The following is a 56,064-nucleotide window of genomic DNA, read 5'->3' on the forward strand; positions in this document are numbered from 1 at the left end:
TTTAACTTTGGCACATAGATGCCGTTAGGAAGGGGGCGTCCATTCCATTACCACAACAAGCCCCCTCCCACATCTACTGCACCTGGTACACCACCGGCGCCTCCCCCACCCGCAGTGCGGTGACACTGCGCGGGGCATAGCCTTCTCTTCCGGTAGTGGAGAAATTCGCCACCAACCGCGTGCCATCGGCAAAGGTGGTCTGTTGCAGCTGCCGATCCGCCGTCAGCCAGCGAAAATCAGTCATGGCCTGGGTCGCCAGGCGCTGGTGCAACGGACGGAAAAATTCGTCCTGGCGCTGGATCGCCGGCAAGCGCTGCGCCAGGGTGGCGGCGCTCAGGTGATACAGCGGCGGCACGTTGTAGAGCAGTTGGGTCAGTTCGTTCTCGGCCCATACGTTGCTCAGTTTGAGGCTGTCGAACAACCAGTGATGGGTGGTGATCACCGAGCCATGGAACACCGCCTGATACAGCGGCAAACGCAGGGTCGGATCGAAATACACGCTGCGCAGCGACGCTTTCAATGGGACCGGCTTGAAAAACACCGTCGGTTGTTCTGGCGGGTACCAGTTGCCGACGTAGTACGGCGACTGCTTGTCCTGGGTCATCTCACGGTCGCCCCAACCAAGCACCGGCGTCTGCATGCCATGGGCGAACAGGATGCCCTGGGCGGTGACGGCGTTACCGTCTTCGGAGCCTGTGGGTAACTTCAGCACGGTATTGAGCCAGCGCACGGCATCGATCTTACCCGCGGCGTTTTGCGCCTGGGTCATCGGCGCGCCAGCGCGGTAGCTGTCGAACAGCATGCTGGTGGCGTAGGCATCCAGAAACCAGGCATTGAAACCGGCCTTAGCCTGCACTGCCTTCACTCGCGCCTCCAGCAGCGGCCGCATGCAGCGCGGGTCGGTGTAGTGGCCGGATTTCTGGAAACCGCTCTTGTATGTGCCGTCTTGCAACACGATGGCGCAGTCGCGATACGCCTTGCGGCCCAGGTGGGCGGTGGTCCAGTCCGGGTTTTCCGTGGCCGACAGTGCGGTTTCGTAAGAGTCGTAAGGGGCCATCAAGTAGCCGGCCTGCACTGCGGCGCGAATCGCTTCGGGGTGCCAGAGGCCGCCCTCCCAGCCTTCGCCCAGGGTCACCAGCAAACGCGGCAGGCCGCTGTTGCGCAGGGTTTGAAGGGCCTTGCCGCCCCAGGTGGCCGGGTCGGCTCTCAACGCCCCGGCGAACGCCACGGCCAGTTCTGCGCGCAGCTCGCCATAACGCGCGGCCAGCCGGGTCATGTCCGGCTCGTCGACTTGCCAGCTCTGCCGCGCCTTTTTATTGATCGCCGCGTTGAGGCTGCGCAGCACCACGCTCTGCTCGTAGGGATTCAACGGGCGGGATTGCGCCAGGATCTGCGTGGCGTCCTTGTCCAACAACGCCTTGAGTGCATGGGCGCGCAGCTGCTTGAGCAACAGCGGCCAGTCACGCACATCGTCCGGCGCCAACAGGTCGTTACCCCACAGGTAGACGTGGCTGGCGCCCAGCAGTTTCTGCGCTTCGGGGGTCTGTTGCAGCTTGTCGTCGAGCGTCTCATAACGGCCCTGCTCGACCAGCCATTGACGATAGCGTTTGGCGCCGGCGAGGGGGTCCGCATCGCCCAGGTACAGGCGCAGGGTCATTGGGGTATTGGGGGCCAGCGCGGTGAATTCATGGGCCAGCGCCAACCCCACACCGGCACCTTCAGCTTGCCAGTGCAGGCGGTTGTTGTAGGGGTTGGTGAGCAGCCAGTTCAGCGTGAAACCGCCGTGATCCATACCCCACAGCGGCAGGCTGAGGTCCTGGGTGGTGTTGAACGCGCCCTGCTCCAGCAGGAACGCTTGCCATACCGCATTGCCGGTGGGCACGTAATGCCCTTCGGCCAACGGCCAGATCAGCCCGTTACCCATTGCTTCTGCCGGTTGTTGCAGCAATGCCAAACGCCCTGCTTCGCGCGCGGTGATGCTCAGCAACAACTCGCGCTGCTCAAGACGTGCGCTGAGGCGATAGGCGCCGTTGTCCCACTGCCAGCTCGCTTGCTCGGCGCTGCTTTGCAGGTCGCTGACAGCATGCGCGGTGACGCCGCTGGAGGCTTGCACACTGACCTGACCCGACGGTGTCACCCGCAGCGCCAGGGTGGCGGGGTCCAGTTCGACGCGCCACAGCGTGTTTTCCAATAGGGCGCCGGCAAACGCCATGGGCGACAGCAAGCAGAAGACCAGCAGGGTAAGACGCAGACGGTTCATGGTGGGCAACCGTTGAAGAGTGAAACCAAGAGGGTAAAACACTCAACGGTAGACGGGGTAACAAATGCCCTGATGACGATCAAACGTGGGGGGGGGCGGTGCGACGATTCAGCTCGCACTCGATAGCGATGCGTCAGTGATAGGTGGGATGACTGAACCACTGCTATCGGGGGCAAGCCCCCTCCCACATTTTGAGCCGGTTCTTTCAGTTAATACTGAGGAGGGGACTGACATTAGTGCAAGCCCCACACATTTTGAGCCGGTTCTTTCAGTTAATACTGAGGAGGGCGACTGGCATTAGTGCAAGCCCCCTCCCCCATTTCTAAACGGTTTTTTCTTCAGGCTTGGGCTCGCGAATCTTGTACCACGCCACATACAGCGCCGGCAGGAACAGCAGCGTCAGCAAGGTGGCGATGATGATGCCGCCGATCATCGCGTACGCCATCGGCCCCCAGAACACTTCGCGGGCAATCGGGATCATGCCCAGGCTCGCCGCAGCGGCCGTGAGCAGAATTGGCCGACGGCGGTGCTCGGTGGCTTCCACGACCGCGTCCCATGGCGTGTAGCCGTCGCGCTCATAGGCGTCGATCTGCGTCACCAGGATCACCGAGTTACGGATAATGATGCCGATCAACGCCAGGATGCCGAGGATCGCCACAAAACCCATGGGCGTGCCGGTGGGAATCAGGGCCAACACTACGCCGATCAGCCCCAGCGGCGCGACACTGGCCACCAGGAACATCTTCTGCACGCTGTGCAACTGGATCATCAGAAAGGTCGCCATCAAAAACAGCATCAGCGGCACCACGCTGGCGATCGGGCCCTGGGCCTTGCCGCTTTCTTCCACGGTACCGCCGGTGGCGACCTTGTAACCCACCGGCAGGCCGGCGCTGAATTTGTCGATCTCCGGCTTGAGCTGCTTGACCAGGTCGGTCGGCTGCATCTCATCGCGCACTGAGGCCTTGATGGTGATGGTCGGCAAGCGGTCGCGACGCCACACCAGCGGCTGCTCCAGCTCATAGCGCACGGTGGCAAACGCCAGCAGCGGGATCGACGTGCCGTTGGGCGTGACGATCTGCAAATTCTGCAGGGTTTCCGGCGTGCCGCGCTCGGCGTCTTCGGCGCGGCCGACCACGTTGATCAGGTAAATATCGTCGTGCACTTGGGTCACCGAGGCGCCGCTGACTACGCTGTTCATCAACTGCGCGACATCTTCGGAGGACAGCCCCAGTTGCCGCGCCTTGTCCTGGGCGATATCGATGCGCAGCACTTTGCCCGGCTCGTTCCAGTCGTAAATGATCTCGCCCAAGTGGGTGTTTTTATCCAGCAGGGTCGCCAGTTCGATGGCGTGTTTGCGTACCTGGTCGGTGTCTTTGCCGGACACCCGATATTGAATCGGACGCCCCACCGGCGGGCCCATTTCCAGCGGCTGCACATAACTGCCGATACCGACGAAGTCATCGCGCAGACGCTTCTGCAGGCGTGCGATCAACGCGCCGCGTTCTTCCAGGCCTTTGCTGACGATCACCAACTGTGCGTAGTAAGGGTTTTCCAGTTGCTGGTCGAGGGGCAGGTAGAAACGAATCGCGCCCTGGCCGATGTAAGTGCTCCAGCGGGCGATGTCCGGTTCGTCCTTGATGATCGCTTCCAGGCGGTCGACGGCCTTGCGCGTCTCGTTGATCGAGGCGTTCTGCGGCAGGTTGAGGTCCACCAAGATTTCCGGGCGATCCGACGACGGGAAGAACTGGTTCTGCACGAACTGCATGGAGAACACCGACGCCACGAACAGCCCCACGGTGATGCCGATGGCCCACCAGCGGTTGCGCATCGCCCACAGCATGCCGCGATTGAAACCCCGGCCAATGCGCCCAGGCTCGGCGTTGTGCGGCTTCACATTGGCGCTGAGGATATGCACGCCGATCACCGGCGCAAACAACACCGCCACCACCCACGACACCAGCATCGCCACGGCGATCACCGCGAACAGGGTGAAGGTGTATTCCCCCGCCGAGCTGGCATTGAGGCCGATGGGCACAAAGCCGGCCACGGTGACCAGCGTACCGGTGAGCATCGGGAACGCGGTCGAGGTGTAAGCGTACGTGGCCGCCTGGGCCTTGGTTTCGCCTTTTTCCAGGCGCGTGATCATCATCTCCACGGTGATCATCGCGTCATCCACCAACAGGCCGAGGGCGATGATCAACGCGCCCAGCGACACGCGCTGCATGGTGATGCCGCTGTATTCCATGAACACGAACACCAGCGCCAGCACCAGCGGAATCGAACACGCCACCACCAGCCCGGCACGCAGACCGAGGCTGATAAAGCTCACCACCAGCACGATGATCACCGCCTCGAACAACGCACTGGTAAAGCCGCCCACGGCTTCTTCCACCACTTCGGCCTGGTCGGAAACCTTATGCACGCCGACGCCCACCGGCAGGTCGGCGGTCAGCTCGTCCATGCGCTCATGCAAGGCTTTGCCGAACGACTGGATATTGCCGCCCTTCTGCATGGCGATGGCCAACCCGATGGCGGGCTTGCCGTTGAAACGGAACATCGGCCGCGCCGGGTCGACGTAGCCACGGCTGATCTCGGCGATATCCGCCAGGCGATAGAAACGGTCGTTGAGGCGCAGGTTGACGTCGGCCAGGTCCTTCTCCGAGGCGAACTGCCCCGAGGTGCGCACCGAGATACGCTCCGGTCCGGCTTCGATCACCCCGGCCGGGGTCACGGCGTTCTGGGATTGCAGGCTCTGCACCACTTGGCGCTGGTCGATACCCAGGGCCGCCAGTTTGCGCGTGGAGAAATTCAGGTAAATCACTTCGTCCTGCTGGCCGATCATCTCGACCTTGCCCAGCCCCGGCACTGCCCGGATTTCGGCACGCACCTGTTCCACGTAGTCGCGCAGTTGACGCATCGACAGGCCGTCGCCGGTAAAGGCGTACACCGACCCGAACACGTCACCGAACTCATCGTTGAACGATGGCCCCTGCAAGCCCTGGGGGAAGGTGCCGCGAATATCGTCGATCTTCTTGCGCACCTGGTACCAGATTTCGGGGATGGCCTTGGCGCTGGTGGTGTCCTTGAGGAACACGAACACCGTGGACTCGCCTGGCCGCGTGTAGCTTTTCACGTAATCCAGAGAGTCGAGTTCTTCGAGTTTTTTCTCGATGCGGTCGGTGACCTGCTTGAGGGTTTCTTCTTGGGTTGCGCCCGGCCAGCGGGTCTGTATCACCATGGTCTTGATGGTGAACGACGGGTCTTCTTCGCGCCCCAGGTTCATGTAGGAGAACACGCCCATCAGCAGCGCGACGAACATCAGGTACCAGACGAAGGACTGATGCTTGAGGGCCCAGTCGGATAAGTTGAAGCTGCCTTTCATCGCGGGCTGTCCTCGTCGATTTTGACTTTCTGCCCGGGCTTCAGGCTGTTCACGCCGGCTGTGACGATGCGCTCGCCGGGTTTGACGCCGCCGTTGATCAAGGCGCTGCCGGCCTCGCGGCTGATCACCGTGACGTCGCGCGGCTGCACGCTCTGGTTTTGCGTGTCGAGCAGCCAGATGCGAGTGGCGCCGTCCACCTCCTGCAAGGCGCTCACCGGCAGCTCGATGCGCGGCTCAATGGCGGTGCTCAGGGTGACGCTGATGGCGGTGCCGAGGCGGAACGCAGGTGGTGTTTCGGCCAGCGTCAGGCGCGCGCGACGGGTGCGCGTGGCGCTCTGGGCCTGGGGCTCGATTTCACGCACGGTGGCGGTGGTATTGACGCTCGGGTCCAGTTGCCCGGCAACCAGAAACACCCCATCCGGCGGCAGGCGCTCGGCCAGGCCGGCGGGCAGGTCGATCACCGCTTCCTTGATATCCGGGCGCGCCAGGGTCACCACTTGTTGGCCGGCGCTGACCACCTGGCCGGCCTCGGCATTCCAGGCGGTGACGATGCCGGCGTGGTCGGTGCGCAGTTCAGCGTAATTAAGCTGATCCTTGGCCTGGTTGACCGAGGCCTGAGCCTGGTCGAGGGAGGCCTGGGTGGTTTTCAGGTCGGTCAGGGCCACATCCAACTGGGCCTGGGCGCCGACGCCACGGTTGAACAGTTCCTGCTGGCGGCGGGCATTGGCCTGGGCATTGATAAATTGCGCCTGCACCCGCGCTAGGTCGCCCTGGGCGGCGCGCAACTGGTTCTGCTGGTCGGTGGGGTCAAGCACGGCCAGCAAGGCACCCTTCTCCACTTCGGCGCCCACATCCACCAGGCGGCGGGCGATGCGGCCGGGCACACGAAAGCCCAGGTTACTTTCGTAACGGGCCTGGATGGTGCCGGCGAAGCGGCCGAGGTTTTCTTGGTCTTCAGCCTTCACTTGCATCGACAGCACCGGGCGCACCGGCTCGGGCGCGGGCTCTTCTTTGGAGCAGGCCGCCAGCAACAGGCCGGCGGCGAGCATCAATACCAGACGCTTCATGGCTGGGCTCCTGGCTGGGCAATCTCGACCTGCATACCGGGGTGCAACAATTGCCCGCCGGCCACCACGACTTTATCGCCACCCTTGAGGCCCTCGCTGAGGATGACTTTGCCAGTGAGATAGCGGGCCACGGTGACTTTATGCAGCTGCACCTTGCCGTCGCCGTCCACCAGCCACACCGCCGGTTCGTTGAGGTCCTTGGTGAGGGCCGACCACGGCAGTTCCACACTGGCCTTGGCCGGGCCATTGGCGGTGGCGCTGACTACCGAGCCCAAGTGCATGCCCTCGGGCAGCGATTGCAGGGCGATTTTCACTTGCACGGTGCCGGTGTTGGCGGCCACGGCGGGGGTGACTTCGCGCACCTTGCCCTGCACCTGAATGCTTGGGTTGTCCAGCAGGCTGACGGTGATCGGCGTATCGGTCGATGGTTCGACCAGCAGCGATTCATATACGTTGAACACCGCATCGCGCTCGCCGTCGCGGGCCAGGCTGAAAATCGGCACGGTGGCCTGCACCACTTGGCCTACCTCGGCCTGGCGCGCGGTGATCACACCCGGCGCATCGGCTACCAGCGCGGTGTAGCCCAGTTGTTCACGGGCATTGGCCAGTTGCGCCTGGGCGGCGGCCAAAGCGCTTTGGCTGCTGCGCAAAGCCGCCTGGGCCGAGTCGTATTCGCTGCGGCTGGTGTAGCCCTTGGGCAGGAGTTTTTCCTGGCGCACAAAGGCCGCCGCTGTCTGCTTGACCCGCGCCTGTTCAGCCACGACCTGGGCCTGGGCCGAATCGACGTTGGTCTGCAAGTCTTTGGGATCAAGCCTGGCCAGCACTTGCTTGGCGCTGACGCGGTCACCCACATCCACCATGCGTTGGATGATCTTGCCGCCCACGCGAAAGGACAGATCGGTTTGCACCCGCGCCTGGATATCCCCGGTCAGCGTGACCGCCGCAGCAAAATCCGTTGGCTCCACGGTTTGCACAAATACCCGGGAATGCGCCTTGGGCTCGGTATTTTCCTGACCGCAACCGCTCAAGAGCGCGACTAAGCCAAGACCGAATATACAAGTGGAAATACGACCGCCCATGCAGTCTCCTTTTGCGTGATGCCGACGTGCCAGTGTGTATGCGACTGTCAGCTTAGATCAGGGTTCCTTATCTGCATGGGGAAGAGAGTATTGAGGTGATTTCACCGGCCTCATCGGGGCAAGCCCCCTCTCACACATTTGATGTGTGAATACATTCAAATGTGGGAGGGGGCTTGCCCCCGATAGCGATACAACAGTCAGCGCAGAACTAGCCCTGCCATTTGCCGCCTTCGACAATCACGCTCTCAGGCTGGGTGTCATCACTGAGTTCTTTACGCACGTATTGGTCGTACAGTTTGAGCAGAAATTTCTCCTCGCCCAACTTCGCCAGTTCGGTATTTACCCAATCGCGCAGTTCGGTGTTGCCCTTCTTGACCGCCGGGGCGATGGGGGCTTCGTCGCCGAGTTTCTGTTCCAGCACGCGGTAGCCGGGGTTTTGCTTGGCCCAGCTGAACAGCACCAGGTTGTCCTGGGCATAGGCATCGCCGCGACCGGCTGACAGCGCCTGCAGGGATTCGGAGTTTTTCTCGAACTTGAGCAGTTTCCAGTCCGGATGGTTTTTGGTCAGCCAGATATCGGCGGTGGTGCCGGTGGTGACGATGATGGTGCGGGTCGCCAGGTCATCCAGGCGCTTGACCGGGCTGTCGTTGGGCACCAGGGCCTGCACCGCGACTTTCAGGTTGGGATGGGTGAAGTCCACCGCTTCCTTGCGCTCCGGGGTCACGGTCATGTTGGCCAGGATCAGGTCGACCTTGTCGCTTTGCAGGAATGGAATGCGGCTGGCCGGCTCCACGGCGACGAATTCGACTTTGTTCTCGTCGCCCAGCAGATCCTTGGCGAATCGGCGGCCGATGTCTGTATCGAAGCCGACATAGCGCCCGGCCTCGTCCACAAAGCCGAACGGTGGTTTGTCGGTGAAGACGCCGACAATCAACTTGTCGCGCGCTTTGATCTTGTCGATGTAACTCACGGCAGCCGTGGGTTTGGCAGGCTCTTCGGCCTTTTTATCGCAACCGGCCAGCAGCGCGACGGCTAACAGGGGCAGTAGTAGTTTTTTCATAGCGGTTCCAGTTCCTTGATTTTCTTGGGCAGTGTTGAAACAAAGGAGAACTTCTCCAGGAACTGCTGCGCGCGTGCGGTTTGCGGGTTCGTAAAGAATGCCTCGGGGGTGTTGTGTTCGAGAATGCGGCCGGCCTCCATGAACACCACGCGGTCGGCGACGGCGCGAGCGAAGGCCATTTCATGGGTCACGATCAGTAATGTCATGCCATCGCGGGCCAGGCCCTGGATCACCTCCAGCACTTCCTTGACCATCTCCGGATCGAGGGCTGCAGTGACTTCGTCGAACAGCATGACTTGTGGGTTCATGCACAGCGAACGGACGATGGCGATGCGTTGCTGCTGGCCGCCGGAGAGCTGGCGCGGGAACGCGTCGCGCTTGTCCGCCAGGCCGACCCGCGCCAACAGCTGTTCAGCCTGCTCGCGGGCTTGGCGCGGCTCGCGCTTTTGCACTTTCAGCGGCCCGAGCAGGATGTTGTCGAGTACGCTCATATGTGGAAACAGATGGTAGCTCTGGAACACCATGCCTACGTCCTGGCGCACCTGGCGCCAGTCGGTGTGTTTATCCAGCAGCTCCTTGCCGGCAAATCGCAGGCTGCCACCATGGGCCACTTCCAGGCCGTTGAGGCAACGCAGCAAGGTGCTTTTGCCGCAGCCGCTGGGGCCGAGGATCACCACCACTTCGCCGCTGTGCACGCTCAGGTCGATGCCCTTGAGCACCTGCTGCTCGCCGAAGAATTTGTTAAAACCCTGGAACTCGATCAATGCGCTCATGCTTGGGCCCAGCGCCGTTCCAGCACCTTGGAGGCGGCCGACAACGGGTAGCAGATAAAGAAAAAGAACAGGAACAGCGCGCCGTAGATCAACACCGACTCATAGGTGCGCTCGATGATTTGCTGACCGACCTTGATCACGTCCACCACGCCGATCAGCACCGCCAGGGAACTGGTCTTGATGATGCGCGTGTAGACGTTGATCGTGGGTGGCGTCATGCGCTTGAGGGCCTGGGGCAGCAACACGTAGCCGTACAACTGCGGGTCGGACAAGCCAATCGACAGGCCGGCCTCGCGCTGGCCACGGGGCAGCGAATGCAACGCGCCACGTACCACTTCGCCGACCTCGCTGGCGCCCCACAACGACAACACCAGCACCGCGCACCAGAAACTGGGGAGGCTCAGGCCAAAAAAAATCGGTAGGCCAAAGAACAGCAGGTACAACCACACCAGCACCGGGATCGCCCGGAACAACTCCAGGTAAACCCGCAGCACGGCGTTGATCAGCCGGTTGTTCAAGGTGCGCAGCACGCCATACAGCACGCCGCCTACCGTACTGAAGGCGATGCTCATAAACGAAATCGACAAGGTCTGCGCGGCGCCCTTGCCCAGTTGCGGCAGCGACACCCACAACAACTCAAGACCCGAATTGGCCATGCTGGAGCCTCCTTTCCAAGCGGCTGAGCAGCAGCGACAGCGGCAAGAACAACAGCACGCAAATCAGCGTCAGCACGGCGAGCATTTCGTAGGTCTTGTAGTAGAGGGCGATGTAGCTCTTGGTGGTGTAGAGAATCTCCGGCACGGCCACGGCGGAGACCACGGTGGTCTCTTTGAGCAGGAAGATGAAATTAGCGAACAAGGCCGGCAGGCTGAGGATGCCGGCCTGGGGCAGGATCACGTGGCGCAGCAGTTGCCAGTCCGACAGGCCAATGGACTTGCCCGATTCGACCTGCGCCTGCGGCACCGCCTCCACACCGGCGCGCAGCACTTCGGTGAGGTAAGCACCGCCCAGAAAGGTCATGGTGATGATCGCCGCCCAGAACCCGGAGACATTCAAGCCCAGGGCGGGCAAGGCGAAGTACACGAAAAACAGCTGGATCAGCAGCGGTGTATTGCGCGCCAGCTCCACATACAACGCCACCAGGCGCGACAGGTACGGCGTGCGAAACACCAGCAGCGCCGCGTTGATCAGCGCTACAAGCAAGGAGGTGGCGATGGCGATCAGGCCGACTTGCAGCGTGACACCCACGGCCTTCAAAAACGCCGGCAGGGTGCTGAGGATAAAAGCGAAATCGAGGGTCATTTGCAGTCCATGACGCCGCAGGGTAGAGCGGCGCGTGCTATCCAAGCCGACGTGGGTAACGTCGGGTAGCGCGAACTTTAAAGGTATAAAAATTAAATTTTAAATACCAAAATAGCATATTGATATCACCCAAAAAGATAACCTCCGGATTCGCGGGGTTGGCGGGTGGCGGCTATGGTTGAGGGGTCTGTGTTTCGAGGGAATGAACAATGAACAAAGCGAAACCGATTGATCCGCAGGAGTTGGTGAAATGGTTGGTGGCGTTGCGCAGGGCGATCAATAGCCGCGCGCTCTGACACGCTGAAGGTCCACTGTGAGATGAAGATCAAATGTGTGAGGGAGCAAGCCCCCTCACACATTTTGCTTGCATTGCGAATTCCACACATAAAAAAACGCCGACGCTATGTAAGCCGTCGGCGTTGAAACCTTGAAGGGGGTTTTGGCTTACATCAGAACGCCGGTACGACCGCACCGTTGTACTTCTTCTCGATGAAGGCTTTGACTTCCGGGCTGGTCAGGGCCTTGGACAGTTTCTGGATTGCATCGCTGTCCTTGTTGTCCGGGCGGGCTACCAGGAAGTTCACGTAAGGCGACTTGGCGTCTTCGATGATCAGCGCGTCTTTGGCCGGGTTCAGGCCGGCTTCCAGGGCGTAGTTGGTGTTGATCAGGTCCAGGTCGACCTGGTCCAGCACGCGCGGCAGCAAGGCCGATTCAAGCTCTTTGAATTTGAGGTTTTTCGGGTTGCTGGCGATGTCTTTCGGTGTAGCCAGGGCGTTGGTCGGGTCTTTGAGGGTGATCACACCGGCTTTCTGCAGCAGCAACAGGGCACGGCCGCTGTTGGAGCCTTCGTTCGGGATGGCCACGGTGGCGCCGTCTTTCAGCTCTTCAATTTTCTTGATCTTTTTCGAGTAACCGCCGAACGGTTCAACGTGCACGCCCACCACGGTCACCAGGTTGGTGCCCTTGCCCTTGTTGAAGTTTTCCAGGTACGGCAGGGTCTGGAAGTAGTTGGCATCCAGGCGCTTTTCAGCGACTTGCACGTTGGGCTGCACGTAGTCAGTGAATACTTTGATTTCCAGGTCCACGCCTTCCTTGGCCAGGGTTGGCTTGACCAGCTCAAGGATCTCGGCATGCGGGATTGGGGTGGCGGCCACCACCAGTTTCTCGTTGGCCTGGGCGAAGCTGGCAGTCAGGGCAGCGGCGAGTGCGGTAAACAACAGAACCTTTTTCATGCAGTGTCCTTATCGACATTCGGGGGCGTCTCTGACGACCGTTTGTTAAGTGAGGTGCCAGCGAAGTGCTATCGCGGCATAGAACGGACAATACCTAGATTTTTTATTCCCGAACAATATCTTTTATTCACGTTGATATTCCATTTTGCTCATGTAGGAATTGGCGCAACGTTGCCTGCTCCTCTGGGCTGGCTTGGGCATAGATCCGCCGCACTTGCTCCAGAGGCGAATCCACCACCGGCAGGTTCAGGTGCTCGGGCAAAATTTCGTCGCCGCTGCTGACCAGCAACGCGAAGTGAATAACGTTTTCCAGCTCACGGGTATTGCCTGGCCAACTGTGGTGTTCCAGTACGCGCTGCGCAGCCTCGCTGATCAGCGGCACCGGCAAGTCCAGGCGCTGACTGTAGATGCCCAGGAAGTATTCGGCCAGGGACAGAATGTCCCCCACCCGCTCGCGCAACGCCGGCAGGTCCAGCCGGCCTTCGCTCAAGTAGTGGAACAGGCGTTCATGGAACTTGCCGGCCGCCACGGCCTGGGCCAGGTCGATGCTGGTGGCGGCCACCAGGCGCACGTCCACCGGGCTCGGTTGATGAGCCCCGACGCGGGTGACTTCGTGGTTTTCCAGGGCGGCGAGCAATTTGACCTGGATCGGCAGCGGCAGGTCGCCGATCTCGTCCAGGTACAAGGTGCCGCCATTGGCCGAGCCGAACCAGCCGGCGCGGCTGCTGGCGGCGCCACTGTGACTGCCGGCGGCGTAGCCGAACAGCTCGGCATCGGCGTAGGTGGGGCTGATCGCGCCGCAATTGACCGAAACGAACAAGCCACTGCGGTCACTGCCACGGTGAATATGCCGCGCCAGGAGCTCTTTACCGCTGCCGGTTTCGCCGCGAATCAGCACGGGCAAGGCACGCGGCGCGAGCGCTTCCAGGTCTTCGCGCAGCTTGCGCGAGCGCGGGTCGACAAACACCAGGGCCTTGGCGCGGATGCTCAGGGGGCTTTTTTCCGCGTCGGGGAAGGTCAGCAGTGGCTGGCCGAAGGTTTCATGCAGACTCATGACAGGCTCCCGCCCCAATCCACTGCGGGACGGGGCGTTAAGAAAATGATCAGGCACTGCGCCGGGCGTGATGCTCAAGGCGACTTTGCAGGCGATAGAGGTAAGCGAAACCCTGCTCCCAGCGCTGGTGGCCGGACTTCACATTGATATGCCCGGCACCGGCCAGGATCCCGGCTTCAGCTCCCCAGTTGCGCGCCAACTCCAAGGCCCGAGGGGCACTGACGGCACTGTCGTTGTCGGAGCTGACCACCTGGCTGGGGAACGGCAACAGGTCGGTAGGGATCGGCGCAAAGTTGCGCAAGGCCGGCGAGCAGGCCGGGCGTTCCACATCCGCCGGCGCCACCAGCAAGGCACCGCGCACCTGCCGCAGAAAATGCAGCGGCGCGGTAGCGGCCCAATGGGCCACGGTGATGCAGCCCAGGCTATGGGCGATCAGAATCACTGGCGTGCTGTCGGCGGCGATCGCCTCGGCCAGCGCGGCTACCCAGTCTTCGCGGCGCGGTGTCAACCAATCGGCCTGCTCCACGCGGGTGCTGTTGGGCAGGCTGTTCTGCCAGTGACTCTGCCAATGATCTTCTGGCGATCCTTGCCAGCCCGGCACGATCAGGTAACGAACCAACTCGCTGTGCATGGGTGTGCCCTCCTGCAGCGTTTAACGTTGCTGAGCAGTATAGGGACGGGGGTTATATTCGTTAAGGAATAAGAAGCTATTTATTAATAACCAAAAATTCAAAATTCTACCCGATCTGCCTTCACGTCACTTCGCGCACAATTCGAACAACTGAGCCTGTAAGCATTGCCCCGCCGCACTCAGGCCATGGCGGGCATACAACGCCAGACGCACGCCTTGCACCTCGGGCAAACCGCTGTCAGGCCCCAGCTCCATATGCCCTGGCTGCACTACCCGGCGCGGCAACAGACTCACCCCCAACCCCGCCGCCACTGCCGAACATACGCTGGCCAAACTCGCGCTGGAGTAACCGATACGCCAGCGCCAACCGCCCACTTCCAGGTGCTGCAGCATTTCATTGCGGTACAGGCCGCCCACCGGAAAGGCCACCAACGGCAACGGGTCGCGCCCTACGGAGGGTGTGGTGCGACTGTCCACCCAGCACAGCGGCTCGGGCCACGAGGCCAGGCAGTCGGCGCTGTCGCCCATTTGTTTGACCAGCAACACATCGAACTCGCCGGCCCGGTATTGGCGTTGCAATTCGGGGCCCAAACCACTGGTGACCTCCAGACGCACCCGTGGATAAGCCTGCACAAATGATGACAACAGCGGCATCAGGCGCTCGGCGGCAAAATCTTCCGGCACCCCCAGGCGCAGCACGCCGTCGCTTTGTTGGCTGATCAGCACCTCAGCGGCCTCCTCATGCAGCGCGAGGATGCGCCGCGCGTACGCCAGCAAGCGCTCGCCCTCGGCAGTGGCGACCACGCGGCGCTGGTCGCGGTCGAGCAATTGGCACGCCGCCGCGTCCTCCAGGCGGCGAATCTGCTGGCTTACGGTGGATTGGGTCAGGTGCAGGCGCTCGGCGGCGCGAGTGAAGTTGCCGCAGTCCACCACGGCGACAAAGCTGCGCAATAACACGGGGTCGAACATCCACATCACCATTGTGTTTGCCACTGATTGGCATGGTTATATTTAATTTCAGAATACCCTTAGGGCTGCCCATACTTCACCTCCCATCGTGCCCGGAGCGGCCTGCATGACCCTGAACAAATCCCTCGCCGGCTGGGGACTATTGCTGGTGCTGGGCCTGAACCTGCGACCAATCCTCAGCTCCATCAGCCCGCTGCTGGGCGAAATCCGCCAGGCCACGGGCTTGAGCTTCCAGAGCAGCGCCCTGCTGACCAGCCTGCCGGTGGTGTGCATGGGCCTGGTGGCGCTGGTGGGTGTGCGGGTGGAAGCACGCTTGGGCGAGCGGCGTGGCATCGCCCTGGGGCTGATGATGATCCTGTTGGCCTGCCTGGCGCGCTGGCTGATGGGGCAGGCGTCGGCGTTGTTGGTCACGGCATTGCTCGGCGGCGCCGGTGTGGCGCTGATCCAGGCGTTGGTGCCGGCGATGGTCAAGCGCGAGTTTCGTCATCGCGTGCCGGTGGCGATGGGGGTGTACTCGGCGTCGCTGATGGCCGGCGGCGGGCTGGCGGCGTTGCTCAGCCCGGTGGTGGCGACGCACTTTGCGCAGTGGCAGGCCGGGCTCGGAGTCTGGCTGTTGCCGGCACTCGGCGCGTTGCTGTTGTGGGCCTGGCTGCCGCTGGGCGCGGCGCGTAACCCGCAAGTGCCGCCGGCGCTGGAAGGTCTGCGCAATCGGCGCGCGTGGTTGCTGGCGTTGTATTTCGGCCTGGTGAACTGCGGCTACATGAGCCTGGTGGCCTGGCTACCGGCTTATTACCAGCAACTGGGCTGGGGCGTGCTGCCCAGCGGCTCGCTGCTGGCGTACATGACCATTTTTCAAGTGATCGCCGCGCTGCTGATGCCGGTGCTGGCGCAACGCGGTGTCGATCGTCGTCCGTTGCTGGTCATTAGCCTGCTGGCGCAAACCGTGGGTTACCTCGGCCTGATCTTCGCGCCGCTGGACTATCCCCACCTGTGGGTGGCCCTGTGCGGCTTCGGCCTGGGCGCCTGCTTTGCCCTGAGCCTGCTGCTGACCCTCGACCACCACCGCGACCCACGCCATGCCGGGCAACTGGCGGCCTTCGTGCAAGGCGTGGGTTTTTTGATCAACGCCATTTCACCGTGGATGACCGGTTGGCTGCGCCAGCTTACTGGCGACTTCGTCAGTGCCTGGTGGGTGCTGACCGTGACAGTGCTGGCGATGCTGGTCGTGACGCGGGTGTTCAGCCCGGCGAGCTATCGCATCGAACTGGCCGTCGTGGCGCCCGGCCAGCGCTTTACACACTAGCGACACACACCCATGTCAGATTTGCACCACTGAATTCCACCCGCCCCTTTGACGAAAACGAGGACGTCGTCTGATGGACTGTATCTTCTGCAACATCGCCCGCGGCACCGCCCCTGCCCACCTGTTATGGGAAGACCAGAGCCACATGGCTTTCCTCTCTATCTTTCCCAACACCCCAGGGTTCAGTGTGGTGATTCCCAAAGCGCATTACGGCAGCTATGGGTTTGCCCAGTCGGACAAGGTGCTGTGCGAATTGGTGGTTGCGGCCAAGAAGACCGCACTGCTGATTGACCAGGCGCTTGCGGGTGTGGCGAGGACCGGCATGATTCTGGAGGGTTACGGCGTCGATCATTTGCACGCCAAACTGTTCCCGATGCACGGAACGGGCGAGGACAGCGCCTTCAAAAAAATCAGCTCTCGCATGGATAAGTTTTTTGATCGCTATGAGGGCTATCTCTCATCCCATGACTGCGCCAGGGCCGACGATTCGACGTTGGCCGAGCTGGCCGCCCACATCCGTGCCGTCAACGACTGAGCACGGGGCGGCCTGACGCGCAACCGCAATCGGCCGCCGCACCTCAGCGCAGCGCCGTTTCCGCCGGGTTGAGGCCTGCACTGGGCGCCGCCATGGGCTCCAGACGATTGGCCCGCGCAAATGTGCCGAAATCATTGAAGCGCACGCCCATCTCCGCCATGACCTTATGCGCCACCTTGGCCGTCATCTGGCGGATATAGAACGGTTCCTTCACCACAAAATGATGAATCCCGTGGGTGCTGCCAAAGTTGAAGCAGAACGCCTGCAACGGCCACATCCACCACGGGTTTAGCACTTGGGTTTGCTGGATCACATTGCCCGGTTCCACATCGCCGTAGTAGTGCATGTTGGAGCTGACAAAGTGCAGGCAGAACGTGCGCAGCACATTGGGCCCGATGATCACCACGGCGGCGATGTCGATCACGTGCATCATCTGCAAGGTGCCCGCCGACCATTCGATGGGCGCGCCGAGCAGGCTGGCGACACCGTTGGCGGCGTGGAACCAGAGAAACACGTACCACGCGCCCCAATGCAGCAGCGCCAGCGGCGCGTAGACCAGCATCGCGCGCTTGAGAATCTTGAATTTATGGCTCCAGGTCTTGGCCCGCAGCATGCGGATAAACGCCGACATCACGTTATCGCCCACCATCAACAGGCGCGCCAGGCCCCACGGTTCGCCGTTGGTGATTGCGCGCTCCTCCATGTCGGCCTCGGTGCCGGAGACCTTGTGATGATTGAGGTGCAAGTGGCGGCGAATCCATGGGTTGATGGTGCTCGGCCGCGCCAGCCACACCAAGGCCATCATCAGGTTATGCGGCACACGTTGCTTGCGAAAGTACATGCTGTGGATCAGGTCATGTTCCAGCTCATGGGTCAGTGACGCGAAAAATGCGTTAAGCAGCAGGCACACCCACCAGGCCATATGCCCGGTAATGTAGAGCGCCGCCGAGCCGAGCATGCCCAGCAACGCAAAGGCCAGGATGCCCGCGCCCAGCGCGTCCTGATGCAGCAGCCAGGGGTATTGCTGGCGCAAGCGCACGCCTTCGGCGAGTACGACTTCGCGAATGTGCGCCGAACGTTGTTGTGCATTCAGCGATTGGGGACTTGCAGAAGTACCGTCCATGCTCCCATCCTCTTGTTTATCGAGGTTTACATCCTGCACCAGGCGCTCGCGCAGGACGCTAGCCCCACACGCCAACCTGTTGACCGCACACGCCAATCGCCATGACCGAACCCACCTCCCTCGCCAGCTGGACCCGCGCCTTGCGCAAGCAGCTCGATGCCTTGGGCCTGGACAGCGCCGCGCTATGCCACGAGGCCGGGCTCGATCCGCAGCTGATGGAAGACCCAAACGCGCGCTACCCGCTGTCGGCCACCACGCGCCTGTGGGAATTGGCGGTGCAGGCCAGCGGCGATCCGGCGATCGGTCTGCGGGTGTCGCGGTTTGTCAGCCCCACCACGTTTCATGCGTTGGGCTATGCGCTGGTGGCCAGCGGCAGTTTGCGCGAGGTGTTCGAACGCATCGTGCGTTACCACCCGGTGGTCAGTGACGCCTTGACCCTGGAGTTGAGCGGCGATGGTGAGCGCTATCGGTTTCGCCTGCTACAACCGCCAGGCAGCCCGGCGCCAGCGTTGGAGGCCATTGATGCGTTCGCGGCGATTTACGTGCGCACCTGCCGCAATCGCCTGGGTCGGGATTACGCGCCGTTGGCCGTGTACCTGCGCCGCCCGCCGCCGGCCGATCCGACGCCGTGGCAAACGGTGTTCCGCGCGCCGGTATTTTTTGCCGCCGACGAAGACCGCCTGGAATTCGCCGCGCGCGACTTTGACAGCCACCTGGACGACGCCAACCCGGAGCTGGCCGAACACAACGAAACCGTGCTCAAACGCACCCTCGCCCAACTGCAACCGCTGACCTGGGAGCGCAAGGTGCGGGCGGTCATCGAAGCGCAATTACCGGACGGCGAGCCCAGCGCCGAACGCGTTGCCCAGGCCCTGCACCTGAGCCTGCGCAGCCTGCAACGGCACCTGGCGGATGAAGGTTGTCGGTTCGATGCGCTGCTCAACCAATGTCGGCAGAACCTGGCGTTGCAGCACCTGCGCGATCCGCAGTGTTCGTTGGCCGAGATCAGCCATTTATTAGGGTTTGCCGATACCAGCAGCTTCAACCGCGCGTTCAAGCGCTGGACGGGGATGACGCCGGGGCAGTTCAGAGAAGGCCTGGGTTAGCGCCCACGCTCGCGCCGCAACAGCTTCTTGACCCGCGCGACCAGAGCCTTGTCATCAAAGGGCTTGAGCAGGTAGTCATCCTCATGCAGTTCCAACCCGCGCAGGCGATCTTCGATCCCGCCCGGTGTGGTCAAGAACAACAGCGGCGTGTCGCCCTGCTGTCGGATCGCCTGCTGCAGCGTCCAGGCATTCAGGCCCGGCAACATCACGTCCAGGATCACCAGGTCGTACACGTTGCTTTCCACAAAGCGCTGCGCGGCCATGCCGTTGGCCGCGACTTCTACGGCGAAACCCGCCTCGCTCAAGCCTTGGGCCATGCGTTGCGCCAGCTGCGGCTGGTCTTCCACTAACAACACCTGCATGCCTTACCTCTGGGTTTAATGACAAACCTGTCATCCAATTGTGCGGCTTCTGACCCCGTTCACTGGCTACCGTGGCGGCCTGTTCAACGGAGCTTTCACCATGTATCGCACTGCTTTGTTTCTGAGCCTGGCCCTGAGCGGCGCCGCCCAAGCGGCGCCGCAATTGCCACGCCATGCCGATTTGGATCTGCGTACCGCCCGCCAATTGGCCGATGCCAGCCTGGCCCACTGCAACGCCGCGCTGACCGTGCTCGATCGCGGCGGCAATTTGCTGGTGGCCCTGCGCGCTGACGTTGTGGGGCCGCACAACAGCCTCGCCAGCCAACGCAAGGCCTACACCGCGCTGTCGAGCAAAACCGCCACCCGGCTATTTGCCGAGCGCGCCCGCAACAACCCGGAAGCGGCCAACCTTAACACCTTGCCCGAATTGCTGTTGCTCGGTGGCGGCGTGCCGTTGTTTGCCGACGCCGAACTGGTCGGCGCGCTGGGTATCGCCGGAGCCGGTGGCGCAGCGCAGGACGAAGCCTGTGCCGTCCAGGCCGCCGAGCAACTGGGCCTGAAAACTTCTCTGTGATTAACCCTCGAAAGGACCTCCCCATGAAAACCCTGAGCATGACCCTCGCCGCCCTCAGCCTGAGCGGCCTGTGCAACCTGGCCCTGGCCGCCGGCAACCCGCTGAGCGTGCACGTTCTCAACCTGGAAAACGGCCTGCCGTCGGCGGGCGTCAGCGTCACTCTGGAACAGCAGGTGGGCGATCACTGGCAAGCGCTGTCCGAGGGCGTGACCAACCAGCAAGGGCGCATTGCCGAACTGTTCCCCGCCGACCGCAGCCTGACGCCCGGCGAGTACCGTGTGGTGTTCAAGACCGGCGACTATTACAAAAAAGCCAACCGCGAGACGTTCTTCCCGCAAGTGCCGGTGATTTTCCAGGTCAAGCAGGCCGACCAGCACTACCACATTCCGCTGCTGCTCAGCCCGTACGGGTTCTCCACCTATCGCGGTTCCTAGTTCACGCGCCTGCGGCACGCCGCAGGCCAGGCAGGTCGAGCACTTCGATTGCGCCGTAACTCAAGCCGATAATGCCCTGCTGCTCCAGGCTCTTGAGCAAGCTGTTGATGGTCTGGCGCGACAGGCCCAACATCGCCGCCAGGTCTTCCTGGGGCAGTTGCAGCACGCGGCGTGCTTGTTCGATTTCGCCGTAGCCTTCGGCAATCATCAGCAACCGATGGGCCAGACGCGCCGACGCGGGCATCAGGCTCATCTGTTCGATATTGATCAACGACAACCGCAGTTTATGGCTCATCAACAGGGCCACTTCCCGCCAGTACGCCGGCTGGCGCTCAAGCAGCGCGAGCATCGCTGCCTGCGGCACCTGCAGTAACGTGCACGGCCCCATGGCCAGCGCATCATGGGTGCGCGGCAGGCCGTCGAACAGGCAGATTTCACCGAACCAGTAAGGGGTTTCCACCAGGCTCAAAACCGCTTCCTTGCCTTGGGCATTGACCGCGCTGATGCGCACCGCGCCGTCAAGCACGGCGTACAGGCCACAGGGCGGATCGCCGCGTTTGAACAGCAACTGCCCCGCCGCCAACGTGCGCAACCGAGCGGCCGCCAGCAGGCTACGCTGAAAGTCGTCCGGTAAATGGCTGAACCAGTGGCCGGTGACCAATTGGCGGTGCCAGTTCTCTGGGTTCATGAGCGCTCCGAAGATTGTCGCCCAGCTGACAGTCAGGCGTGGTCCGACAGGGCATGATCAAACATCCTACAGGAGGAACAACAATGAAAAGCCTCGTCGACCACCTCAGTCAATACGCCGCCTACCACCGCGACCCGCGCAATATCGCCAGCCATTTTGTCGGCATCCCGTTGATCGTCATCGCCGTCGCCGTGCTGCTGTCGCGCCCCACCTGGGCTATCGGCAGCCTGTGGATATCTCCGGCGCTTATCGTGGCGCTGCTGTCGGCGTGGTTTTACCTGCGCCTGGAACTGGCGCTCGGCGTGTTGATGAGCGCGCTGATGGGGTTATCGGTGTGGGCCGGGCACACACTCGCCGCGCACAGCACGCTGGTGTGGCTGAGCAGCGGCGTCGGGCTGTTTGTGGTGGGCTGGGTGATTCAGTTTGTCGGCCACTATTACGAAGGCAAGAAACCGGCGTTTGTGGATGACATTTCGGGGTTGATCGTGGGGCCGCTGTTTGTGGTGGCGGAGGTGGCGTTTTTGCTGGGGTTGCGGCAGGGGCTCAAGCGGCAGATCGAAGAACGCTCGGGCCCGGTGGCACGCCGCGATCTAAAGCCGAGACAGGTCTGAATATGGGGGAGGCTTGCCCCCGATGGCGGCGGGTCAGTGACATCTATATCAACTGACCCACTGCTATCGGGGGGGCAAGTCGAATCGTCGCACCGCCCGTCCCACATTGGCCCCATTTTTCACATTGGGTAGCGCAGGGTTCTCAGGTTTTTTGCCAGACCTTGGGCTTGAAGAACAGGGTTTCGCCACGGGCCAGGCCGATCAGGCTGTCGTGGTCTTTCACCACTTCGGCTTCGATCAGTTCAGGCTGGCCCTCCACCTTCAAGGTCACTCGCGTCGTCGCTCCCAGCGGGCGGATATCGCGGACTTCGGCGGCGTGGTGGTCTTCCAGTTCATGGCGCGACAGCGACACTTCGTGGGGGCGGAACAGCACGTGCTGGTCTTCGCCCAGGTGCAGGCGATTGGAGTCGCCGAGGAAGTGGTACACGAAGTCACTCGCCGGGTTTTCGTACACCTCGCCCGGTGAGCCGATTTGCTCGATCACGCCCTTGTTCATCACCACGATACGGTCGGCGACTTCCATGGCCTCTTCCTGGTCGTGGGTCACGAAAACCGACGTGAGGTTGATGTCTTCATGCAAGCGCGCCAGCCAGCGGCGCAGTTCTTTACGCACCTTGGCGTCGAGGGCGCCGAAGGGTTCGTCCAGCAGCAATACTTTGGGTTCCACCGCCAGGGCGCGGGCCAGGGCAATGCGCTGGCGTTGGCCGCCGGAGAGTTGTTCCGGGTAGCGGTCGGACAGCCAATCGAGCTGCACCATGTTCAGCAGCTCATGGACTTTCGCCGCGATCTGACTTTCGCTGGGCCGTTGGTTTTTCGGCTTCATACGCAGGCCGAAGGCGACGTTGTCGAACACGGTCATATGGCGGAACAGCGCGTAGTGCTGGAACACAAAACCGACGTTGCGATCACGCACGTCATGGCCGGACACGTCCTCGCCGTGGAACACGATGCTGCCGTCATCCGGAGTTTCCAGGCCGGCGATAATGCGCAGCAAGGTGGTCTTGCCGCAGCCGGAAGGGCCGAGCAACGCCACCAGCTCGCCGCTCTGGATATCCAGATTGATGCTGTCCAGAGCCTTGAAGGCGTTGAAGTTCTTGCTGACGTTACGGACTTCGATCGACATGACTTATTCCTCTGCCGCACTGGCGCGCAGGCGATTGATACGGTTCTCGCTCCACTGCTTGAGCAGCAGGATGAAGAGCGCCAGGACCAGCAACAGACTCGCCACCGCGAACGCGGCGACGTGGTTGTATTCGTTGTAGAGAATCTCGACATGCAGCGGCAAGGTGTTGGTCACGCCGCGAATGTGGCCGGACACCACCGACACCGCGCCGAACTCCCCCATCGCCCGCGCCGTGCAGAGCACCACGCCGTAGATCAGGCCCCATTTGATGTTCGGCACGGTGACATGCCAGAACATCTGCCAGCCGTTGGCACCGAGCAGGCGCGCGGCTTCTTCTTCCTGAGTGCCCTGCTCCTGCATCAGCGGGATCAGCTCACGGGCCACGAAGGGCACGGTGACGAAGATGGTCGCCAGCACGATGCCCGGCAGTGCGAACACGATCTGGATGTCGTGCTCTTGCAGCCACGGGCCAAAGAAGCCCTGGGCGCCGAACATCAGCACATACACCAGACCGGCAATCACCGGCGAGACCGAGAACGGTAGGTCGATCAGCGTCACCAGAATGCTTTTGCCACGGAACGAGTACTTGCTCACGCACCACGCCGCGCTGACGCCGAACACCACGTTGAGCGGCACCGAAATGGCCACGGCGATCACCGTGAGTTTCAACGCCGAGAGCGCATCGGGCTCCAGAATCGCGGTAAAGAACGCGCCGAGGCCGTTCTTCAGGCCCTGGGACACCACAATAAACAGCGGCAGCAGCAAAAACAGCACGAACACCAGCCAGCCGAAGCCGATCAGGATGCGCCGCGACGCCGCGCTGCCACGTCGGGCGGCGTTGGAGGACGCGGCGGAAATAGACGATTGGGACATGTTCCGCGCCTCCTTAAGGACGTTCGATACGCCGCTGCAGCAAGTTGATCAGCAGCAGCAGCACAAAGGAAACCACCAGCATCAACACCCCGATGGAGGTGGCGCCGCGGTAGTCGTATTGGTCGAGCTTGACCATGATCAGCAGCGGCAGGATCTCGGTTTTCATCGGCATATTGCCGGCGATAAAAATCACCGAGCCATACTCCCCCACGCCACGGGCGAACGCCAAAGCGAAACCGGTCAGCCAGGCCGGCAACAGCGCCGGCACGAGGATGTAGCGGAACACCTGCAACGGCTTGGCGCCCAGGCAGGCGGCGGCTTCTTCGACTTCGCGCGGGATATCGGCCAGTACCGGCTGCACCGTGCGCACCACGAACGGCAGAGTCACGAAGGTCAGCGCCAGGGTGATGCCCAACGGCGTGTAGGCGATCTTGAAGCCCAGGTCGGCGGCGAACTGGCCCACCAGGCCGGTCGGCGTATACAGCGCAGTTAGCGCAATACCGGCCACGGCGGTGGGCAAGGCGAATGGAAGGTCGATCATCGCGTCGATGATCTTGCGACCGGGGAAGGTGTAGCGCACCAGCACCCAGGCCAGCAGCGTGCCGATCACGCCGTTGATCAACGCGGCGTACAGCGCGGTGCTGAAGCTCAGCTTCAATGCCGCCAGCACGCGGGGTGCGGAAATAATGGCCCAGAACTGATCCCAGGTGAGTTGAGCGGCGTGAACGAACATCGCCGCAAGGGGGATGAGTACGATCAGGCTGAGGTACACCACGGTGTAACCCAGCGTCAGCCCGAAGCCGGGTATGACGGGGGAAATACGACGCGACATAAGAGTCCTTGGTTAGCGTAACGGACACACAAAACCCGCAGCTGAATGCGGGCTCTGTGGGCGGGTTGTTGCTGGCTTACTGCGCCGTGTAGATCTGGTCGAACACGCCACCGTCATTGAAGAATTTCGGTTGGGCAGTTTTCCAGCCGCCGAAGTCTTTGTCGATAGTCACCAAGTCCAGTTTCGGGAACTGCTGGGCGTATTTGGCGGCGACTTTCTCATCCCGTGGACGGTAGAAGTTTTTCGCCGCAATCTCCTGGCCAGCGGGGCTGTACAGGTGCTTGAGGTATTCGGTGGCGATTTCGGTGTTGCCCTTCTTCTCGGCGTTCTTATCCACCACCGCTACCGGCGGTTCGGCGAGGATCGACAGGGACGGTACGACGATATCGAATTTGTCTTTGCCGCCGTCTTCCTTGAGCGCCAGGAACGCTTCGTTTTCCCAGGCCAGCAACACGTCGCCCTGACCGTTGTTGACGAAGGTGATGGTCGAGCCGCGCGCGCCGGTGTCCAGCACCGGTACGTGCTTGAACAGTTCCTTCACGTATTCCTGGGCCTTGGCTTCGCTGCCGCCGGCCTTGAGGCCATAGGCCCAGGCGGCGAGGAAGTTCCAGCGGGCGCCGCCGGAAGTTTTCGGATTCGGCGTGATCACCGAGACGTCCTTCTTGATCAGATCGCCCCAGTCCTTGATGCCTTTGGGGTTGCCCTTGCGCACCAGGAACACGATGGTCGAGGTGTACGGAGTACTGGCGTCCGGCAGGCGGGTCTGCCAGTTTTCCGGCAGGGTTTTGCCCAGTTTGGCGATTTCGTCGATGTCACCGGCCAGGGCCAGGGTCACCACGTCGGCGCGCAGGCCGTCGATCACCGCACGGCCTTGCTTGCCAGAACCGCCGTGGGATTGCTGGATCTTGACGGTGTCGCCGGGATGGGACTGTTTCCAGAAGCTGGTGAATTCCGCGTTGTAGTCCTGGTACAGCTCGCGGGTCGGATCGTACGAGACATTGAGCAGCTCGTAATCCTTGGCAACCGCGGAACCGGCAAATACGGCGCTGGCCAGGGCGGCCAGGGCATAACGGCGAATCGACGACATAGAAGCTCCTGAAATTCTGGGTGTTGGCTTTTTCTTATAGTTGCGGGTCTATCGCCGTCAGCGCTTAGCTCGGTTTGTTACCGGGATTCTGCAAACGGAATTTTTCCTTGCGCTCGATCTGCACCACCTGGGCGTTGTGCACGGTAATTTCCACCGCGCCAAAACGCAGATCGCGCAGGGCGCTCTGGATCTCACGCAAAATGGTTGCTTCGTCCTGGCCGTCGACGCTACGTAGAGATGCGCTCATGGTCTCGCTCCTGAAATGAATAGTGCCTGGCAGTGGCGGCACTGCTTGCGGCGTGAGAGCGATAGTAGATAAGCGTGAATATTCTTAAAAATACTATTTAAGAATTTTTATATAACCAAAAAGAATTTTTGGTAGGCGTGAGGTTGTGGGAGGAAGCCGGCCCCCTCCCACACTTGACGGTGTTTCAAGCTTGGATGAGGGGTGCGCGATCCCAATCGAGTTCATGTGCGGGTATCGGCCGGCCAAACCAATACCCTTGGCCCAGATCACAGCCCTGCTCCAACAGGAACCGCGCCTGCTCCACCTGTTCGATACCCTCGGCCTGCACCTGCATGCCCATGCTTTTGGCCAGGGCGATGACCACGCGCACGATCGCCATGTCATCTTCATCCCATGGCAACCCGGCGACAAACCCCTGATCGATCTTGAGCTTCTGCACGGGCAGGCGCTTGAGGCGCAGAAGGGAGGAATAGCCGGTGCCAAAGTCGTCGATCGCCAGGCGCAAACCCAATTCGCGCAGGCGATGCAGCTGTTCCAGGGCCGCCTCGGGGTCGTCCATCACCGCGCTTTCGGTGACTTCCAGTTCCAGGAATGCCGGGTCCAAACCCGTGTCATGCAGCACCTGGGCGACTTGCTCGTACAGCTCGCGCCGGGCGAACAGGCGGCTGGACACGTTGACGGCGACAAAGCTCAGCCTTACGCCGTCGGCCAGCCATTGGCACATCTGGCGGCAGGCTTGATCCATGACCCAGGCGTCGATCTCTGCGATCAGGCCAGTGCGTTCGGCAATCGGGATAAATTCGATGGGCGGCACCAGGCCGCGCTCCGGGTGCTGCCAACGTACCAACGCTTCCAAGCCCACCAGGCGGCTGCCCGTCAGGTCGTGTACTGGCTGGTAATACACGCGCAGTTCCTGCTGTTCGAGGGCGCGACGCAGCTCGCTGGCCACCTCCACGCGGTTCTGTGCATGGGCCGTGAGTTCCTCGGTGTACAGCGCGTAGCTTTCGCGACCGACGCCCTTGGCTTTGAACAGCGCGGAATCGGCGTTGCGCAACAATTGTTCGGCGCTGAGGGCGTCGTTGGGGAACAAACTGATACCGATGCTGGCACTGACAAACAACTGATGGCCGTCAAAGATGAACGGTTGCTTCATCACATCGAGCATGCGCTGAGCCAATGCCGCGGCCTGCACCACCTGTGGACAACTTTCCGCCAGCACCGCGAATTCATCCCCGCCCAGCCGCGCTAGGGTCACGCCGGGGCCGAACAGGCTCTGCAGCCGCTCGGCGACCAGTTTGAGCAATTGGTCGCCGACGTTGTGGCCGAGGCTGTCATTGATGATTTTGAAGTGATCCAGGTCGAGCAACAGCAGAGCGCAACCACGTTTGTGGATTTGCGCCGAGGCCAGCGCCTGTTCGGTGCGGTCGGTGAATAGCAGACGATTGGGCAGGTCGGTCAGGGGGTCGTGGTGCGCCAAGTGAGCCAGCTCGTGCTCGGAGTTCTTGATGGCGCTGATATCGGAAAACACCGCGACGTAATGGCTGATGTGGCCATGATCATCGTGAATCACCCGGATGGTTTGCCATTGCGGGTAGATTTCGCCGCTTTTGCGCCGATTCCAGATTTCACCGCTCCATTCGCCCGTGCGCTCCAAGGCCTGGAACATCTGTTGGTAAAAAAGCGACGAATGGCGCCCGGACTTGAACAAACTCGGCTGTTGCCCCATCACGTCGTCGCGCCGGTATCCGGTGATCTCCATAAACGCGCGGTTGACGTGCACGATCAGGCCCTGGGCATCCGTGACCAGTACCCCCTCGCGGGTGCAATCGAACACGGCGGCAGCCTGGCGCAGGCGCTCGCGGTGCTCCTTGGACGGCTGCAACAGCAGATTGGCCCGTACGAAGCGCGCGCACATCAGGTAAATCGCCAGCGCGGTGAGGGCTACCCAAATGTAGCCGCACGCCTGGATCCAGAGACTCATCTCATTGGGGTTATCGAGAAACTCGATCAATACACGCTGCGTGAGCCCGATCCATAAGACGGAAACCAGCAGATATACCAGCCCCGCGCGCAGGGCACCTCGGTATGAAAGCAGCATAGGTTCAGTAATCCTTACCCAAAAAACAGAATCGCCCCACGAAGGCTGCGGATTATAGAATAAGAAACATCCAGTAAGTCTTATCTGAAAGGGCGGCTGGTTTTCTCTGTAGGCTTAGTGATAATGCGTGAGCTGTTCTTTTCTTTATCTGAGGGCCATACAGCCTATGTGGTACAACGGTTTTCTTGACTTGTCGGCCTGGCAACTGGTGGCAGTCACTCTGTTGATGACCCACGTGACCATCATTGCGGTCACCGTCTATCTGCACCGCTATTCCGCCCATCGCTCCCTGGAGCTCAATGCCGGGCTTAAACACTTCTTCCGCTTCTGGCTGTGGCTGACCACGGCGCAGAACACCCGCGAGTGGACCGCCATCCACCGCAAACACCACGCCAAATGCGAAACCGTCGACGACCCCCACAGCCCCGTGATCAAGGGCCTGTCTACCGTCCTGCGCAAAGGTGCCGAACTCTACCGTGCCGAGGCGGAGAACCCCGAAACCCTGCGTATCTACGGCAAGAACTGCCCGGACGACTGGCTCGAACGCAACCTCTACACCCCCTACCCACTGCTGGGCGTGGCGATCCTGGGCGTGATCGATCTGCTGCTGTTCGGCACCATCGGCATCACCATCTGGGCAATCCAGATGATGTGGATCCCGTTCTGGGCCGCCGGCGTGATCAACGGCCTGGGCCATGCGGTGGGCTATCGCAACTTCGAATGCCGTGACGCGGCCACCAACCTGGTGCCGTGGGGCATCATCGTCGGCGGTGAAGAACTGCACAACAATCACCACACCTACCCGAACTCCGCCAAGTTGTCGGTGAAGAAATGGGAGTTCGACCTGGGTTGGGCGTGGATCAAGGTGTTCAGCTTCCTGCGCCTGGCCAAGGTGCAGCGCGTGGCGCCGATTGCCCATCGCGTGGAGGGCAAGGGCCATTTGGACATGGACACCGCCATGGCGATCCTCAACAACCGCTTCCAGATCATGGCCCAGTACCGCAAGTTGGTGATTGGCCCGCTGGTCAAACAGGAGCTGGAAAAAGTCGATCACTCGGTGCGGCACCAATTCCATCGGGCCAAGCGCCTGCTGTCGCGGGAAACCAGCCTGCTGGATGATCGCCATCACTTGCGCATCCAAAGCATGCTGGAACACAGCCAGGCGCTGAAGGTGATCTACGAGAAGCGTCTGGCGCTGCAACAGATCTGGGTCAAGACCAGCGCCAATGGTCACGACATGCTGGCAGCCATCAAGGAATGGGTACACGAAGCCGAAGCCAGTGGCATCCAATCCCTGCGGGATTTTGCCCACCAGTTGAAAACCTACTCGCTGCGCCCTGCCGCCGTGTGACCCTGCCGTGGGAGGGCTCGCCCTCCCACGCGACCTGTTTTTGGCGTCATTTACCGGGCGCCGCCAATCGACACCGTTGACGGAACTTCACCGCAATTCGCCTCTCTCAAAGAACACTTCGCCATCATGGTGGCCCCTTGTTGTGACCGCTGCTTCGCCTTGCGGCGCGCCCAGAGAGAGTTGTGCCGATGGTTCAAGAAAAGCCTCATTTACCTGACCCGCCCACTGCCGAACAACCGCTTCCGGCTGCGGCTTCGACCCTGCTGGCGCTGGTGCATGCTCAGGGTGAAGTCGAGCGGCTGAGCGAACGCGAACAACTGCTCAGCTCGCTGCTGGTGAGTGTGAATGCCGTGCTCTGGGCCATGGAGTGGGAGACGCGCCGCGTGTTGTACGTCAGCCCGGCCTACGAACGCGTCTTCGGCCGCCCTGCCAGCCTGCTGTTGGCCGATCATCGCGAATGGCGCAACAGCATTCACCCCGAAGACCTCGATTACGCCGAACAAAGCCTGGCCCGCGTGCTGGAACAGGGCGCGGTGGAAAACCGCGAATACCGCATCATCACCGCCGAGGGCAAGATTCGCTGGCTGAGCGACAAGTGCTACATCAACCAGCAGGTCGAGCCTGGCGAGCCGGTGATCGTGGTAGGCATAGCCGAGGACATCACCGAAAAGAAGCAACTGGAGCTGGAGTTGCACCGCCTGGCCACCACCGACGTGCTGACCCAGAGCAGCAATCGCCGGCACTTCTTCGAGTGCGCCAACCAAGCCTTCGACACCGCCAGCGTACAGGGTGCGCCGCTGGCCTTTCTGTTGCTGGACATCGACGACTTCAAGGACATCAACGACACCTATGGCCACCTGGAAGGTGACCAAGTACTGCGGCGTATCGCCGAAAGTGGCCGAGGGGTGCTGCGCCGTGGCGACCTGTTCGGGCGTATTGGCGGCGAGGAGTTTGCCGCCGTGCTACCTGGCTGCGCGCCGGAGATGGCGCTGCAGGTGGCCGAACGTCTGGGTAAAGAGATTCAAGCGCTGAACTTCAGCTACGAAGGCCAGGCATTTGGCGTGACCGTCAGCCAGGGCCTGGCCAACCTCAGCGAAGAAGACTCAACCCTGGACAACCTGTTCGCCCGTGCCGATGCCGCCATGTACGAAGCCAAACGCCAGGGCAAGAACCGCATCATCGTCGCCACCGTCGACTTTTAGCCCACCGGCCTTTTGCGAATCCGCGTCAACTCCGACAAGCCGATCTTGAGCAAACGTGCCGTCTTGCCGTCGGCCAACGCTTCCAAGCCTTCGTGCTCAGTCAACCGCGCCATTTGCGCGGCCAGGTTCACCGCCAGCGCATCACGGGCATACACCCCGCCCTCCAGTGAATAGCTCGCCGCAATCAGCTGACGCAGTTCCAGCGGCAAGCGCCAGCGCGCGCGCAGCGAGGAGCCGAAGGCGGCGCCAAAAGTGTCGAGGGACTCGCCAATCGCTTTGTCGTCCAGCTCCCCACCGCCCCGGCGCCAGTCTTCCAGGCTGCGCAACAGCGCCAGGTCCCCCAACTGATGCAGGATGCCGGCGCTGTAGCAGCGCTCGCGATCCAGCTCAAGCAAGTGCGCAAGCAGCAGCGCGTAATCCGCCGTGTCTTGGGACAACTGCCAATAGCGCTCGGCGTACGCCGCCAGCACCGGATCGCCGAGTACTACGTTGTGCTTGAGCGCCAGGCCCAGGATCAGGTTCATGCTTTGCCCCGGCGCCAGTGTGTGCAACGCCGCGTGGAGGGTCTGCACCGGTGCGCCGTGATGGCCGGCGCTGTTGGCGGCGGCGATAAGCACGGCGGTGATTTGCGGGTCTGTGCGCACCTGTTCTTCCAGGCGTTTGAGGTCCAGGCCGTCGGGGCCGAGGCTGTGCTGCACGGCCGCTTGCACATCGACCCGCAGCGGTGCGCCATCGGACGCTTCGCGACGCTGCTCCAGAAACCCCGGCAACGTCATGCCCGGCGTCAGCGCCGGTACTTCGCAATACACACTTTCGCCTTCGTTAAGCAGCAAGTCCTGCAGACGCTGGGTCAGCGCCTGCATGTTCAGCGGTTTGGTCAGGTATGCCGTGGGTGCCAGGGGCAAGGCTTCGCGCACGCTGGCACTGTCATTGCGACTGCTCAGCAAAATAAATGGCAGAGGCGGCGTACGGCGCTGCTGACGCACCGCGCGCAGCAGATTCAAGCCGTCGATGACCGGCAACTCCCAGTCGGCCAGGATCAGATCGTAGGGCTTGTCGCGCAGCAGGGTAGCCGCCTGCTGCCCGTCGGCGCACACATCAAGCCGGGCGTCACAACGCACCGCCAGCAGCACCTGCTTGAGCAGGTCTTGCGACCAAGGGTCCGCCTCGGCAATCAACACACGGGGTACAGCCGGTAAATCAACCGCAGTCATCCGTCACGCTCCATCGGCAATGCCTGAACCATAGTCAACGCGGCCTGCGCCGTACAATCTGCGGGCACAAAAAAACCGCCGAAGCGGTTTTTTGTCAACGGTCGTTATCAGAGTTCAGAGAAGCACTCTTCCATGATCGCCAATCCTTTGTCCAACTGCTCGTCCGGCGAGGTCAGCGGCACCAGTACGCGCAAGACGTTACCGTAAGTGCCGCAAGACAGCAGGATCAGACCCTTTTCACGGGCCTTGGCCACTACCGCTGCCACGGCGGCAGCGTTCGGCTTGTGGCTGTCGCCGTCTTCGAACAACTCCACCGCGATCATCGCGCCCAAGGCACGTACTTCGCCGATCACCGGGTACTTGGCCTGGATAGCTTTAAGGCCAGTCACCAGGCGCTCGCCGACGGCTTTGCAGCGGTCCAGCAGGTGCTCTTCTTCAAACACTTCCATTACCGCCAGTGCCGCGGCGCAGGCGATCGGGCTACCGGCGTAGGTGCCGCCCAGGCCGCCTGGGGCGATGGCGTCCATGTACTCGGCCTTGCCGCACACACCGGCCAGCGGGAAGCCGCCAGCGATGGACTTGGCGAAGGTGGTCAGGTCGGCGGCGACGCCCATCTGTTCCATGGCGAAGAAGGTACCGGTACGGCCAGCACCGGTTTGCACTTCGTCGGCGATCAACAAGATGCCGTGCTTGTCGCACAGTTCGCGCAGACGCTTCATAAAGGCTTTTGGCGCGACGTAGAAACCGCCCTCGCCCTGCACCGGCTCGATGATGATCGCGGCGATGTCGCGCGGTTCGGCATCGTTCTTGAAGATGCGTTCGATGCTGGCGATCGAATCGTCGATGCTCACGCCATGCAGTTCGTTCGGGTACAGCGCGCGGAAGATACCGCCGGGCATCAGGCCCATGCCGGCCGAGTAAGGCACGACTTTACCGGTCAGGCCCAGGGTCATCATGGTGCGGCCGTGGTAAGCGCCGGTGAAGGCGATCACACCGGCACGGCCAGTGGCGGCGCGGGCGATTTTCACGGCGTTTTCAACGGCTTCGGAACCGGTGGTGACCAGCAGGGTTTTCTTGGCGAAATCACCAGGGACCTTGGCGTTGATTTTTTCGCACAGCTCCACGTAAGGCTCGTAGGCCAGGACCTGGAAGCAGGTGTGGGTCAGCTTGTTGAGCTGTTCGGTCACGGCGGCGATGATTTTTGGGTGCACGTGGCCGGTGTTCAGCACGGCGATGCCGCCAGCGAAGTCGATGAACTCGCGACCTTCAACGTCGGTCACGGTGGCGTTCTTCGCCGATTCGGCGAAGATCGGGTGGATCTGGCCAACACCGCGCGGTACAGCGGCTTCGCGGCGTTTCATCAGGGATGCGTTGGTCTTGCTCATAAAGTCCTCATTCGCCACTCATCGGGTGGCGTGGTCCAAGGAATACGTGGCGGGGAGGCAACTACGGCAGCATGCGATGATCGACTGCCACAGCTTTCCCGGCCACTACGAATAACGATATGAAACACGCAAAGGGTCAGCGCTCTCGTGCCCTCTGCGTTTACTGCAATCTCTTACGGGGCTTAGATGCCCAGGCAGAGGTATTTGATTTCCAGGTAATCCTCGATCCCGTACTTGGACCCTTCACGGCCCAGGCCCGAGGCCTTGATGCCGCCGAACGGCGCCACTTCGTTGGAGATCAACCCGGTGTTGACGCCGACCATGCCGTATTCCAGGGCTTCGGCCACGCGGAACACACGGCCCAGGTCGCGAGCATAGAAGTAGGAAGCCAGGCCGAATTCGGTGTCGTTGGACATGGCGATCACTTCGGCTTCGTCTTTGAAGCGGAACAGCGGCGCCAGCGGGCCGAAGGTTTCTTCCTTGGCCACGGCAGCGTCTTTAGGCACATCGACCAGGATCGTCGGCTCGAAGAAGTTGCCTTCAATCACCTTACCGCCGCTGAGCAGCTTGGCGCCCTTCTTCACCGCATCGGCGATGTGCTCCTGCACCTTGGCCACGGCTTTTTCGTCGATCAGCGGGCCAGTGGTGGTGCCTTCTTCCAGACCGTTGCCGATCTTGAGCTTGGCCACCGCCACCTTGAGTTTTTCCGCGAACGCGTCGTATACCGAATCCTGGATGTAGAGGCGGTTGGCGCAGACGCAGGTCTGGCCGTTGTTGCGGTACTTGGAGATGATCGCGCCTTCGACGGCCTTATCCAGGTCGGCGTCGTCGAACACGATAAACGGCGCGTTGCCGCCTAGTTCCAGGGACACTTTCTTGATGTCCTTGGCGCATTCGGCCATCAACTGGCGACCGATTTCGGTCGAGCCGGTGAAGGACAATTTACGCACGATCGGGTTGCTGGTCAGTTCGCCGCCGATGTCGCCGGCGCTGCCGGTGACCACGCTCAACACGCCTTTCGGGATACCGGCACGGTGCGCCAGTTCCACCAGGGCCAGGGCCGAGAATGGGGTTTGCGAGGCCGGTTTGATGACCATGGTGCAACCGGCGGCCAGGGCCGGGCCGGCTTTGCGGGTGATCATCGCGGCCGGGAAGTTCCACGGGGTGATCGCAGCGGTCACGCCGATCGGCTGCTTGATCACGATCAGGCGCTTGTCGGGCTGGTGGCCGGGGATCACGTCACCGTAGATGCGTTTGGCTTCTTCGGCGAACCACTCGATAAAGGACGCGGCGTAGACGATTTCGCCCTTGGCTTCGGCCAGCGGCTTGCCTTGTTCGAGGGTCATCAGGCGACCGAGGTCTTCCTGGTTTTCGATCAGCAGTTCGAACCAACGACGCAGCTTGTTGGCGCGCTCCTTGGCGGTCAGTGCGCGCCAGGCTGGCAGCGCCTTGTCGGCGGCTTCGATGGCGCGGCGGGTTTCTGCGGCGCCCATCTTTGGCACGGTGCCGAGAATCTCACCGGTGGCCGGGTTGTTGACCTTGATGGTCTGGCCGTTGTCCGCATCGACCCAAGCGCCATCGATAAAGGCTTGCTGGCGGAACAACTGGGCATCTTTAAGCTGCATGTCGGGTTTCCTTAACAGCACCGCGCGCACGCGGAGCGAATTAGAGTTGTTGAAAGGCGCCTTGTGGGCTGCCGTCAGGGAAATCAGCCCCTGCGCGCGAGTGAAGCGAAAAAAGCGCACGGGAGACAGAGCGTTTGAAATCTCAAACGAATCCTAGGATCAATGGGGGTGCAGGGCAATAGGATGTTCGAAAAAAAGAACGAAAACGGCGAATTCGCTGACGTTATCTGACCAGCGTAGGCGCTGCCGAAGTCTTGGCCATGCCAGTACTGCGCACGTACCGCGCCGGCGACGCGCCCAGGGTCTTTCGGAACATGCTGATAAAAGAGCTCACCGACTCATAACCCAGCACTTCGGCAGTGCGTTGGACGGTCTCTCCTTCCGCCAGGCTCTGCAATGCCACGATCAACTGCCATTGCCGGCGCCACTGGCCAAAGGTCAGGCCGGTTTCGCTTTTGACCAGCCGAGCCAGGGAGCGCTCGCTCATGGCCACCTGCCTCGCCCAATCGGCAATGGTCGAGCGGTTGGAAGGGTCCTGCGCCAGGGCCTTGGCGATGGTGCGCAAGGGGGAAGCGGCAGGAAGGGGCAGGTACAACTGCTCGCAGCGTGCCATTTCCAGCTGTTCGAGCAATACGCTGGTCAACCGAGCCGTGGGAGAGTCCGCCGGGTACGCCTGGTCCTGCGCGCTGAGATGAAAGATCAGTTCGAGAATCACCGGTGACAACGCCAATGTGCAGCATTGATCGGGCAGCGCCGCCGCCTCAGGTTCAACCAGCAGAAAGCACACTTGCCCATTCGCCGTGACCCGGTTGCTGTGGGACACACCGGCCGGAATCCACACACCGAACCCCGGTGGCACCATCCACACCCCATTCTCCACCGTACAAACGATACCGCCGCGGCAGGCCACGACCAGTTGGCCTTTGCGGTGCTCATGCACCGGAAACTCCCTGACGTGCTGCTGCGTGGTCAGCATCAGCGCCACGGCGGGCTGACCAAGGTCGTCCAGGTCGAATTGCTCCAGTGGCGGGTGCTGAACGTCCTGCATTGGCATCTCTCACATTGACCGGATTTGATTATTAATTGGCAGTGTAGTCGATATCGGCACCTCCGGTTGTTGCGTAGCATTCTCATCTAGTAGCGCTCGCTCCCTGCGAGCCCATCGATTTACGGTGATGAAGATGCTGAGTGAACTGTCGATTGCGAACCTCTACATCCCTCCGTTGTTGGCCTATCTGATCGCCTCGGCCCTCGCTTACCAGGCGTTGAAACATTTAGTCGACGGCCCCTTGGAGTGGGCATGGCATCCCAGCCTGTCGCGCTTTTTTGTGCTGCTGATCATTTTGGCCACGCTGTTTCTGACGGTTTGAGTGAGGCCGCCTATGTCTGTCGTCAAATGCCTGAAAGCCTCCGCGACCCTGGCCTTGGGCCTTGTCGCCGTCGCCCTGTGCATGCAGCTGTGGCGTGCCTATGTGTTGGCGCCCTGGACCCGCGATGGGCGGGTCAGCGCTCAAGTTATTCGCATAGCCCCAGAGGTGTCCGGCCAGGTCGAACACCTGGCGGTGGCTGATAATCAATGGGTGTCCAAAGGCGATCTGCTCTACCGCATCGACCAGCGCGACTATTTGCTGGCCCAGCGCCAACGGGCGGCAGAGCTGGCCGAAGCGCAAAGTGTGTTTGAGCAACGCAACGAACAATTCAAACGTCGCACTCGCCTCGGGGACGCCATTGCCCGCGAGGAAATCGACAACGCCGCTCGCGCCCTGAACGTCGCCAAAGCTCGCCTCGATGCCGCGCAGGGCCAATTGGCCAGAGCGCGGCTGGACCTGGAGCGCACGACCCTGCGTTCCCCCGTAGACGGCTATGTCACTCAACTGCGCTTACAGCCAGGCGATTACGCCGCCCACGGCGATACCAATCTGTTCGTGGTCGATGGCCATAGCTTTTGGGTCACTGGCTATTTCGAAGAGACCAAGCTCTCCAACATCCGCGAAGGCGCGCCCGCAGCCATCAAATTGATGGGCTTCTCGCCACTGCTCAAGGGACACGTCGCCAGCATCGGACGCGGGATCGCCGATGGCAATGAACTGCGCAACGACAGCGGGTTACCTCAAGTCAGCCCGACGTTCAGCTGGATACGACTGGCCCAGCGCGTGCCTGTACGCATCGAACTGGATAAAGTTCCGGCCGGGGTCGAACTGGCGGCGGGGATGACGGCGAGCGTTGAGATCGTCGATGCGCAGTCGCCGTCGCACTGGAGGTTCACCCACTGGCTGCAGGGGTTTATGTGATGGCCGAGTATGTCCGCCGCGCGCTCGCCTCACTACCTCTACCGTGGACGGCCGATACCTTCGCGTATGTGTTGCGCAGCATCATCGCCGCGACCCTTGCGCTTTGGCTGGGTTTTGAGTTGCAACTGGACTCGCCTTTTTCTGCGGCCTCCACCGTGCTCCTGCTGGTGCATCCGGTGCAAGGGGCGGTGGTCGGCAAGGGCTTCAACCGTATGGTTGGAACGCTTATCGGGGTGACTGCGGCCTTTATTCTGCTGGGCATGTTTGCCCAGCAGATGTTGCTGTTCATCTTCGGCGTCGGCCTGTGGCTCGGCTTATGTGTGGCGGCAATGACGCTGCTGCGGCATTACCAGGCAACTGCGGCGGTAGTCGCCGGCTACACCGTGTGCCTGGCGTTGGGCCCCGCCATTGTCGCCCCCGAGCAAGGCTTCGATCACATCGTGACCCGAGGCACCGCCGTGGTGGTCGGCGTGTTCAGCCTCAGCCTTATTGCCACGCTGGGCAGTCGTAAAACCATTGATCGCAAGCTGCTGAACGCGCTGGTCGACGTGTCTGCCCGCGCTGCACACCAGTTGGCTGATCGGTTCACCAACGAAGAAACACCCGAGCTGGCCGCGCGGCGCGCGCAGCTGTCGATGGACATCGGCAAAGTGGATGAGCTTCTCGGCATCGGCTGGGGTGAGTCCGTGCTTATCCGGACGCGCCTGCCCGTGATTCAAACCGGTCTCGCTCAATTGCAGTCGGCCGTTATGGATATACGCCTGGACGATCACGATGCCCCGGGGTGTTTGTTTTTTAACCGGATCAGTAAAGCGCTTCGGCACCTGGGCGAGGCGTTGGACGATCGCACCCTCGACTTCACTACGGCGGCGGATCGGGTGAAACAAGCAATGAGCGCGCTTGAGAACGAGGAAACGGTTGGCGGCCTTCGCGCAGCCTCTGCCCTCACGGCGTTAGGGGTGGAGCGCTTGCGCGAGCAGCTTGCGGATCTGCATGCCGCCCTGCACAGCTTCTCCAGCCTTGAGCGCGACACTCAAGCGCGCCAAACGGTGAAGGGGTTTCATCGCAACTATCAGGACGCCGCTCGCAACGGTCTGCGTGCCTTGGGTGCCACCCTGGTCGCCGGTGCCGTGTGGTACCTGAGCGGCTGGAATCAAGGCCCCACCCTGCTGGCGGTGCTGGGGCCCTGCTGCACGCTATCGGCTGCGGCGCCCGACCCGGTTCAAGGCATCATCGGTTTTATCAAAGGGACCTTTTACGCCACGCTGGCCGCACTGGTGTGCAAATTTTTACTGATGCCGGCGATCAATGGCTTTCCACTGCTTGTAGTGATGCTGGCGGTGTTCTGGTCATTCGGCATTCACGCCACCACCCGACCTCGTCAAGCCCTCATCGGGATCGCCTACCTGATTGCGTTCAACACGCTGGTCAGCACCGGCGCGACCGCTCATTACGACTTCGCCGACTTCGTCAACCAAGCGCTCGCCTGGTTTGTCGCGATGGGCATCTGTCTTCTGGCGTTCAACATTGTTCCCAAAAAGCCCCAGCACACCGTGCAGGCACTCAAGCGCTCGCTGCTACACGCAACGCGCCGGCTTCTGCATCGAGCAGACACGCTCAATCATCGCCGGTGGCAAGCGCAACAGCAGCACCGCATCGTCGCCTTGAAAAGCCTGTTGGGCGCCCACCGTCAGGGGGATTACGAGGCTGGCTATCTATCGCTCCAACTCAGCCGCGAACTCGCACGACTCCAACGCCACACACGTCGCCTGCCCCCCGGCTCGCCGATTGCCCGCTGCGCAGCCACGGCCAATAGAAGGCTGACCCGGTCGACTCACCACACCGCCATAGGAGCCGCACAAGCACGCAGAGCAGCCAAGTCCATGCAGCGGCTGGGCGCCGAGCAGTGGGCGGCGCGTTACCGAAACCTGGCCTGGCTACTGGAGCGATACGAAAACGCAACGACGGCCATCACCTGAAGGTCGGCCGCTTTCGCGGTATTGCCGACTGCTTATCCCCACTCACGAAGGTACTTGCAGAATGAACACGTTAATCAAGTGGATCGCGCTCGCTTCAATCATCACCCTGCCAGTGTTTGCCCACGCCGAGGGCGGCGCTGACGCCTTGACGCGTTGGCATGAGCAGAACAGAACGACCCAGCAAAAAGCCCCCAAACAACCCCACGGCCACCCGCCGCATCAGTCCACGGCTGCGCCAGAGTCCTGAACCCAGCCCCCATGGACCGGGCGGCGACATCAAGCGGGCAAACCCTCAGCGACACCGCAGACGTAAGACCCTGCCCTGATTTGCCCCTTCACCGCCCTGCAACTGGACGCCCCCCGGCCAGATGAGTATCATGGCGCCCGCATTGCATCCGTAGCTCAGCTGGATAGAGTACTGCCCTCCGAAGGCAGGGGTCGTGGGTTCGAATCCCGCCGGGTGCACCATATAGCTGTTTAGACCTGTCTCAGACAGTCTACGGAACACCTCAAGAAGCCCGCCTAGTGCGGGCTTTCTTGTTCCTAACGGTTTACCACTGCCCTTCCCCCCGCAAGTCCCCCCGTCGCACCGTTGAATCACACGCCTTAACGTCCTCATAAACACAACCCCAAGCCCAGCAAAATCCCTCCCCCCACATACAGTCTGGCATCCAACCAGAGCACTGACATACGATACCCCCCTCACCCCCGGAGACTCACGGATGAGCACCACCACCCCCCAATCGCTCTCCCTCTCATTACGCTCCTACTCTGGTCAGGTCGAGCTTCACCAGCACGACTTCCATCAAATCGTGCTTCCTCAATCCGGGTCGATGGAGATTGAGGTCGACGGGCGAGGTGGCAAGGTCGATGCGAGTCAGGGGGTGGTGATTTCTGCTGGGGCTCGGCATACGTTCCTGGCCAATACCCATAACCGTTTCCTGGTGCTGGACGTCTCGACCGAGCGTGGCGAGGTGCAGAAGGGTACGGTTGCGTCATTTGACCCACTCAACGACAAGCGCTTTTTTGCGGTCAGGCCCGATATACGGCATTTGCTCGATTACGCCAGTTGCAACGGGCCACAGTTGGTCGGGTCGCTCGCGATGGCCGAGTCCTGGAGTCGGTTGTTGTTGTGTTCGTTATTGCAGCCCGAGGTTGCGCGGAGCGATCCCGGTCAGTTCATTCTCGCTCGTGCGTTGGCCTACATCGAGAAGCACTTGGGCAGCGCCCTGACGGTGCATGATATTGCGCGTTATGCGGGCACCAGTGAGCGGCGCTTGTATGTGCTATTCGCGCAGCACCTGAACACCACGCCGTTCTCGCATATCGCGAACTTGCGCCTGAATCTGGCCATTGATCTGCTGCGCCAAACGTCTTTGTCGATCATTGATATTGCGCATCGCGCCGGGTACGCCGACCAAAGTGCGTTAACCCATGCCCTGAAGAAAGCCCGCCATCTGACGCCGGCCGTGGTGCGTAAACAAGGGCGCGTTCCCTGAAAAAACAGCAGTCCCGAACAATTCTTTGGCGGGCCTGATCAATACTCCCTCTCTCGACCTTTCTATTGTTCCCGCTTGAGGATTATCCGCAGACGGGGCTTGCATGAGCACTTCCAACCCATCCATCACCCTTGCCAAGGGCGCAACCAGTGCGACGCTGATCGGGGTGATTGCCGTGTTTTTGTGGGCGTGCCTGGCGCTTTTGACCACCTTGACCGCCGGCATCCCGGCCTTTCAGTTACTGGCTTTGAGCTTCGCGGTCGCGTTTGTGGCCAGCCTATGCGTGCTGGGGATGCGTGGCGCAGCAGGGTTCAGCAGTTGGCGTCAGCCCTGGCCTGTGTGGGCCACGGGTTTTGCCGGGATCTTTGTCTATCACGCGTTGTATTTCTTTGCGTTGAAGGCCGCGCCTGCGGCTGAAGCCAGCCTGATTGCCTACCTGTGGCCACTGCTGATCGTGCTGCTGTCGAGCTTTGCCACCGGCGAGTCGCTGCGCAAGCGCCAGCTGCTGGGCGCCCTGCTTGGCCTGGCGGGGACGGCCTTCATCATGCAGCTGCGGGCCCGGAGTGACAGTGCGTCGATGCCGGTGGTCGGTTACGCCGCAGCCTTTGCGTGTGCCTGGGTCTGGGCGATGTATTCGGTGTTCAACCGGCGGTTCAGCCATGTTCCGAGCAGCATCATCGGGGGGATCTGCGGGCTGGTGGCAGTGGCCGGCGGGCTCTGCCACCTGGCTTTGGAAACCACGGTGCGGCCTGGGCCGGGCCAGTGGGCCGCAATCATTGCCCTGGGGCTGGGCCCAGTGGGCCTGGCTTTTTTTGCCTGGGACCACGCGACCAAGCACGGAAACCTATCGATGCTGGGCGCCCTGTCTTATCTCGCGCCGCTGTTCTCCACGCTCCTGCTGATTGCCGTGGGGCAAAGCGATGCCAAGCCGATCCTGATGATTCCCGCGGTGTTGATCATTACGGGGGCGGTCATCGCCACTTCACGCTCACGCACGACCTCAGGGTGATCTCGACGGGTAAGGAGACAGGGAAATGAACTTGATAGCTTCGCAGGGAACCATGAGGATCAAGAGCGACGGGCCGAGCTTTTCAGTCGCGCCCACGCGGCCCTTACTCAGTCATCTGGGAAAGCCATCGTTGCTGAACAGCCGAACCGGCATCCGCCGTCGCGCCCATGGCGAGGCACCAGCACGGCATTCAGGTTACCGGCGGGTTCATGCTGGGGTTCGTCAATCCCCCCGGCGGACCTGGGCAAAAGCCTTTTGTAGAGAGCCTGGAGCTGATCGACCGCACCATCGACTACGCGGTCAACCTCATGGGCGCCGGCATGGCTTACGCCAACCCGTTTATCGTCACGCCGATTCCCGGGACGTCGATGTGGGAATACCAGCAGCAGTATGTAGTGCGTCACTACGACAACGGTTGGTCCCATGAAAAAGCCACGATGGCGACCGATCAATGGAGCGCGGAGGACATCGAGAAAGCACGCATGGAGTTGCTGGTTCGGGCCAACGGCGCTGATCGTGTCCGGGAGATGGTGCGTCGCGGTACTTGGCCTGTGGATGCGTGATTGAAGGCCGCCGTCTGCGAAGACTTTTAGCGTCATACCGACAATCTTGCCCCCACTCCCCTCCTCAGTCTGGCTTGGGGAGTCAGGAGTGGGGGCACAGCCCACGCTTCAGACCCGAGCAGGCGACACAATGATCTTCACATTGTGTTCCTTGTTTTTAACCAGTTCCTCGAAACCCGCCCCCACGATCTGTTCCAGCTGAATGCGCCCCGTCACCAGCGGCGTGATGTCCAGCCGCCCATCGGCGATGAACGCGATCACGTCGGCGAATTCGCCGTTATAGGCCAGCGCGCCGAGTACCTGTTTCTCGGTGGCCACCAGTTCGAAGAAGTTGAATTCGCTGGGTTCTTCGAAGATGCCCACCAGCACGCATTTGCCGGCTTTGCGGATCAGGTCGATGGCGAGTTTGGCGGTGTGTTTGTTGCCGATGCATTCGAAGCTGACATCCGCGCCGAGCCCGCCGGTGAGGCGGCGTACTTCGGCCAGGGCGTCGCATTGGTTGGGATCGAGTACGTGGGTCGCGCCCACTTCCTTGGCTTTGGCCTTGCGGGCTCCGGACATTTCCAGGGCGATCACTTGGGCCGCGCCCGCCGCCTTGGCGCACATGATGGTGCACAGGCCGATGGTGCCGGCGCCGACCACCACGACGTTTTGCCCCAGCAGGCTACCGGCCTTTTTCACGGCGTGCATGCCCACCGCGAGGGGCTCGATCAGTGCACCGGCTTCGGCGGGAAAGTTGGCGGGCAGCTTGTACAGCAGGTTGGCGGGTACGTTGACGAGTTCGGCGAAGGCGCCGTTGTTCATCAGCCCAGTGAAAGCCAGGTTTTCACAGATGTTGTACAGGCCGTGGGTGCAGTAGTAGCAGGTGCCGCAATGTTGGCAGGCATCGGCCGCCACCGGTTCGCCGACGCTGAAGCCTTGCACGCCGGCGCCGAGTTCGACGATTTCGCCACAGAACTCGTGACCGAGGATGCACTGGCCCTTGATGCCGGTCAGTGGGTGCGGCGCATCGACCGGGATAAACACCGGCCCGGCCACGTACTCATGCAGATCGGAGCCGCAAATGCCGCACCATTGCACGCGGATCTGCACCCAGCCGGCGGGCGGCGCATCGGGCAGGGGAACGTCTTCGACGCGGATATCGTGACGGCCGTGCCAGACAGCGGCACGCATGCTGCGTTGCGGATTGATCGTTAGGGTCATGGCAAGGCTCCTTGAAACGGCAGTGAGTGACAAACCCCGCGGGGGGTTGCGAGGGCCAGAGCAAGGCCGGTGCCAGCTGCGCGAAAATCCTCGCACAGGCGTTTTTTAGAGCGATCCGTGGCACAACCCGCGCTGGCCGCAATCACCGTCGAATGAGACGCCCTGAATCAGACCTCTGAGAAAGCGCTGAGCGATTGAGACGCTCCGTCTCAGCGCTGCGTGCCTGTATGACGTTTTGTCGGGCCATCTGTATCTAACGCGCCGCCTTCGGCCGCCCTACCATCGTGCGCATCCCGCCACCCGCGACCACGCGCCCACGGCTGGCATTACCTACAGGAGTTACCCCATGCCCGAACTGTCGAGCCTGCTGGCGTTTGGTCTGATTTGCCTCGGGATGGTGCTGACGCCCGGCCCGAACATGATCTATCTGATCTCCCGCTCGATCTGCCAAGGGCGGGTCGCGGGCTTGATTTCCCTGGGCGGCGTGGCGTTGGGCTTTATGGTTTATATGCTCTGCGCGGCGCTGGGTATTACCGCTCTGCTGATGGCGGTGCCCTTTGCGTATGACGCGCTCAAGCTCGGCGGCGCGTTGTATTTGCTGTACCTGGCCTGGCAAGCGGTGAAGCCCGGTGGGCGTTCGGCGTTCCAGTTGCGCGATCTGCCTCAGGACGGACCGCGCAGGTTGTTTATGATGGGCTTTGTCACCAACCTGTTGAACCCGAAAGTCGCGGTGATATACCTGTCGTTGCTGCCCCAATTCATCGTGCCCGATGGCCACGGCAGTGTGCTGGCGCAGTCCCTCGTGCTGGGTTTTACCCAGATCATGATCAGTGTGAGCGTTAACGCGTTGATCGCCCTGTCGGCGGGCTCCATCGCCTCGTTTCTGGCGGCCAAACCACTATGGCAGTTGGTACAGCGCTGGTTGATGGGGACGGTGCTGGCAGGGCTGGCCGTGCGCATGGCGCTGGAAGGGCGGCGCTGAGGGCGCAGCGTAAAAAAGCCCCAGGTTGAGAGACCTGGGGCTTTTTTCGTGAGCCTGGTTTCAGCGCGGCTGCAGCGCCTCCAATCGCGCCGGCAGATCTTCCTGGGGAAAACGCTGGTGCAGCGCCAGCAGTTTTTCATCCGCCGCTCGGGTTTGGCCTGCTGCGCGCAGGTTCACAATTTCCTGCAACCCGTCCTCCAGGCTCGGCAACCCCGGCGGCGCGCGCTTGCTCAAGGGTTTTGCCGCTGGCGCCTGGGCCAGCGAGCCGGTGATTTCGGCCTGAGCACTCTCGGCCTTGGGTGCGACAGCCATACGCGCCATCGGCGCAGGGGCGGGTGCCGGGGGTGGGGCTTGGTCGTGGAGCGCGGAGAAGGTCGCGGTGGACACTTCGGGGTGCGGCACCGGCGAGCGCATGACCACGCCGACCATGAGCGCGACGCCGGCGACGGTGGCGAACGCCATTTGCCAGCGTGGGCGTTGGCAGGCGTGCAGCCAGCGTTGCCAAAGGCTCGGTTGCGGCGCCGGGGCTTCGCGGCGGGCGGCGTTGAGGATGAAGGCATCGAGAGACGCGGGCGGCTCGCCGGTGCTGTGTCGACGCAAATGCTGGAGCAGCTCGTCGTCAGGGGTGTGTCGGGAGTCAGTCATACAGGTACCTCCTCGGCCAGCAGACGACGCAATTTCTGCTGGGCGTAGCGCAAGCGGCTTTTTACGGTTTCCAGCGGGGTCTGGGTGAGCGCGGCGATTTGCGGTACCTCAAGGTCACCATGCAGACGCAGCAGGAACACTTCACGCTGGTCTTCGGGCAAGTCTTGCAGGGCCGCGTCGAGGCGCGCCTGGTCGCGGCTCAGGCTCAATTGCTGCTCAGGGCCGGCGCTGTGGTCGGGCTGGGCGTGCAGGTGCTCGTCGTAGCTGTCGTGCAATGGGTTGTGGATGCCGTGCTTGCGCCAGTGGTCGATCAAGCGATTGCGGGCAATCTGAAACAGCCATGTGCGAAAGCTCGCCCGGCCTTGTGGCTGACTGGCGCTGCGGATCAGGCTGAGCCAGGTCTCCTGATAAATTTCCTCAGCCAGTTCGGCCTTGTTGCTCAGGGACAGGAGGAAACGATACAGACCTTGGCGATGCCGCGCGTACAAGACTTCGAACGCAGCGGCATCACCGGTCCGGTAACGGGCCAGCAACGCTTCGTCGCTGGAGGGGTCATCTGGAACAGCCATGTAGGGGGCGAACTCCTTTTGTAAAGTTAACGCGGTTCAAATGTGGGAGGGCGCTTGCTCCCGATCGCGGTCTATCAGTAACAGCAATGTGGTGTTCGAGATCAGGGCTTGAGGCTTTGGGCCAACTCCACCAGTTGCACGAACTCGTTGCGCAGGCCGAACGGGTCGTCGCCCCGCGCCGAGCGGGCCAGTGCGGCGGTGTCTTTCAACGTCATGCTGCCAGTGTAGCGGCCATCGCCCTTGAGTTGCTGGGCGAACGCAACCACTGCCGCCGCAAAGCGCAAATCGTCGCTGGCCTGGGTGGTTTGGCCAGTGATTGGCCGTTCGATCAAGCGGCTATCGCCACCTGCGGCAGGCTTGTAGCGCACGCGCAGCATGGCCAGCTCCTCGGACTGCCCCTCGGCCACAGGCGCGCCGGCATAGCGCAGCGGCTCCAGCCAACCCTTCTGCCCCTTGGGCACAATTTCGTACAGCGCGGTAACGGTATGGCCGGCGCCGATCTCACCGGCATCCACCTTGTCGTTATTGAAATCCTCACGCTTGAGGGCGCGGTTTTCGTAGCCGAGCAGGCGATATTCGCTGACCCGCGCCGGGTTGAATTCCACCTGCAATTTCACATCCCGCGCCACCACGGCGAGGGTCGAGCTGAGCTGGTCCACCAGCACCTTGCGTGCTTCGCGCAAGGTGTCGATATAGGCGTAGTTACCGTCGCCGGCGTCGGCCAGTTGCTCCATCAGGTGCTCGTTGTAGTTGTCCACGCCAAAGCCCAGGGTGGTGAGGGACACGCCGCTCTTACGCTGCTGCGCCGCCATCTGCTTGAGGCTGTCGAAGTCACTGACGCCGACGTTGAAGTCACCGTCAGTGGCCAGCAGGATGCGGTTGATGCCGTTGTCGATAAAGCCTTCGCGGGCCATCTGGTAAGCCAGTTCGATACCCGACGCCCCCGCCGTGGCACCACCGGCGGTGAGCTGGTCGATGGCGTTGCGGATCGCGGCCTTGTCGCGCCCGGACGTGGGCTTGAGCACCACACGGGAGTCGCCGGCGTAGACCACCAGCGACACGCGGTCCTGCTCGCGCAATTGATCCACCAATAACTTCAGGGTGCTTTGCACCAGCGGCAAACCTTCGCGACGGTCCATGGAGCCGGACACATCCACCAGAAATACCAGGTTGGCCGGCGCCAGCTGCGCCACGGCGCGGTCGGATGCCTTGATGCCGATACGCAGTAATTGGGTGTGCGGGTTCCAGGGCGTAGGGGCGACTTCGGTGGTCACGCCGAAGGGTGAGCCATCGGTGGGCAGTGCGTAGTGGTAGGGGAAGTAATTGACCATTTCCTCCAGTCGTACGGCGCCTTCGGGCGGCAGGCTGCCTTGATTGAGGAAGCGTCGTACGTTGGCGTAGCTGCCGGTGTCGACATCGACACTGAAAGTGGACACCGGCGTTTCAGCCACGCGGTGCACCGGGTTATCCGGCAGATTGGCGTATTGCTCACGGGGCTCGCTGCGGTAGTCCATCGTCCTCGATTCCTGCATCGCCAGGCCTGTAGACATCGGCGCGGGGATCGGCATGGGTTTGCTCAGGGCACCTTGCACAGTGTCGGCCTCAAGCCGAGAGATCGGGCCCGTGTCGGCCGGTGGCGCCACATCGTGGGAGGACGACGCCCCACACCCGGCCAGCGCCAGCGTCAGGGTAACGGCGAAGCCTTGGGCAGCAGGACGTAGCCAGAGCAGAGAGTGAGACATGGGCTGAACCTCGTGAATGAATGATCCGTTCACAAGGTCAGACGCAAGGTGCGGGGGATTCGGGTTAATACCGATTTAGAAAACATCTCAATCGGTGTGGGAAGGAGCTTGCTCCCGATGGCAGAGTGTCAGCTATTGCCTCTAGTGAGTGACACATCGCCATCGGGGGCATGGGTGTCTCCTTAAGGCTTTGGTGAGCAGGCTTGTCGAATCGTCGCGCCGTCCGCGTTGGGGGGCGACGCGGTCCCACATAAGGCTATCGCGCTCAAGCAGACAAACCTCGTCGCCAGGTTTGGGGCCGCTTCGCGCCCCAGCGCGGGGCAAGCCCGCTCACCACAGCAAGCCCGCTTACCACAGCAAGCCCGCTCACTACAGCGGGCCCGGTTCTACAGTAGCGCGATGGTTTTTCAGAGCCGGATTGTCAGTCCGTGCCGTACTTGGGATTACGCGGGCCGTACAGAATCCCCGCCCGTTGCCCCGGCGACAGCAAGCGTGCGCTGGTGATGCCGGCAATCGGGTGCGCGGCGTCGGTGGAGCTGTTGATTACCTGCTTGACCGCCGCGGTGATCAGCATGCCGATCAGGCCACCGCTGTTGTTGTTGCCTTCCTCGCTGGAGGCGCGCGCGGTGCCGGTCCACAGGGTGGTGCCGGTGCGCAGGTCCACCAGTTTGGCCGAGGCGGTCACCGCTGTATCGCTGGAGATCAGCATGTACTTGGTGCCGTACTCGGTGACGGTGATGTACAACGCCGCGTCCGCGCCGAAGATGTCATGCAGCTTGGTCGGCGGCACGGCCTGGATATCGTTGGCAGTGGTCAGGCCGTTCTGGCGGAAGGTTTCGTCCACCAGGGCAATCGGCAGCACGTAGTAGCCGGCTTCGGCCAGCGGGTACGTCACCTGCGACACCAGGCTGTAGGACGCCTGTACTTCCGGCGACTCATTAAGCGGCGGCAACACCAGGATCGACTTGGGCCGCGCTTGTTTATACGCCGTGTAATCGATGGTCTTGGGTGCCGCGCAACCGCCGAGCAAGGCCAGGGCCAGCAGGGCGCCGGTGAGTTTTAACAGGCTCATTTAGTCGCGACTCCGGTCTTGGCGTTTTTCAGCAAAAAGTCCATGTAGGCGGCGGATTCGGGGAACAGCGCCTTCTCGGTGCGAAATTCCTGCACCATCTGGTCATCCTTGCCCATGCTCAGGTACAGCATACCCAGGTGGGCGTGGTAACCCGGCGGCGCCTTGCGACCACTGGCGTTGATCTTCTGCAGGTCGCGTTCCAGCGCTTCGACCTGCGCTTCCTTGGGCTCGCCCTTGAAGTATTCGTAGACCTGCGGCTGGTAGCTTTCCCATTGATACAGGGGCTGGGGCGCCGTCTGGCACCCGGCGACCGTTGCGATTGCTGTCAGCATCAGCGCTGACTTAACTGCCTTGCTCATCCGTGTACTGCTCCTTGAGGTGCTGCTGATCAGTTGCGCGGGTTCCAGGCACCGGCGTTGATACCGTCGACCAGGCGATTGATCGCTTCGCGCATGGCCAGGTCCAGGACCTTGCCATTGAGGGTGGAGTCGTAGCTGGCGGTGCCGCCGAAGCCGACCACTTCACGGTTGGACAGCGCGTACTCACCGGCGCCCTGGGTGGAATACACCACTTCGGAGGTGTTGATGTTGACGATATTCAACGCGACTTTGGCGTAGGCCACTTGGGTCTTGCCACGGCCGAGGATGCCGAACAGCTGGCGGTCGCCGGTTTCTTTGCGGCCGAACTCGGTCACATCGCCGGTCACCACATAGTCCGCGCCCTTGAGCTTCTGCACGGTGCCTTTGATTTTGGCTTCCTGGGAAATTTCGCCCATGTTGTCGCGGTCCAGCACGCTGAAGCGGTTGGTCTGCTGCAAGTGGGTGATCAGGATGGTCTTGGCCTGGCCGCCGAGGCGGTCGACGCCATCGGAGAAGATGCCGCGCATATAGCTGGAGCGGTTGTCGAATTTGCCCACGGCAATCGGCACGCGCACGCCGGAGTAGGCGACGTTGGCGCTGGCGACTTGTTCCACCGGCATCGCGCGGTTGCTTTCGGTGGCGCAACCGGCCACGGTCAGCAGCGCTGCGGCGGTGAGGCCGGACAGGAGGATTTTGGACAGTGTCTTCACAGGGTGCTCCTTGGGTGAGGAAAACAGCGTTGCCGGGTTTTCCAAGGAGTCAGGCAGCCTGAAAGCGCGCTGGCCTGAGTTCTTCCCTGAAAGACGGTGATGCAACGGCTGCGGCATTTTACGGGGTTGAGAGCGGTTCTCAAGTTGTTTCGGCCATATGACTGCCGACCGCAATACTCAAAGCAACAAAGCTCAAATGTGGGAACTGGCTTGCCTGCGAAAGCACCAGTACAGCAACAAATACATTGCCTTCACAAGCAAGCCCTAACGCCACGCCTACTGTAGGAGCGAGCTGGCTCGCGAAAAACGTCAACGATAACGCGTGCTTCCTGAATAAACGCAGCGCCTGTGAGTTTTTCGCGAGCAAGCTCGCTCCTACAAAAATCTTTAACTGACTGGCATTAGCCCACCAACAGCACCCAGCCTTCGCACAGCCCTACTTGAGCTCTTTCACCAGATACTGCGCAGAAATCTGCGTAATCCCCGTCAACGCCCGGCGTAAGGCTTCAGGGTCAGTGCGGTAGGTCAACGGTGTATAGCCATAGACATTCTGACCATTGAACGGCGTGACCGCTTCAAAGGTGCGCCAAATCATCTCATCGCCGCGATCCATCTGCGCTAACACGTTAAGGGTCGGATAAATCACACTGCTGAAACCCTGGGTCAAGCGAAAGCCCCACTCGGACACGGTCAGCTGAATCTGCGCATCGGCGGGCTCATCGTCGCCGACCACCTTGAGCGTCGAAGTCTTACCCAACTCATCGACAAAGCCCTGCTTGAGCAACACGCCTACATCGAGTTTTTCCGCCTCCATCACCGTCAGGATGGCCACCGGCGTCGGCATCTCGGCCAACTGCCCAAGCTTCATACCGCCGGCAAACCCGGCGCCACTCAACGCCGCAGTACCCACCTTGGACGCCCCGCTGGCCATGCCAACACCGGCACCAACCCCGGCCCCCAGGGCCGCGCCCCAGGCCTGTTCGCGGCCGAAGTACACCATGTTCTTTTCCCACTTCACGGGCAGGACTTTGACGGTCTTGATCTGAGCGCGGTTTTCGGGGGTGAGGGGGTGGCTGACGCAACCGCCGAGGATGAGGGTGGTGAAGAGAATGAGGAGGAGGTTTTTCACATTGGTCCTTTAATGTTTGGGGTGAAGCTTTCAGATTTGCATAGTCGTAGTGCGTTTGTTCGTGAGCAGTATGTCGGCAATGGCTGGCAAGACGTTAGTAGCTGCGTACACGCTCCGAAGCGGCGGCATTTTGATGCCTTGCGCGGGCTTGGTGGTGCGGCTTATAGTCCGGCCGTCACTCAGAAGGTGACCGGGTTTGGCGACCCGAAGAACGAGCCCTCAATAATCCAGAGAGCTTAATGAAATCGATACATTCCCCTAACCGGCCACGACTGCACCGTCCCAGCCCTGGTCATCGACACCCAGGCACCTCTCGACGTCCTTCACGATGCCGCCGCGCATCGCATTCGGGCCATCACCCAACTGCTGGAAAATCTGGCCTTCCGCGAACAACTCAGCAGCGATGCCGTAGTACTTTCAGACTTCGCCCACTTGCTGGCCATTCCGCTGCGCGATGGGTGCGATTTGCTGGATGTCATCAGTCGCAGGCTTAACGCCGATCTGTCCTGAGTGAAAATAGGGCGGCCGTAGTGTCGCCCGCTTTGTGCGTGAGTAGTACAACCAAATAAATCAACTAGATAAATCCGCCCCCCCTTTACTCACGCTTAAATAACAAGCATTTCAACTGAATAAATCCGCCTATTTTCTAGTTTGAACTACTGACCACATGGATTGACCAGCTGCAATATTTCCGGATGGCTCGTATATACGATGCCGGGATAGCGCGAGACATAAATTGCCTCGCTGGTCCGCCCGGTGGCTGTCACAAAATTACCCTCTGGCCCCACGTATGCTTTTTTCCCTTGCGGCACCATGACATCGAGCATGAGCTTTTTTTTCTTCATATCCGGTTTACTATGCGCATCCATTGGCCAAATCTGCAGCGCATAATCTTTGGTGAATAAATAGAAATTCGGTGACGTATCTCTGGACTCGTAGAGGTGAGCACACATGACGTCACTGACCAACACTTCTAAATCGGGCTTATAGTGCTGACTGCTATAACTGGCAAATATCAGCTTTGTTCGCGTCTGTACCGCAAGTGCATCCTGTGGACGACACGGCGCCATGTCACCATAAGGATAGGAGCACCAACTTACCTGACTCATTATGACAATATCCTCAGCCTTTATGGAAAGGTCCTTCTGGATAGCAATCTGGTCTTCGGGCTTTTCGTAGGGAATTCCTGCGCAGCCTGTTAATAGAGTGAGCTTGAACAGGATGACTAGGTAAAGACCTTTTCGGTATACGTTCCAATACTTCATTGTCGAATTTCCTTTTCTATTGTCATGACTTTCCTGCCGCTGCTAAATGGATAAACTTGAATCAGGAAAAATAGGGGTCAGACCACCAATATACATTGATGCATTAATCGCGGTCTGCCCCCTATTTTCATTCTTTTAAGATTCACACCCAATAGGTGCGAGGTCGTTCGAATAATACCCGAACAGCAGCCCGATGTGGCCCCACACAAAAAACCGCCCTCCAATCAGGGCATAAACCAGAAAGCAAAAAACACTTTCAGATGAGGGTACTTCCCAGTGTTCATAGGTTGATCACAGAACCAACTTCTGCAAGTGAACCACGAGTACCAGCGAACCCATTAACTTCAGTTTGCGAGAGGTGATGTAACTCGACTGATTTCCCATCATACCCAATTGGTGCTCGACCCGAGGCCATCCTCTCAAGGTTTGAGTCTTGAACAGTTTTACCTCGTACTCTCCAGGTCGATAGGGCCTCTGGATCAAAGAGGTCGTTACGTTGATAGACAGTCCTATCTAAAACTGTTGTTTTATTCCAAAAAGCACCAGCTTTAGGCATTGTACTTGCAACATCACTACCCGCCGTCGTGCCCGTACCAGCAGAACCCGTCCCTTTTGGACCATCAGCCTTTTAAGCGTTCTAAGAACTCGACCATCGCCTGTGGATCACGCTCCACAAGCTCTTCAATCAAATCTTCCGCTGCCCAATGCAGAATCATGTCCCCTCCCCCCCCATCCTTGCAGAGGATGAGATCAGCTGACAAAGAAGAGTCAACAACATTGACTTCTCTATCACTGAGTGCCCTCAAACCGCCATAACCATCATAAGGAATGACCCAGTAAAAGCGCTCGTTCTCTATCCAGTAAATCCCAAACACCTGCACGGGCTCTTCTCGCCCAATTTCTCGAATAATCATTCCACATCACTCAATAGTCCTACCGGGCTGCAGCACAGGGGGGCAGCTGCTGCGGCGTGGTAATTTTCATATCGTATGCTTTACCGGTTGCGGAGTTGTATTGATAGTGGAGGGTTATATTTTCTCCGCTAGGCAGACGGTGACTTACTTCCATTTTTTTCCGTCCCTTACTCCGCGGAAGGTCTTTATCACCAGCTAGTTTTGATCACGACCGGCTGAGGGATTTTCTATCACCCTGTTCCACAAAGTCTCTCGCTCAGATCTCTTGGCACCGTTGACTGATAGCTCTTTGCTGTTGAATGCGTTGCGTAGTCTGGAAGACCAGCAGAAAATTCATCGGCAGCATTTTCTCGACCATAATAATCTCTATTTACTCTAGACCTTTCAGTAATAGCATTCGGGCTATATGGATCATCCACAATAGTAGGTTTACCGCCACTGAAACCACCAGAACCGCCACCTTTTGCACCGTCAAGAAAGCTCTAAGAGTTCAACGGATCCCAAAGCACTCTCTTTACATACGCTATTGATTCCTCTTCAGTATCGAAGTCTTGGACTTCATAATCATCATTCAAAAGCATTTCTCTCCAACGCACACTCTTATCTTCGAACGCTGCAGCCAACTCAGCTTTCATCTCATCCAGCTTTCCACTTGATATCAAGCCTCTTAGGTATATATTTTTAGCAGCTTCCTCCTGAAAACCAAAGTCTGCAGAAAATATAGTCTTTAGCATATAGCGAATATTTTCATACATTATAAGATCCCCTCTATTTTGGCAACGGCGCTGGAAAAATAGTGATAGTCTCCCAAACATTTTTGCCAGGATTAAATTGATAAACACCTTCTACGCTGCGTAAGTTGCTTACTTTAGCAGGAGCGCCTAAAACTTCTAAATTTTTAGCTGTATTACCGCTTGACCAAATCCTCTTAAACCCTCTACCAAGGTCAGCCCCGACATCACCAACATCATCAGCCGTGACTCTAACTGTATCGCTGCCAGGATTACGAGCAATCGCTTTTTGCAAAGCGTTGTTTCGGACGAACTGATCAGCTTGAACCAACAAATCGTCAGAATGGAAGGCGGAGGACAATGGCGGAACCGATGGACCTATAGCGCCGTCCGGTTTTACACCAGTCTTTGCCCTGACCATCAGGTCTCCGTCAGTAACGTTACCACCGTGAACATCCAGTGAATGTGCGTTCGGATGACTTGTGAGCAACTCAAGTTTTTGTTGATCAATTTCACTTGAGGTATTTTTTGGGCCGTCGAAATTTGCATCCTTAGCTGCAATTTTACCTGTCCCCACAACTCCTGCGTCTCCAGGAACCAAACCCGACGTACTACCTTTTGCACCAAAATACCCCTCCGGCAACACACACGGCCCGGTATTGTGCACCCACGTCTTCAAATCCCCAACGTAGAACGTGTGCCCCACGTCCACCGTCAGGTTGAAGGTCTGGCCCACCGGCAAGTAAAGCTCCAGCGACTCCACTTCAGAGGACGTGTTGTCCGTATCGCCATCGGCCAGGGATTGAAGTTGATCTCCCGGTTTAAGATCGATAACCGGGATGAAGTCGCGCTTGGCCGGAACATAGAACGGGTGACCCGGCGTGACCAGCAGGGTTTCGCCTTCTGCTTTACCGTCTGCCCGAACACTTTTCAGCTTGAGGCGGTAAATCGGCTGGTCGGAGCGCTGATGAGTGGCGAGAATCGTAGCGGCGAAGGGTTTGCCGCCTTTTTCCGGTTTGCTCCAGACCACGTCGCCGACTTTGAGCGATTCGATGGCGCGGTCGCCGTTCGGGGTTGAGACTTTAGTGCCGGCAGCGAAGCAGCAGGGCTCTTTGTATTTTGTCAACACGACTTCATTGCTTCTGGCAGCAAGTAAGTCATCGGCTCTGACGTAGCTGCCTACATCACCAGTGAGGGCAGTCGGTTGATAGGCGCCGACGGATGTGGTCGGTGTACGAGTGCCCGTGCGCTCAAACTGTAACGTGGTGTCAAAGCTATTGGGGCTAAGGCCGTAGGTTGGGATGTCATCCGCCAATCGGGCCGTCATCCCCGCACCGGCTTCGCTTCTCGCCACCAGGGTGCTGTCAGCCCTGACAAGCGCTGAGGCTTCGCCGGCCTTGGAAATCTGCCCAAACCTGCCAGCAGTAGACCCTGGGGCGACCATGGTCGCAGCGTCAGTGACTAACTCTGAAACTTGCGCGGCTGACTCATAGCTGTTGCCTTGCAGGTCTGAAACGAATGCCCGCCCCGTTTGCCGGGTGGTCATTTGACCAACCGGGTTTAGAGACGGATCAGCAACCGGTCCTAGAAAGTCGTTGGCGACGCCCAGTGCGTTTCCGCCCAAAAGTTCACTACCGACTTTGGCTGTGGAAGTGACTAACCCCCACGCACTGCGCCCTACGCCTGCCACTCCGCCTTTGAAGCTTTCCAGGTAGTCCGTCGGCTTATCGCTGTAGTTCAAGTTGGATTTATAGAAATCCACTGTTCCTTGGCTGTTGTGGCCTTCAGGGTCGCCTAGGTAGTCGATATTTCTAGTGCCGTCTTTGTAGGCAGACGGGCGCGTGTCCTTGAAATCAAGAATCAAAGCCGCCGTCTCATTGCCACTGTATCCACGCTGGCTTCCGTCTGCGGACGCATCGGATCGAGCGTAGTTATCCGCAATTGGGGCCAGAGCCACACCTAAGTTCTGCAAGGTTGCTATATCGATCTTGCTTGCATCTTCAGGCGGGATTGACTTGCTCCAGTCTTCATCGGTGTAGTAAGTCAGCGCAACCGCCATGCGCCGCTCAGCCTCCTGCGGACTGATGTTTTGGTCCGCCGCCATTTTTGGCGCTTGCTCTTTGATCAGCTCAGCGGCTCGTGGGTGCAATTGCTCGTTGTAACGTTCAACGTTCCCCGCCACCCAGGCAGCGTCATTCGGGTTGCCGTTGACCAAGGACCCGGCCGCAATACCGATGATTTGAGCGGTTGCGACTTTGAATTGATCATCCTTTGCGAAACGTTCATCCAGATATTTACCCAAGTTCTCGGTCGCAATCGCTGTCAGCCCTTCAGCCGCGCCAGCGGCAATTGCGCCGGTCTTGAAGTCACCGCCTCGAGCCGCTGAAAGTGCGCCACCCAGGAGGGCGTGCATCAAGACCTTTTCCGCCGAGCCGGGGCTCAGGTCAAGATCATTCGCCAAGTTACCAAGACCTTTGTTGCCGGCTGCTGCGGCCAAGTCGAAGCCTTGCGATACCAAGGCCGAGCCCAGGTTGTCTTTCAAACTGCCACCGTTGATGGCGGTGGAAATACTGCTTTCGATGACCGCATGGGTACCGCCGCGCAGTACTGCATCCTGCGCTTTCTGCCAGCTCAACCATTCGCTGGAGTAGCCTGGGTTCTGCACCGGCCCCGCCGTAGTGACTTTCGCGCCCGCACCGTCAACCGGGCTTGCGCCCTTAAACCAATTACTGTCTGCGTAGTTCAACGCCCCGGTTGCCAGACCGGCAATGGCCGCGTTCTTCAGACTGCTGCTGCTGAAGGTGTCCTTGAGTGCAAGGC

General features: G+C 60.7%; 56 protein-coding genes and 1 tRNA gene (1 of these 57 only partly in view). 18 read left to right on the top strand and 39 right to left on the bottom strand.

Going from position 1 to position 56,064, the window contains the following annotated elements; translation table 11 throughout:
* Positions 1-73 precede the first annotated feature (73 nt).
* From QRN41_RS01965 to QRN41_RS02020, 12 genes are all read right to left on the bottom strand, one after another.
* Entirely contained in the window at positions 74-2,260 is a 2,187-nt protein-coding gene (locus tag QRN41_RS01965) for a glycoside hydrolase (RefSeq protein WP_167418141.1), read from the bottom strand.
* Between the two features lie 322 nt (positions 2,261-2,582).
* Positions 2,583-5,642: an efflux RND transporter permease subunit gene (locus tag QRN41_RS01970; protein WP_167418140.1), complete on the bottom strand. Its 3,060-nt coding sequence runs from the start codon at positions 5,640-5,642 to the stop codon at positions 2,583-2,585.
* A complete protein-coding gene (locus QRN41_RS01975; RefSeq protein ID WP_034111293.1) occupies positions 5,639-6,709 on the bottom strand; it encodes an efflux RND transporter periplasmic adaptor subunit in 1,071 nt (356 codons plus the stop codon). Before QRN41_RS01975 ends, QRN41_RS01970 begins: the two co-directional genes overlap by 4 nt.
* Entirely contained in the window at positions 6,706-7,788 is a 1,083-nt protein-coding gene (locus QRN41_RS01980; protein ID WP_167418139.1) for an efflux RND transporter periplasmic adaptor subunit, read from the bottom strand. Before QRN41_RS01980 ends, QRN41_RS01975 begins: the two co-directional genes overlap by 4 nt.
* A gap of 208 nt (positions 7,789-7,996) precedes the next feature.
* A complete protein-coding gene (locus QRN41_RS01985) occupies positions 7,997-8,848 on the bottom strand; it encodes a transporter substrate-binding domain-containing protein (protein ID WP_167418138.1) in 852 nt (283 codons plus the stop codon).
* Positions 8,845-9,621 (bottom strand): amino acid ABC transporter ATP-binding protein, encoded by a 777-nt coding sequence (locus QRN41_RS01990; RefSeq protein WP_167418137.1) that lies wholly within the window; start codon positions 9,619-9,621, stop codon positions 8,845-8,847. Before QRN41_RS01990 ends, QRN41_RS01985 begins: the two co-directional genes overlap by 4 nt.
* On the bottom strand, positions 9,618-10,277 hold the full coding sequence (locus tag QRN41_RS01995) for an amino acid ABC transporter permease (RefSeq protein WP_167418136.1): 660 nt from the start codon (positions 10,275-10,277) through the stop codon (positions 9,618-9,620). The genes QRN41_RS01990 and QRN41_RS01995 overlap by 4 nt, the downstream gene beginning before the upstream one ends.
* Positions 10,258-10,923: an amino acid ABC transporter permease gene (locus QRN41_RS02000; RefSeq protein WP_167418135.1), complete on the bottom strand. Its 666-nt coding sequence runs from the start codon at positions 10,921-10,923 to the stop codon at positions 10,258-10,260. Before QRN41_RS02000 ends, QRN41_RS01995 begins: the two co-directional genes overlap by 20 nt.
* Positions 10,924-11,372: 449 nt before the next feature.
* Positions 11,373-12,155: a MetQ/NlpA family ABC transporter substrate-binding protein gene (locus QRN41_RS02005; RefSeq protein ID WP_034095325.1), complete on the bottom strand. Its 783-nt coding sequence runs from the start codon at positions 12,153-12,155 to the stop codon at positions 11,373-11,375.
* 127 nt (positions 12,156-12,282) lie between these two features.
* Positions 12,283-13,209, bottom strand: a complete 927-nt coding sequence (locus QRN41_RS02010; protein WP_167418134.1) for a sigma 54-interacting transcriptional regulator — start codon at positions 13,207-13,209, stop codon at positions 12,283-12,285.
* 49 nt (positions 13,210-13,258) lie between these two features.
* Positions 13,259-13,840: an alpha/beta hydrolase gene (locus tag QRN41_RS02015; protein ID WP_040265266.1), complete on the bottom strand. Its 582-nt coding sequence runs from the start codon at positions 13,838-13,840 to the stop codon at positions 13,259-13,261.
* Positions 13,841-13,966: 126 nt separating this feature from the next.
* Positions 13,967-14,809, bottom strand: a complete 843-nt coding sequence (locus tag QRN41_RS02020; protein ID WP_167418133.1) for a LysR family transcriptional regulator — start codon at positions 14,807-14,809, stop codon at positions 13,967-13,969.
* A gap of 106 nt (positions 14,810-14,915) precedes the next feature.
* Between QRN41_RS02020 and QRN41_RS02025 the strand changes: the two genes are divergently transcribed.
* Entirely contained in the window at positions 14,916-16,112 is a 1,197-nt protein-coding gene (locus QRN41_RS02025) for a CynX/NimT family MFS transporter (RefSeq protein WP_167418132.1), read from the top strand.
* Between the two features lie 73 nt (positions 16,113-16,185).
* Positions 16,186-16,647 (top strand): HIT family protein, encoded by a 462-nt coding sequence (locus tag QRN41_RS02030; RefSeq protein WP_167418131.1) that lies wholly within the window; start codon positions 16,186-16,188, stop codon positions 16,645-16,647.
* A 43-nt stretch (positions 16,648-16,690) separates the two neighbouring features.
* On the opposite strand, the gene QRN41_RS02035 is transcribed toward QRN41_RS02030, so the two are convergent.
* Positions 16,691-17,770: a fatty acid desaturase gene (locus QRN41_RS02035; protein ID WP_167418130.1), complete on the bottom strand. Its 1,080-nt coding sequence runs from the start codon at positions 17,768-17,770 to the stop codon at positions 16,691-16,693.
* Positions 17,771-17,871: 101 nt separating this feature from the next.
* On the opposite strand from QRN41_RS02035, the gene QRN41_RS02040 reads away from it, so the two are divergent.
* Positions 17,872-18,876 carry an AraC family transcriptional regulator gene (locus QRN41_RS02040; protein WP_167418129.1) on the top strand — a complete coding sequence of 335 codons (1,005 nt, stop codon included), beginning with the start codon at positions 17,872-17,874 and terminating at the stop codon, positions 18,874-18,876.
* Here QRN41_RS02040 and QRN41_RS02045 read toward each other — a convergent pair.
* The gene (locus QRN41_RS02045; protein ID WP_167418128.1) at positions 18,873-19,238 is read right to left on the bottom strand and encodes a response regulator; all 366 of its coding nucleotides are present in this window, start codon (positions 19,236-19,238) and stop codon (positions 18,873-18,875) included. The two genes, QRN41_RS02040 and QRN41_RS02045, sit on opposite strands and share 4 nt — an antisense overlap.
* 100 nt (positions 19,239-19,338) lie before the next feature.
* On the opposite strand from QRN41_RS02045, the gene QRN41_RS02050 reads away from it, so the two are divergent.
* Entirely contained in the window at positions 19,339-19,812 is a 474-nt protein-coding gene (locus QRN41_RS02050) for a GlcG/HbpS family heme-binding protein (RefSeq protein ID WP_167418127.1), read from the top strand.
* Between the two features lie 23 nt (positions 19,813-19,835).
* Positions 19,836-20,246 (top strand): hydroxyisourate hydrolase, encoded by a 411-nt coding sequence (gene uraH / locus QRN41_RS02055; RefSeq protein ID WP_167418126.1) that lies wholly within the window; start codon positions 19,836-19,838, stop codon positions 20,244-20,246.
* Between the two features lies 1 nt (position 20,247).
* Here uraH and QRN41_RS02060 read toward each other — a convergent pair whose 3' ends face one another.
* On the bottom strand, positions 20,248-20,934 hold the full coding sequence (locus QRN41_RS02060; RefSeq protein ID WP_034136448.1) for a Crp/Fnr family transcriptional regulator: 687 nt from the start codon (positions 20,932-20,934) through the stop codon (positions 20,248-20,250).
* 83 nt (positions 20,935-21,017) lie between these two features.
* Here QRN41_RS02060 and QRN41_RS02065 point away from each other — a divergent pair, with 83 nt between their 5' ends.
* Positions 21,018-21,545 (top strand): Mpo1 family 2-hydroxy fatty acid dioxygenase, encoded by a 528-nt coding sequence (locus QRN41_RS02065; protein ID WP_040265252.1) that lies wholly within the window; start codon positions 21,018-21,020, stop codon positions 21,543-21,545.
* Positions 21,546-21,687: 142 nt separating this feature from the next.
* On the opposite strand, the gene QRN41_RS02070 is transcribed toward QRN41_RS02065, so the two are convergent.
* The 6 genes from QRN41_RS02070 to dibA form a co-directional block, all read right to left on the bottom strand.
* Positions 21,688-22,668, bottom strand: a complete 981-nt coding sequence (locus QRN41_RS02070; protein ID WP_034095313.1) for a sulfate/molybdate ABC transporter ATP-binding protein — start codon at positions 22,666-22,668, stop codon at positions 21,688-21,690.
* A gap of 3 nt (positions 22,669-22,671) precedes the next feature.
* A complete protein-coding gene (cysW, locus tag QRN41_RS02075; protein ID WP_034111277.1) occupies positions 22,672-23,541 on the bottom strand; it encodes a sulfate ABC transporter permease subunit CysW in 870 nt (289 codons plus the stop codon).
* A 13-nt stretch (positions 23,542-23,554) separates the two neighbouring features.
* Positions 23,555-24,373, bottom strand: coding sequence for a sulfate ABC transporter permease subunit CysT (gene cysT, locus QRN41_RS02080; RefSeq protein WP_034095311.1), 819 nt, complete (start codon positions 24,371-24,373; stop codon positions 23,555-23,557).
* A 76-nt stretch (positions 24,374-24,449) separates the two neighbouring features.
* Positions 24,450-25,460 carry a sulfate ABC transporter substrate-binding protein gene (locus QRN41_RS02085; RefSeq protein ID WP_034095310.1) on the bottom strand — a complete coding sequence of 337 codons (1,011 nt, stop codon included), beginning with the start codon at positions 25,458-25,460 and terminating at the stop codon, positions 24,450-24,452.
* 64 nt (positions 25,461-25,524) lie between these two features.
* Positions 25,525-25,707: a sulfur starvation response protein OscA gene (gene oscA, locus QRN41_RS02090; protein ID WP_007941032.1), complete on the bottom strand. Its 183-nt coding sequence runs from the start codon at positions 25,705-25,707 to the stop codon at positions 25,525-25,527.
* Positions 25,708-25,891: 184 nt separating this feature from the next.
* Entirely contained in the window at positions 25,892-27,805 is a 1,914-nt protein-coding gene (gene dibA / locus QRN41_RS02095) for a phosphodiesterase DibA (protein WP_167418125.1), read from the bottom strand.
* Positions 27,806-27,971: 166 nt separating this feature from the next.
* Between dibA and desA the strand changes: the two genes are divergently transcribed.
* Both desA and QRN41_RS02105 read left to right on the top strand, forming a co-directional pair.
* On the top strand, positions 27,972-29,156 hold the full coding sequence (desA, locus tag QRN41_RS02100) for a delta-9 fatty acid desaturase DesA (protein ID WP_034136443.1): 1,185 nt from the start codon (positions 27,972-27,974) through the stop codon (positions 29,154-29,156).
* Positions 29,157-29,344: 188 nt separating this feature from the next.
* Positions 29,345-30,358: a GGDEF domain-containing protein gene (locus tag QRN41_RS02105; RefSeq protein ID WP_034111275.1), complete on the top strand. Its 1,014-nt coding sequence runs from the start codon at positions 29,345-29,347 to the stop codon at positions 30,356-30,358.
* On the opposite strand, the gene QRN41_RS02110 is transcribed toward QRN41_RS02105, so the two are convergent.
* The 4 genes from QRN41_RS02110 to QRN41_RS02125 form a co-directional block, all read right to left on the bottom strand.
* Positions 30,355-31,572, bottom strand: coding sequence for an HDOD domain-containing protein (locus QRN41_RS02110; protein ID WP_167418124.1), 1,218 nt, complete (start codon positions 31,570-31,572; stop codon positions 30,355-30,357). The two genes, QRN41_RS02105 and QRN41_RS02110, sit on opposite strands and share 4 nt — an antisense overlap.
* 107 nt (positions 31,573-31,679) lie before the next feature.
* Positions 31,680-32,957, bottom strand: coding sequence for a 4-aminobutyrate--2-oxoglutarate transaminase (gene gabT, locus QRN41_RS02115; protein WP_034095305.1), 1,278 nt, complete (start codon positions 32,955-32,957; stop codon positions 31,680-31,682).
* Between the two features lie 182 nt (positions 32,958-33,139).
* Positions 33,140-34,582 carry an NADP-dependent succinate-semialdehyde dehydrogenase gene (gabD, locus tag QRN41_RS02120; protein ID WP_034095304.1) on the bottom strand — a complete coding sequence of 481 codons (1,443 nt, stop codon included), beginning with the start codon at positions 34,580-34,582 and terminating at the stop codon, positions 33,140-33,142.
* A gap of 223 nt (positions 34,583-34,805) precedes the next feature.
* The gene (locus QRN41_RS02125) at positions 34,806-35,630 is read right to left on the bottom strand and encodes an AraC family transcriptional regulator (RefSeq protein WP_167418123.1); all 825 of its coding nucleotides are present in this window, start codon (positions 35,628-35,630) and stop codon (positions 34,806-34,808) included.
* A 133-nt stretch (positions 35,631-35,763) separates the two neighbouring features.
* Between QRN41_RS02125 and QRN41_RS02130 the strand changes: the two genes are divergently transcribed.
* From QRN41_RS02130 to QRN41_RS02165, 8 genes are all read left to right on the top strand, one after another.
* Entirely contained in the window at positions 35,764-35,952 is a 189-nt protein-coding gene (locus QRN41_RS02130; protein ID WP_034136459.1) for a DUF1656 domain-containing protein, read from the top strand.
* Positions 35,953-35,964: 12 nt separating this feature from the next.
* Positions 35,965-36,873 carry an efflux RND transporter periplasmic adaptor subunit gene (locus QRN41_RS02135; protein ID WP_167418122.1) on the top strand — a complete coding sequence of 303 codons (909 nt, stop codon included), beginning with the start codon at positions 35,965-35,967 and terminating at the stop codon, positions 36,871-36,873.
* Positions 36,873-38,852, top strand: coding sequence for an FUSC family protein (locus QRN41_RS02140; protein WP_167418121.1), 1,980 nt, complete (start codon positions 36,873-36,875; stop codon positions 38,850-38,852). The genes QRN41_RS02135 and QRN41_RS02140 overlap by 1 nt, the downstream gene beginning before the upstream one ends.
* A gap of 61 nt (positions 38,853-38,913) precedes the next feature.
* Entirely contained in the window at positions 38,914-39,099 is a 186-nt protein-coding gene (locus QRN41_RS02145) for a hypothetical protein (protein ID WP_123480141.1), read from the top strand.
* Between the two features lie 144 nt (positions 39,100-39,243).
* Positions 39,244-39,320 (top strand) — tRNA-Arg (locus QRN41_RS02150).
* A 254-nt stretch (positions 39,321-39,574) separates the two neighbouring features.
* Entirely contained in the window at positions 39,575-40,351 is a 777-nt protein-coding gene (locus QRN41_RS02155) for a helix-turn-helix domain-containing protein (protein ID WP_167418120.1), read from the top strand.
* Between the two features lie 103 nt (positions 40,352-40,454).
* Positions 40,455-41,360 (top strand): aromatic amino acid exporter YddG, encoded by a 906-nt coding sequence (gene yddG / locus QRN41_RS02160; protein ID WP_167418119.1) that lies wholly within the window; start codon positions 40,455-40,457, stop codon positions 41,358-41,360.
* A 167-nt stretch (positions 41,361-41,527) separates the two neighbouring features.
* Complete coding sequence (locus tag QRN41_RS02165; RefSeq protein ID WP_034136423.1) at positions 41,528-41,923, top strand: hypothetical protein; 396 nt, start codon at positions 41,528-41,530, stop codon at positions 41,921-41,923.
* A gap of 108 nt (positions 41,924-42,031) precedes the next feature.
* Here the strand turns inward: QRN41_RS02165 and QRN41_RS02170 are convergent, their stop codons facing one another.
* Complete coding sequence (locus QRN41_RS02170) at positions 42,032-43,096, bottom strand: 2,3-butanediol dehydrogenase (protein WP_232925220.1); 1,065 nt, start codon at positions 43,094-43,096, stop codon at positions 42,032-42,034.
* Between the two features lie 376 nt (positions 43,097-43,472).
* Here QRN41_RS02170 and QRN41_RS02175 point away from each other — a divergent pair, with 376 nt between their 5' ends.
* A complete protein-coding gene (locus QRN41_RS02175; protein WP_040265234.1) occupies positions 43,473-44,108 on the top strand; it encodes a LysE family translocator in 636 nt (211 codons plus the stop codon).
* 60 nt (positions 44,109-44,168) lie between these two features.
* Here the strand turns inward: QRN41_RS02175 and QRN41_RS02180 are convergent, their stop codons facing one another.
* From QRN41_RS02180 to QRN41_RS02215, 8 genes are all read right to left on the bottom strand, one after another.
* A complete protein-coding gene (locus QRN41_RS02180) occupies positions 44,169-44,753 on the bottom strand; it encodes a hypothetical protein (protein ID WP_167418118.1) in 585 nt (194 codons plus the stop codon).
* Positions 44,750-45,322, bottom strand: a complete 573-nt coding sequence (locus QRN41_RS02185) for an RNA polymerase sigma factor (protein WP_167418117.1) — start codon at positions 45,320-45,322, stop codon at positions 44,750-44,752. Before QRN41_RS02185 ends, QRN41_RS02180 begins: the two co-directional genes overlap by 4 nt.
* Before the next feature lie 101 nt (positions 45,323-45,423).
* Positions 45,424-47,064 carry a vWA domain-containing protein gene (locus QRN41_RS02190; RefSeq protein ID WP_167418116.1) on the bottom strand — a complete coding sequence of 547 codons (1,641 nt, stop codon included), beginning with the start codon at positions 47,062-47,064 and terminating at the stop codon, positions 45,424-45,426.
* 421 nt (positions 47,065-47,485) lie between these two features.
* Positions 47,486-48,136, bottom strand: a complete 651-nt coding sequence (locus QRN41_RS02195) for a DUF799 domain-containing protein (RefSeq protein WP_034136418.1) — start codon at positions 48,134-48,136, stop codon at positions 47,486-47,488.
* Entirely contained in the window at positions 48,133-48,495 is a 363-nt protein-coding gene (locus QRN41_RS02200; RefSeq protein ID WP_040265227.1) for a DUF4810 domain-containing protein, read from the bottom strand. The genes QRN41_RS02195 and QRN41_RS02200 overlap by 4 nt, the downstream gene beginning before the upstream one ends.
* 29 nt (positions 48,496-48,524) lie before the next feature.
* The gene (locus QRN41_RS02205) at positions 48,525-49,205 is read right to left on the bottom strand and encodes a CsgG/HfaB family protein (RefSeq protein WP_167418115.1); all 681 of its coding nucleotides are present in this window, start codon (positions 49,203-49,205) and stop codon (positions 48,525-48,527) included.
* Positions 49,206-49,344: 139 nt separating this feature from the next.
* On the bottom strand, positions 49,345-49,572 hold the full coding sequence (locus QRN41_RS02210) for a hypothetical protein (protein ID WP_167418114.1): 228 nt from the start codon (positions 49,570-49,572) through the stop codon (positions 49,345-49,347).
* Between the two features lie 69 nt (positions 49,573-49,641).
* Positions 49,642-50,334, bottom strand: coding sequence for a hypothetical protein (locus QRN41_RS02215; protein WP_167418113.1), 693 nt, complete (start codon positions 50,332-50,334; stop codon positions 49,642-49,644).
* Between the two features lie 252 nt (positions 50,335-50,586).
* Here QRN41_RS02215 and QRN41_RS02220 point away from each other — a divergent pair, with 252 nt between their 5' ends.
* Positions 50,587-50,844 carry a hypothetical protein gene (locus QRN41_RS02220; RefSeq protein WP_167418142.1) on the top strand — a complete coding sequence of 86 codons (258 nt, stop codon included), beginning with the start codon at positions 50,587-50,589 and terminating at the stop codon, positions 50,842-50,844.
* Between the two features lie 146 nt (positions 50,845-50,990).
* Here QRN41_RS02220 and QRN41_RS02225 read toward each other — a convergent pair whose 3' ends face one another.
* The 5 genes from QRN41_RS02225 to QRN41_RS02245 form a co-directional block, all read right to left on the bottom strand.
* Complete coding sequence (locus QRN41_RS02225; protein WP_173603349.1) at positions 50,991-51,599, bottom strand: hypothetical protein; 609 nt, start codon at positions 51,597-51,599, stop codon at positions 50,991-50,993.
* Between the two features lie 280 nt (positions 51,600-51,879).
* Entirely contained in the window at positions 51,880-52,155 is a 276-nt protein-coding gene (locus QRN41_RS26155; RefSeq protein WP_167418112.1) for an HNH/ENDO VII family nuclease, read from the bottom strand.
* A 64-nt stretch (positions 52,156-52,219) separates the two neighbouring features.
* Positions 52,220-52,513 carry a hypothetical protein gene (locus QRN41_RS02235; protein ID WP_123480125.1) on the bottom strand — a complete coding sequence of 98 codons (294 nt, stop codon included), beginning with the start codon at positions 52,511-52,513 and terminating at the stop codon, positions 52,220-52,222.
* A gap of 482 nt (positions 52,514-52,995) precedes the next feature.
* Positions 52,996-53,268 (bottom strand): hypothetical protein, encoded by a 273-nt coding sequence (locus tag QRN41_RS02240; RefSeq protein ID WP_123480124.1) that lies wholly within the window; start codon positions 53,266-53,268, stop codon positions 52,996-52,998.
* 13 nt (positions 53,269-53,281) lie between these two features.
* Positions 53,282-56,064, bottom strand: partial view of a two-partner secretion domain-containing protein gene (locus QRN41_RS02245; RefSeq protein WP_285421113.1) — the end only. 6,601 nt of this gene lie beyond the right edge of the window; 2,783 of the gene's 9,384 nt are visible here — the last part of the coding sequence; its start codon lies beyond the right edge, outside the window; the stop codon is at positions 53,282-53,284.

Source organism: Pseudomonas sp. efr-133-TYG-23, from assembly GCF_030209215.1.
Classification (GTDB): Bacteria; Pseudomonadota; Gammaproteobacteria; order Pseudomonadales; family Pseudomonadaceae; genus Aquipseudomonas; species Aquipseudomonas rhodesiae.

Coding starts and splice junctions, on each gene's coding strand:
- QRN41_RS02195 (WP_034136418.1), bottom strand. CDS start 48,136: ATGAGCCTGTTAAAACTCACCGGCGCCCTGCTGGCCCTGGCCTTGCTC.
- QRN41_RS02140 (WP_167418121.1), top strand. CDS start 36,873: ATGGCCGAGTATGTCCGCCGCGCGCTCGCCTCACTACCTCTACCGTGG.
- QRN41_RS02170 (WP_232925220.1), bottom strand. CDS start 43,096: ATGCGTGCCGCTGTCTGGCACGGCCGTCACGATATCCGCGTCGAAGAC.
- QRN41_RS01985 (WP_167418138.1), bottom strand. CDS start 8,848: ATGAAAAAACTACTACTGCCCCTGTTAGCCGTCGCGCTGCTGGCCGGT.
- cysT (WP_034095311.1), bottom strand. CDS start 24,373: ATGTCGCGTCGTATTTCCCCCGTCATACCCGGCTTCGGGCTGACGCTG.
- QRN41_RS01965 (WP_167418141.1), bottom strand. CDS start 2,260: ATGAACCGTCTGCGTCTTACCCTGCTGGTCTTCTGCTTGCTGTCGCCC.
- gabT (WP_034095305.1), bottom strand. CDS start 32,957: ATGAGCAAGACCAACGCATCCCTGATGAAACGCCGCGAAGCCGCTGTA.
- QRN41_RS02240 (WP_123480124.1), bottom strand. CDS start 53,268: ATGTATGAAAATATTCGCTATATGCTAAAGACTATATTTTCTGCAGAC.
- QRN41_RS02085 (WP_034095310.1), bottom strand. CDS start 25,460: ATGTCGTCGATTCGCCGTTATGCCCTGGCCGCCCTGGCCAGCGCCGTA.
- QRN41_RS02190 (WP_167418116.1), bottom strand. CDS start 47,064: ATGTCTCACTCTCTGCTCTGGCTACGTCCTGCTGCCCAAGGCTTCGCC.
- QRN41_RS02125 (WP_167418123.1), bottom strand. CDS start 35,630: ATGCAGGACGTTCAGCACCCGCCACTGGAGCAATTCGACCTGGACGAC.
- QRN41_RS02040 (WP_167418129.1), top strand. CDS start 17,872: ATGACCGAACCCACCTCCCTCGCCAGCTGGACCCGCGCCTTGCGCAAG.
- QRN41_RS02060 (WP_034136448.1), bottom strand. CDS start 20,934: ATGAACCCAGAGAACTGGCACCGCCAATTGGTCACCGGCCACTGGTTC.
- QRN41_RS01975 (WP_034111293.1), bottom strand. CDS start 6,709: ATGAAGCGTCTGGTATTGATGCTCGCCGCCGGCCTGTTGCTGGCGGCC.
- QRN41_RS02145 (WP_123480141.1), top strand. CDS start 38,914: ATGAACACGTTAATCAAGTGGATCGCGCTCGCTTCAATCATCACCCTG.
- cysW (WP_034111277.1), bottom strand. CDS start 23,541: ATGTCCCAATCGTCTATTTCCGCCGCGTCCTCCAACGCCGCCCGACGT.
- yddG (WP_167418119.1), top strand. CDS start 40,455: ATGAGCACTTCCAACCCATCCATCACCCTTGCCAAGGGCGCAACCAGT.
- QRN41_RS02000 (WP_167418135.1), bottom strand. CDS start 10,923: ATGACCCTCGATTTCGCTTTTATCCTCAGCACCCTGCCGGCGTTTTTG.
- uraH (WP_167418126.1), top strand. CDS start 19,836: ATGAAAACCCTGAGCATGACCCTCGCCGCCCTCAGCCTGAGCGGCCTG.
- QRN41_RS02180 (WP_167418118.1), bottom strand. CDS start 44,753: ATGACTGACTCCCGACACACCCCTGACGACGAGCTGCTCCAGCATTTG.
- QRN41_RS01995 (WP_167418136.1), bottom strand. CDS start 10,277: ATGGCCAATTCGGGTCTTGAGTTGTTGTGGGTGTCGCTGCCGCAACTG.
- QRN41_RS01970 (WP_167418140.1), bottom strand. CDS start 5,642: ATGAAAGGCAGCTTCAACTTATCCGACTGGGCCCTCAAGCATCAGTCC.
- QRN41_RS26155 (WP_167418112.1), bottom strand. CDS start 52,155: ATGCCTAAAGCTGGTGCTTTTTGGAATAAAACAACAGTTTTAGATAGG.
- QRN41_RS02155 (WP_167418120.1), top strand. CDS start 39,575: ATGAGCACCACCACCCCCCAATCGCTCTCCCTCTCATTACGCTCCTAC.
- QRN41_RS02015 (WP_040265266.1), bottom strand. CDS start 13,840: ATGCACAGCGAGTTGGTTCGTTACCTGATCGTGCCGGGCTGGCAAGGA.
- QRN41_RS01990 (WP_167418137.1), bottom strand. CDS start 9,621: ATGAGCGCATTGATCGAGTTCCAGGGTTTTAACAAATTCTTCGGCGAG.
- QRN41_RS02225 (WP_173603349.1), bottom strand. CDS start 51,599: ATGAAGTATTGGAACGTATACCGAAAAGGTCTTTACCTAGTCATCCTG.
- QRN41_RS02130 (WP_034136459.1), top strand. CDS start 35,764: ATGCTGAGTGAACTGTCGATTGCGAACCTCTACATCCCTCCGTTGTTG.
- QRN41_RS02135 (WP_167418122.1), top strand. CDS start 35,965: ATGTCTGTCGTCAAATGCCTGAAAGCCTCCGCGACCCTGGCCTTGGGC.
- QRN41_RS02065 (WP_040265252.1), top strand. CDS start 21,018: ATGAAAAGCCTCGTCGACCACCTCAGTCAATACGCCGCCTACCACCGC.
- QRN41_RS02105 (WP_034111275.1), top strand. CDS start 29,345: ATGGTTCAAGAAAAGCCTCATTTACCTGACCCGCCCACTGCCGAACAA.
- gabD (WP_034095304.1), bottom strand. CDS start 34,582: ATGCAGCTTAAAGATGCCCAGTTGTTCCGCCAGCAAGCCTTTATCGAT.
- QRN41_RS02050 (WP_167418127.1), top strand. CDS start 19,339: ATGTATCGCACTGCTTTGTTTCTGAGCCTGGCCCTGAGCGGCGCCGCC.
- QRN41_RS02030 (WP_167418131.1), top strand. CDS start 16,186: ATGGACTGTATCTTCTGCAACATCGCCCGCGGCACCGCCCCTGCCCAC.
- dibA (WP_167418125.1), bottom strand. CDS start 27,805: ATGCTGCTTTCATACCGAGGTGCCCTGCGCGCGGGGCTGGTATATCTG.
- QRN41_RS02005 (WP_034095325.1), bottom strand. CDS start 12,155: ATGAAAAAGGTTCTGTTGTTTACCGCACTCGCCGCTGCCCTGACTGCC.
- QRN41_RS02070 (WP_034095313.1), bottom strand. CDS start 22,668: ATGTCGATCGAAGTCCGTAACGTCAGCAAGAACTTCAACGCCTTCAAG.
- QRN41_RS01980 (WP_167418139.1), bottom strand. CDS start 7,788: ATGGGCGGTCGTATTTCCACTTGTATATTCGGTCTTGGCTTAGTCGCG.
- QRN41_RS02175 (WP_040265234.1), top strand. CDS start 43,473: ATGCCCGAACTGTCGAGCCTGCTGGCGTTTGGTCTGATTTGCCTCGGG.
- QRN41_RS02020 (WP_167418133.1), bottom strand. CDS start 14,809: ATGTTCGACCCCGTGTTATTGCGCAGCTTTGTCGCCGTGGTGGACTGC.
- QRN41_RS02010 (WP_167418134.1), bottom strand. CDS start 13,209: ATGAGTCTGCATGAAACCTTCGGCCAGCCACTGCTGACCTTCCCCGAC.
- QRN41_RS02035 (WP_167418130.1), bottom strand. CDS start 17,770: ATGGACGGTACTTCTGCAAGTCCCCAATCGCTGAATGCACAACAACGT.
- QRN41_RS02165 (WP_034136423.1), top strand. CDS start 41,528: ATGGCGAGGCACCAGCACGGCATTCAGGTTACCGGCGGGTTCATGCTG.
- QRN41_RS02235 (WP_123480125.1), bottom strand. CDS start 52,513: ATGATTATTCGAGAAATTGGGCGAGAAGAGCCCGTGCAGGTGTTTGGG.
- QRN41_RS02200 (WP_040265227.1), bottom strand. CDS start 48,495: ATGAGCAAGGCAGTTAAGTCAGCGCTGATGCTGACAGCAATCGCAACG.
- desA (WP_034136443.1), top strand. CDS start 27,972: ATGTGGTACAACGGTTTTCTTGACTTGTCGGCCTGGCAACTGGTGGCA.
- QRN41_RS02110 (WP_167418124.1), bottom strand. CDS start 31,572: ATGACTGCGGTTGATTTACCGGCTGTACCCCGTGTGTTGATTGCCGAG.
- QRN41_RS02045 (WP_167418128.1), bottom strand. CDS start 19,238: ATGCAGGTGTTGTTAGTGGAAGACCAGCCGCAGCTGGCGCAACGCATG.
- QRN41_RS02185 (WP_167418117.1), bottom strand. CDS start 45,322: ATGGCTGTTCCAGATGACCCCTCCAGCGACGAAGCGTTGCTGGCCCGT.
- QRN41_RS02025 (WP_167418132.1), top strand. CDS start 14,916: ATGACCCTGAACAAATCCCTCGCCGGCTGGGGACTATTGCTGGTGCTG.
- oscA (WP_007941032.1), bottom strand. CDS start 25,707: ATGAGCGCATCTCTACGTAGCGTCGACGGCCAGGACGAAGCAACCATT.